This is a genomic window from Gemmatimonadaceae bacterium (genome assembly GCA_037721215.1).
In the GTDB taxonomy this organism is placed as follows: Bacteria; Gemmatimonadota; Gemmatimonadetes; order Gemmatimonadales; family Gemmatimonadaceae; genus UBA4720.
On sequence record JBBJNV010000019.1, the window covers coordinates 1 to 57,671 of the forward strand.

The window sequence follows — 57,671 nt, forward strand, 5'->3', positions numbered from 1 at the left end:
TGAGTCCCAGGTCTAGTTGAAATTCAGGTGGTGCCGCGGTACTAGAGTGTGAATCTCTGACCGGATCTCCACTCGTTCCCGAGGACACCACCTTCGTCTCACGTGTAACTTTACTCAATGATTCGCTAATGGCTGGGACCCAAGAAAGGCAGATGCCGATCTTCGGAAGCACGGCGTTAGCTTTGAAGAAGCGGCCACCGCCTTTGGCGATCCGCTATCGCTCACGACGACGGATCCAGACCATTAGTTAATCGAGCACTGAGAGGAGTGATAAAGTCGAGGTCCAAGCGACGCACCGCATAACACATGTGAGTTCCGGGGTTCGCCTTGAACGAATGAAGGTGTGGCTTGGGCACTCCGATATCATCCAAACAGAAGTGTACGCCCGATTCGCCCCTGACGACGATTTCGATGCCCCGTTGGTACGCAGCGGCGGCACAACTATCAGGCTCGGTGGCGCCATCTGTTGCCGCATAGAAAAAAACACCCTGACCGGGTGCCTGTTTGACGGCTTGCGACGCATTTATCCCGCAGTCTTTGACGTGAAATAAGCTGGAAGAATTCCCAAACCGCTAACATCTTCTCAAATAACAACTTACCAGAGGCGCCGGTCGGAATCGAACCGACGAATAGCAGATTTGCAGTCTGCCGCCTTACCACTTGGCCACGGCGCCGTGAATCGCAACTTACCCTTCCCCAATACCCCGTTCAAGCGCAAGTCTTGCGTCCCCCATCACCCGTGCCGACACGTCTGTCAGGACCCGAGCGCTGCCGCCGCAAATTTCTCCGCTTCTTTCCCGGCGGGTTTGCAGACGAGACCTACATCGACTGGGAACGCAGCTACAAGCAGAAAGCGCACGAAAGATGGGCTCAGGAGCTTGACCGGGAGGAATTCAGCTCGCTCCTCAGTAACAAGGAATTTTCGGAGATAGCGAAACGCGCGGTCGCAATCGAGTCCCGGACAAACCTGCTCTTCTCATTCGAAAAAATTGCGCTGCGGGACGCTGTCAAATCACCCGATGGCGCCAGGGCGTTCGCCCAGGGCCTGTACACTTTCCTTCACGCCACTGGCGATCCGCAATTGAGATTTGAGCAATGGGTCGCGGCCGTCGCCGATCTGCCGCGCGTCCAGACGCGGGTTCTGACTTGGCCGGTGACCACTGTTTTCGGGTTCATCGCTCAACCGGAAGCCCACATCTTTCTCAAGCCGATGGTAACCAAAGCCGCAGCCGCAGCCTACGGCTTTGATTTCAGTTATCGCTCGAGACCCAACTGGGAGACCTATAGCAGCCTCCTCGATTTCGCGGCTACAGTAGGCAGGGACATGCGCGACCTGCATCCAAAGGACATGATTGACACTCAGGGGTTCATCTGGGTACAGGGCTCCGACGAATACGACTGACTCGATGACAGACAAAATTGATATCGTGATGGCGACGGAAGACGATCTCCCGCTGATCCTCAACTTCATTCGGAACCTTGCTGAGTACGAGCGAATGCGCGACATGTGTGTCGCTTCGATTCAAACGCTTCGTGCAACGCTGTTCACCTCGCCACCGGCCGCCGAGGTGATCATCGCCAGCCTGCATGGCAAGCCTGTTGGCTTCGCGCTCTTTTTTCACAACTACTCGACGTTCCTCGCGCAGCGCGGAATTTTTCTTGAAGACCTTTACGTGAATCCCGAAGGCCGCGGGAAAGGGGTGGGCCGTGCCCTGCTGGCGAAACTCGCGGAACTGGCGATCGAGCGCGATTGCGGCCGCCTCGAGTGGGTCGTGTTGAACTGGAACGACCTCGCAATCGGATTCTACAAGAGCATCGGCGCCGAACAGATGAGCGAATGGTCGACTTACCGCATTACCGGCGATTCGCTTACCGAACTCGCGTCCGGCGCCCGCTAGTCACGCGGTAAACCAGCGGTCCAAGCGCGGCCGCTCCCAGCGCTCCAGCGATTGCCGGCGCCCCATACTCACCGTCTGTCAGCTCTATACCCGTCACCAGCAGCAGCACCATTACCGGAAGCGATGCCAGGACGATGACTCCACCGGTGCCGAGCGGAATGCGGAACGCCCCGCGCAACCTGGGCTCCTTCGTTCGCAGTGCTATCAGTGCCCCGAACTCCAGAAACAACGCCATCGAATACAGCAGCACATCGGCCACCACCAGGTGCGCAAACGAGAGGAGCGCAAAAGCCGAATAGCAGACAGCTGAAACCAGAATCGCGTTGCGCGGAGTACCCCGCGAATCGGAATGCGAGAGCATCGCGGGCAGCATTCCGTCACGCGCCATCGCGAATGGAATTCGTGAGTATGCGAGCAGCAGCGCGTTGAAGAGCGACATCGCGCTCAACATCCCGGCGATCGCGAGACAGATCGCAAGCGGTTCGCCGAACACGCCCGCCGACATCCGCGCAATGTCGGGCCACCCGCCTTCGCGCCACTGGGTCCAGTCGCTCGCCCCGAGGGCTGCGGTAAGCGGAACAAGGTAGGCGAGCATAACCAGTGGCAGGGTAATCGCGAGAGCTTTTGGATAGCTGCGCGACGCATCCTTCACCTCACCCTGCAGCGTGGATGCGTTATCCCACCCGATGTAATTCCACAAGGCGATCGACAATCCGACGCCTATCCCGCCAAGTCCGCCGACGCCCGCACTGCTGAACGGCTCCCACGGAACGTGAGTCATTCGTGGAACCGCGGCGATCGCCAGCGCGAGAAAAGTGAGCAGTACGAACAAGCCGGTCACTACCGACACCGAACCGACTTTCCCCGCACCACGTAGATTGATCGCGGTCGCCGTCCAGATCACTGCCAGCGATATGACCCACTGAACCGTTGCGTCGATGCCGGGAACAAGGAAGGCGAGATACTGATTGAACAGCACCGGATAGATCGCCATATCCACCAGTGAATACATCCAGGTCCACCACCCATTCTGAAACGCCCAGAAGGGCCCGAATGCACGATACACCCATCTGTAGTAACCACCCTCCTCCGGAAGCATGCTCGCAAGCTCTCCGACGATCAGCGTCTCGGGCAGCGACCACAGCAGCGGAATGAGAATGAGAATCAGCAGCCCGAGCCCGGGTCCGGCACTGACGATCAGCGATTCGGTGGTGAACGCACCGCCCGATACGTTGAAAAACATCACGAATACCAGTGTCAATGTCGTCAGCGACCGGCGCAGCGGAATCGTCATATGCGGTCGGAAGGTATGAACCGGGCTCTTCCCTGCAACCATGTCACGCATGCCCTTGAATCCTGAGTCCCGCAAATGGCATCCTGCCCAGCTGAGAATGCGGTGGGATCCGCTCTTTCAGCTTCTTCGCCGCACGGTGGTCCGCGCCGGAAGCACCATCGGTGGGCTCGGTGTGTTTCTGGTGGCGGGTATCATCATTGCCGCGATTGGGACGATACTCTTCGGCAAACTCGCTCAGACCGTCATGGAGGGGAGCACTCAGGCCTTCGACGAGGCATTACTCCGGTGGCTGGGTCGCCAGCACACGCCACTGATGGACTCCCTGATGCTCGAGGTCACGGCACTCGGCACAGGCATAGTGGTGATGACGATTGTCGGCATTGCCGCGCTCTTTCTCTCTCTCACCCGTCACAGGTATTCGGCGCTGCTTCTACTGGTGGCGACCGCCGGGGGACTTTTCCTGAATACCGCGCTGAAGTTTTTCTTCGAACGGCCGAGGCCGCAGGTCTTCGAGTGGGGCACGCACGCGGCAACCTCATCTTTCCCCTCGGGCCACGCGATGAGTGCAGCAATCGTCTACAGCACTGTCGCGTATCTTGCCGCGCGCCTGCACAAACGAGTCTGGGCACGCTGGATCACGTTGATGATCGCCGCAGTCATCATCATTCTCATCTGTGCCAGCCGGATGTACCTCGGAGTGCATTATCCGTCGGACGTGCTGGCCGGAGCAACGATCGGACTGGCGTGGGCGGGATTCTGCATGGCGACGCTCGAGGCGATTCAGCGGTATTCACAGCGGGGTGCTCCCGAGATCCAGGCGGATGAGCAACCAGCACCCGAGCCTGGCGCACTAACCGAAAAGGCGTAGGAACCTCAGCCCAGCCGTCTTAGCCGGAATGCAAGGCCGTTCCACATCATGAATGGTCGTTCGCCCCCGCATATGACGCTGAAACCATTTTCCGAAGCAAGACGGTTCACATCAGACCTGTCGGCGTCATCGAGCCCGCGATACGAAAAGTTGAGGATGACGAAGTCGCCCCCGGGTTTCACGACTCGTGCAACTTCGGCGAAATGATCTGAAACGAGCGTCATCCCGGACTGATAGAGATAGGGAAAGGTGTCCACCGCAATTGCCGCATCGAACTTCGCGTTGTCATAAGGACCGAGATTCCGGCCATCGCCCTTTATCAGCCGCACATTCGAAAACGGCAGGCACCGTCGTTCCGCCGCCCCGATCATCTGCGCAGACACGTCGATACCGTAAACCTCGCGGACGCGCGGCGCCAGGGCGACTGCGAGGCGCCCGATTCCACACCCTATGTCGAGAATCACCCGGTCTGCCGCAATCACGCCCGCACTCTCGAGATACGACGTGATTTCCTGCGTTGCGCGCTCGAGCAGCTCGGGACTGCCGAGCGAATAGAGCGCAACACTGGCTTCTTCCGATTGCTGAACGGACCAGTCGAACAACCTTTCACAGAACGCAATTCCATCGTCGACAGAACGCGCTGGCGAAGGCGAGTCCATGTTGGATCGCAGCATTTCCACGATCCTGTCGCAACCTGATGCATTGTCGACAACGAGTTGCGTCAACTCATCCACTCTGTCCCGCAGAAGGCTGTCATTTGAACGTGAAAGATTCGCGGCACGAGCAGTAATGTTGTCGATTGCCGACTGCACGGCAGCCGCGTCTTCGGTTTCGATCAGCATTTGCATCACCGCTACCGCCGGTGACAATTCGCCTCCGAGGCAGCGCTCGAGAATCTCACGCATCGCCGGAGCTTCGATGCCACTTACGAGCCTCTTTACTGCTTCTGCCTCGACGCCGGCCCGCGCGGTCAGCCCAGCCAACCCAGCTCTCTCAGGCAGGCATAATCGTGATTCATCAGTCGCATGCCGATATCGTTCCGGTAGCGTGCATTCGGAACGACGACCTTATCAACGCGTCCATATGCCTGCGTTCTCGCATCTTCGACGGAGGCGCCGGTGCCGGTCACGACCATGATGTAGCCGACCATCCCGGCCGCGACCAGCTGGCCGTTGCTCATCGTCACTTCTCCGTAATGAACGGCATCGAGCTCCGCCGTGGCCAGCGGCTCACGGAAGCATATCGGCGTTCCCTTGCCCAGTTCAGCGTAGCCGTCGGAATATGGAAACGGCGGAACCGTGATGACCACGCCGACTGAATAGCCATCGGACGTTCTGATCTCAAGGGAGTCGCGCGCTACCAGAGAAGAATGTATGGTGTCCCATGTATCGTGGTGCAACGCATCGAGAATCGGAAATCCCGGGTATCCGAATCTGCAAGTGAACTCCAGCGGCCAGATGCCGTCGGCGTTTATAATAGTGTTCAGATTGATATAGCCGCAGTACCCGGACTCCCTCAGCGGTCGCGCCATTCTCGCCAGGCTGGCATCGAAAATTCGCTCTCCCCCGCGATATGTCACGACCGTTCCCATCTCGCCGGTCAATTCGCCGATATCGCCCGGAAAAAAACGCTTGTGTTCCCAGTCGAGATTGGGCGGCGACAGGAACTCCTCGCCATTGAAAAACGCTCCGACTCCCACTTCCACACCTGAAACGTGGTCCATCAGCACGAAATTCGGCGCCTCGTCGGGGGTCCAGTTATTCCGCGACGCCGTCAGCAGGGCCACCATATCGGTTCCATCATCGGTCTGGCCGACATAGGCCCGGGTTGATGCCCAACTCGATCCGTTGAGCTTGAATACATAGCGCCCGGGATTGCACCTCGTGAACGTGATTCCGTCATCGAAGCTCTCGAACGTTCGGCTGATCGCGGTCTGAAGGCCTGCACCTCTGAGCATCGACTGGCCATATTCGCGATCGGTCTCGAGCCGGTCGCCGAGTTCGCTGCCTCCGACGACGTTGTATCCCTCCCGGCGTAAACCGTCCTGGATTGCGCCGGATGATGCGGTCTCGAAAAGAATGATGCCGTCCGGACCAGCCGCCCTGATCCATCCCAGCTCGTTTTGCCAGTCAGCGGTGAATTCCAGCATTCCCTGCATGACATCCTGCGAGTTGACATCGGAGGCGTGTACCCTGACATCGTGACCGCCGGCCTGAAGACGCAGGTACATGTCACCCAGGTCGACCGTCTCGCCGACCCCCAGGAATCTCACCGGGAGGCTGTCGCCATGGACTCAATTGGACCATGCAGAAAAGCACGCAACCTCAGCTCGTCCCATCTGTCGAGGAGCGACGTGCGGATGGCAAACGGCGCCGAGGGTTTGACCAGCGCCGCAATGCCAGTGCGCGCGAACCGGGAGCACAGCGCCTCTACCGCCGCTGCTGCCGATCCGCCAGCATCTTCATTCGTCTTCTCGAGCGAGAATTCACCCGCCATCAGCAGGTAAACAAACCGCGCAGCACCATCCGGCGCGGCCACTGAAATAGTGTCATGATGATCGTTCAGATAGGCGGTCTGAAGCGTACGCAGATACCCGTGCACCGATCCGGAGTATTCACCATCCGCTATCGCCACGACAAACAGAGAATTCAACCTGTAACCGCAGCGCGCAGCTTCAGCGACGATCCGGGCCGGGTCCGAAAGGCTGCACCACGACAGCGCGAGTGCCCGCGGTTTCACACGGCGCACAATCCGCAGCGCACAAAGCAGGTGCGCGGTCCCGTCAGCTCCCGATCCAGCTTCCATTGCCAGCCGCTCCCCGGGAGGCTCCGGAATGTACGGCGGATTGCATACAATGAGATGCGGCCGGTCTGCAAGCAGCATCTCCGTCGTGCTGGTCGACCACAGGTCTGCACACTTGAAACGCGCCCGGTCGGAGAGCCCCAGGAACGATGCATTTTCAGTTGCGGTCGTCGCCGCCCCGGCGTCGATGTCCAATCCGAGCAATGCGCTGTTGCGCTCGACCCTGAGAAGGTGCAGCCCCACCAGTCCGCTGCCGGACGTAAGCTCGGCTATCCTCGTTCGCTCGGTGCCATTCCGTGAGGCTGGGCCACGCGACCTTGCGTGGGATAGGGCAGCCTCGGATGCACACTGGCACAGCAGCGTATCCTCAGGAGAGAAGAACGACGTGAACCGGAATGGAGGCCGGAATGCGCGCAGTCGGCCGGCTTCCGCAATCAGGGACGGAAGTTCACGGGACGGCGGAACGGGCCTGCCAAATCGATACGGCACGAGGGATCGTTTTCAGATAAAGAGGAGGCGCATGTCTTGCAAAGCTTCCGAGTGGATGTCGTCAAATGCAAACGGCGCACCGCTCCCAGGCGGACCGTCTTATTCTCCGGGTTAAACTCAATGCTGAAGTCGATTGAACTGCCCACGGTTCCGCTTCTCCTGCAGCCGGCAACCCCGGCCTCGGATTCAGCGGAAACTTTTGCGCAACGTTTGCAGGGCCTGCTCGGGGATCCCGATCTCGACGCACTGCTGGGCTTGAACCCGGGCCTCGAAGATGAGCTGGTTCTTACCGCCCGGCGGCTGGCTGCACTCGCGTATCCCGCCACGCAATCCACACGCCGCCATACCGATTCGTGGATCGATCATGGCGCTCGCGCCAGTCTGCACAGATCACTTCTGGTTCTCTATCAACAGCATATGCGTTTACCCGGTGATTCCGGTCTCGAAAACCAGTTTCATCCGTTGCCCTGCCGCTTGATCAGGGAGCTCGAGCAGCCATGGGAGCGCGACATGCTGCGGCGGGCGAATGCATCGCACAATCTTTCCGCCGATGCGTTGCCCTTGGAGCCGGGAGCATTTGCTGCGTGGTATCGTGCAGCGGCGTTCAGTCATCCACTGTACGAACACGACCTCTACGGCTTCGTCGCCAGCGATGCAACGCGCGCTCAGCTCAAGTGGTTCTTTGAAATGGAATGCGCCGGTGAAGCAGCGTTCGACGATCTGGTCGCGCTTGCACAGGTTGGAACCCGTGGCGAAATCAAAATGGAGATGGCCACGAATTACTGGGACGAGATGGGCAAGGGTCGCAGTCACGCTGTACACACCCACCTCTTCCATACTCTGATCGAGGGCCTGGACCTCATCCCGCCAGACGCGATGCAGCTCCCTTGGCAGGTGTTGTCGGGTGTGAACGTGATGCTCTGGAGCTGCATATCCCGCCGCAATGCCTTCCGCGCTCAGGGCACCCTCGGTGCAGTCGAGTTACTGGCACCGCAGCGCTGCACGCGTCTTGTGCATGGCGCAATCCGCCTGGGAATGAAAAAGAAAACGATGATTTACTATGGCGCTCACGCGATCATCGACATCGGCCATGCTGAAGGATGGCTCGCCCATGTGATCGAGCCGCAGGTTCGCGAGCACCCGGCAGCGCGGGTTGGTATAGCGGAGGGGTTGATTCTGCGAGCGGATACGAGCCTCGACTACTTCGATTATTGCCTGGCGCGCGCCAGAGCAATTGCGGCCTGAGCCGAATTACTGCTGAAGAAAAAAATTACGGGGTAGCGGCACCCACGATCACCATCGCCCCTGTAGGAGCAGGTACACCCCCGGCCGGCTCGTCGGTAATAGCGACCGCGCGCAGCGCGTTACGATCGAGCGCGTATTTGGCACGCAGAACAGTCCGTCCCCGAGCATCAGGTTCGAAGGTGCCCGCAGAAATCTTTGCGCTGTCGGTGACGAGCCATACCTGGTACGTGCGGCCGGGCTTCAGAGACGGAAGACCGGATGCTATCATCGTCCAATCGTCCGACGCGCGGTTCCAGAACATCTGCGCCTGCGGCTGCCGGGCTGATTCGCTGGCCAGCGAAACAACCTTCACGTCCGAGCCGGTCATCGCCGCCACCAGCGCATTCGACTCGGCCAGCGATGCCGCAAGGCTGTCCGCGCGCGTGGCATCGCCGCCGCGGGCCGCGAGCTGATCGCGCATCGCATTGCGATCAGCGGTCACCCGGAACAATTGCGCGCTTGCCGCCGCCAGCAGCAGTGTTGCGGCAATCGCGAGCCAGTTCGTGCGGGATGCCGGACCCCGCTCGTTACCGGGTTGCCGGATCGGCCGCACAGGTTGCTGCATGCGGGCTTCCGGCGCAGCTGCTTGCGACGACGTCGGCGATACCCTGTGACCCTGACCCGCCAGACTCGCGACTCCGTGTAAAAGATCGGGCTTGCGGCCCGATGCGGCCCGTGCTTTTCGCTCACTTCCGGCGCGCACGATGAGACGGGAACGAACCCCTGCACTCCGGCCGGGACTCATTTCACTATGAGGCACCAGCTGCCCGAGCAGCGCCATGGTCGCTTCCATCGAAGCCAGCTCGGGCCCGCATTCCGGGCACACCGACGCATGCGCGCGAACGGCATCGGCGATCTCGACTTGTCCAGCATCGAGCGCGACGGCGGCCAGCTCGGAGTACGCCTCCTCGTGGCTGAGTTCTGTCACTCCGTTCTCCCGCGGTGCATTGATAGCGGCTCCCTGAGCTTCTGCATTCCAAGACGCATTCGCGTTTTTACCGTTCCCAGCGGCTGGCCAGTGACGTCGGCAATCTCCGTCTGACTCAAACCGTTGAAGTATCCCAGCTCCAGCACCTCGCGCTGCTCGACGGGCAATTCCCGTAAAGCCGCTGCGACGTGTACGCGGAGCTCCGACCCCTCCGCATGCTGTGATGGGTCCTGCCCGGGCGACGCCATGTCCGCAAGAATGCGGTCGCGCCCGATCGGATCTTCCCTTTGTCTGCGCTTCGCTCGAATCCGGTCGAGCGCCTTTCGGCGACCAATGGTCAGAAGCCAGGTAGAAACCGCGCCCTTCGAAGGCTCGTAGGAAGAAGCCTTTCGCCAGGCCTGCCAGAAGGTCTCCTCCACTACATCCTCCGCCTCATCGGAATCATTCAACAGATGCACGACGAGCGAGTAGAGCGAACGCGACCAACGGTCGTAAAGCGCACCGAGAGCAGTTTCATCCGAATCGCACATGCGTCTGATCAGCGCCACATCATCGGCGTTTGATCTCATCTCACGTGGATACGACAGTTCGGGCTCTGGCGGATTCATTGAGCTCGAATCTACCATGCGGCGAATTGCGACGCCAAACGCCTGCCCCCGTAAATGTCGCTCCTGAAAATCGATTGCCTTTCGCGCAAATCGGTGCGCCATCCACCAAACGAGGGGAATGGCGCACCCGCCATTCGCGGTCGTCGATCAATACTTGGCGAGGTAATTATCAAGCTCCCACTGCGATACCTGCGTGATGTATTCCTCCCACTCCATTCTCTTGGCGGCGAGGAAGTTGCTCGTGATGTGCTCGCCTAAAGCTCCCTTTATCACGCTGTTTTTTTCCAGCTCGTTGCACGCTTCCTCGAGATTGTGCGGAAGGTCATCGATCTTCAACCGGCGTTTCTCGCGGTGCGACATTTCCCAGATGTTCGTGTTGACGGGCTCCCGCGCATCGGCTTTCGTTTCGACGCCATCCAGGCCCGCTGCGAGTTGAACCGCAAGTGCGAGGTACGGGTTTGCCGCTGGATCGGGAATGCGCAGCTCGACACGGGTGCCCAGCCCCCGTCGGTCGGGAATGCGGATCATCGGAGTACGATTGCGCATCGACCACGCGACATTCACCGGTGCTTCGTACCCGGGCACGAGCCGCTTATAGGAGTTCACAAGTGGGTTGGTGATTGCGCAAAACCCACGGGCGTGCTGCAGGAGGCCGCCGATGTAATTGAGCGCGGTCGCCGAAAGTTCCCACTGAGCGTCCTTGTCCCAGAACGCGTTGGTTTTTCCCTTGAAAAGCGACTGGTGAGTGTGCATGCCGCTTCCATTCTGACCGAAAATCGGCTTCGGCATGAACGACGCTGCCAGTCCGAACTGCTGTGCAACATGACGCACTATGAATCTGAACGTCGCAATGTTGTCGGCCGTCTTCAGCGCATCCGCGTAACGAAAGTCGATCTCGTGCTGCCCATGCGCCACCTCGTGATGCGCCGCTTCGACCTCGAACCCCATCTGCTCGAGCACGTCGACGATCGCCCTGCGCGCGTCTTCGCCGAGGTCGACTGGCGCCAGGTCGAAGTACGCACCAACATCGTGCGTAGTCGTGGTTGCCTCGCCGTCGGGGCCTTTCTTGAACATGAAGAACTCCGCCTCCATGCCCGCATTCATCGTCGAGAATCCCATATCACGCGCACGGTCGAGCTGGCGCCGAAGAACCCGCCGGGGATCGCCGGCAAATGGCTCACCGTCGGGGGTGTTGATGTCGCATATCAGGCGGGCCACACGGTTTTCCGGGTCCCCCCAGGGAAACACCTGGAACGTGCTCATGTCCGGAGCCAGGAGCATGTCCGACTCCTCGATGCGCACGAATCCTTCGATAGAGGAGCCATCGAACATCATGTCGCCATCCAGTGCCTTTCCAAACTGCGACCGCGGTATTTCCACATTCTTGTTGACGCCAAGAATGTCGGTAAACTGCAATCGCAGGAATCGGACGTTGCACTTTGCAGCCAGATCGAGAATCTCCTTCTTGCTGGCACCAGTGGTATCCGGCGGCATCCTACGGGGTTTTGTCGGCACGGCTGTCTCGGGTTGAGGAAACGCGGCAATTCAGGCACAGTCAAACTACCGACCAGACACGCACAACGTCAAGGAAAATGTACCGTTTATGCATGATACGACGCCTTTTAGCCACTTGCTGCTCCGCTAGTTCGATGGTTTGACAATAATTTTGTGCTATATCTGCAATCTTTCTGCACCTATGGCTCTCTGGCCTCGTCCACTGGATTCAGTCTGCATTCATCTGATGCGAGACGTGGCAAACCGCGCGCGACGTGCCTTGGGTAGGTTGTAGCGCATGACGACCCCGACAACTCCTGAAGCCGTCTGCCCAGCATGTTCAGCGCCGGGCGCGGGACGCTTCTGCGCCAACTGCGGATCACTGCGTGAAGGAGCAACCTGCGCCGGTTGTGAGACGCCCCTCACTCCCGGGTCAAAATTCTGTCACCGCTGTGGCCGCGCCGCCGGTACGGCCCCCCCTGTAGCTGCGACTCCTGCTCGCCCGGGTGCTGCAACGAGTGGCGGGATCAGCACGTCGCTACCGTGGATCGTCGCCGCCATCGCCCTCGTGGTGTTGCTCGCTTTCCTTGGTGGAAACAGGTTCAATGCAGCGAGGGGCAGCAGTCTCGATGCGCCAGTAAACGCACTGCCTCAGGCAGGACTCGATGACCGCGGCGCTGCCACGCCAGGCGCACCAGGCGAAGCGGCGATTCGCGGACCCGACATCTCCAGTCTGTCTCCGCAGGAACGCGCCGACCGGCTCTTCAACCGCGTAATGACCCTCAATAGTCAGGGCAAGACCGATAGCGTACAGTTTTTTGCTCCCATGGCAATCGAAGCCTATCGGCTGCTGTCGCCACTGGATGCCGATCAGCGATATGATATGGGGCAGATCGCCGAAGTAGCAGGAGCGTTGCCGCTCGCAAGCGCCCAGGCGGATACCATCCTCCAGAAAAACCCAACGCACCTCCTCGGCCTCATCCTCAGTGCGCGCCTGGCGGCATTGAAAAACGATACCGCCGCACGAAGGTCGTACGAAGCGCGGCTTCTTGCTGCCTTCACCTCCGAGTCCGCGAAGCGGTTGCCGGAGTATCTGCGACATGACAACGATATTACCAGCGCCATGGCCATCGCTCGTCGCACCGCCGGCGCACGGAATGACTGAGCCATACGCAGGAACGACCATTCATCTTGCCCATAGTCCCGATTCTGACGATGCGTTCATGTTCTATGCGCTAGCCGCTGGAAAAATCGATACCGGCGGCATCGAGTACGTCCATGAGCTCCAGGACATCGAGACGTTGAACCAGCGTGCACTACGGGCTGAGCTCGAGGTGACCGCGGTATCCATTCACGCATATGCGTATCTATCCGACGCGTACGCATTGTTGCCGCATGGTGCATCGATGGGCGATCGCTATGGCCCCCGCCTGGTCAGCAGGTCGCCCATGACGAAGGTTCAGATCAGGGGAACCCGGATTGCTGTCCCCGGGCCGCTCACGAGCGCGTATCTCGCGCTCCGGCTCTACGAGCCTGAATTCGATGCGGTGTTCATGGCGTTCGACGCCATCGACGATGCCGTCCTGCGCGGCGATGTCGATGCGGGTCTGCTCATCCACGAAGGTCAGTTGACGTATGCCGCACAAGGTCTTCACCTCGTTGCCGATATGGGCGAGTGGTGGTACGCCGAGACCGGGTTACCTCTCCCACTTGGGGGCAATGTCATCCGCAAGGATCTGAGCGGTGATCTCAAGCGTGCTGTTTCCGGCCACCTGCGTGACAGCATCGCGTATGGCCTTGACCATCGAGCAAGTGCGCTCGATCATGCGATGCAATATGCGCGCGGCCTCGACCGGTCTGATGCAGATACTTTCGTCGGCATGTATGTGAATGACTGGACACTCGATTACGGCGACCGCGGGCGTGAGGCCGTCAGATTGCTTCTGGAGCGCGGGGTGGCGGCAGGTATCATCACGCGGCCGGTGAGTGTCGAATTCGTGGAAGATGGCTCATGGGCTTGACGTGGTTGCCCTGTTGACGTATTCGGTGTGAATGATGGAGTTACAAGGAGTTTGGCACGTCACAAGGCACGCGTCGTGCAGCGTGCGCGGCCAAACACGAACATCCAGGCGAATCAGACAGAAAATGAAACAGTTAACGGGAGACCGGTATGCCGAGCGGTGACGACATGATACGGCCGTACAGAATGGCCGACGATGATGAATCAGACGATCTCGGCGGTGGCGGAGGCGGTGGTGGATTTGGGCGCCGGAAACGGTCGTACGATGACGAGGAAGACGAAGAGAACGGTGGCTGGGCCATCAATGAGGATCACAGCGATCGTCTATGGGACAGCGCGGAAGAGGTCGACGAAGATGACGACGAAGAGACGACGACCACTGAGGGTGAGGACGCTGAGGAAGAAGAGGAAGAGGAAGATGTTTTCGGGGGCGGGGCTCCGCGCGGCCGCAGAGGCCGTCCAAAAGGGTCTACCGCCGCGAATCGGGAGAAGCAGCTGATGGCTACTACACGAACGCCGCGTGACGCCGCGAATGATGCCGCCGCTGGTGAGACTTCTCTTTTCGACGATGATGTCGCAGGAGGGGATGCCGAGGCTGGTGCGGCGCTTGCGGAATCCAGCGCGGACTCGGATGGCGATGAGGATGATCTTGATTCGGAGGAAGCGTCCGATGCGCCTGCAGCGCGTGATGCCGCTTCCGCAAACGGCGGTGCAAAGTCCAGAGGACGAAAATCGTCGTCGGCGGCTGGAAAGTCAGGCGGACAGTCGACAGGTAAGTCGGCTGCAGGTAAGTCGGCTGCAGGTAAGTCGGCTGCAGGCAAGTCGGCATCCGGCAAACCGGCATCCGGCAAACCGGCATCCGGCAAACTAGCATCCGGCAAGTCGGCAACCGGCAAGTCGGCAACCGGCAAGTCGGCAACCGGTAAGTCGGCAACCGGCAAATCTGCCGGGAGTTCAGCAGGCAAGTCTGCGACAAAAGGAAGCTCTGCCAGTAAATCGAAGTCTGCACCGTCAAGACCAACTGGCAAAAAAACAGCTACAAAGCAGGGCACACCCAGGAAACTCGGCGCAAAGAAATCCGGCGCGACGAAATCCACGGCACGAAAAGGCGCCACTGAATCGAGAAGCGGAACCGCGAAAAAAACCTCCGCAGCGCGGGGCGGGAGCCAGGTTTCCGCGCGAAAGACCCAGTCCGTGGCATCCGCTCGCAAAAACACTGGCAGCAGGAAAACCGGCAGTGCCGGAAAGACCGGACGCAGTGGCTCCCGGAGCGGCCGGAGGTAATCCCTTGCATTCCCTGCGGTATCTCGCAGCCCGGGCGTGTCATTCACACGACCGGGCCGCGACTCCACTGAGGCCAGATGGACAACAGCGATAGTCGGTGGCGAAAGGTACTCATGTCAGGGGGTGCGCTTCTGGGCGCGGCCGCCGCATACAACGCGTTTGCCCGGAAGGACATCGACAAGCTCACCAACCTCATCGGTGGTGAAGAAGGCGGATTCGAATGGCGCGGCCGGCGCATCGCCTTCACCAGGAGAGGCGAAGGACCTCCCCTTCTTCTGCTGCATGGCATCAATGCGACAGCGTGGTCGTACGAATGGATCGACAACGTCGACCACCTGGCGCGGGGTAACACGGTCTATACGATCGACCTGCTTGGCTTCGGGCGCTCCGACCGCCCTGCGATCCGCTATTCGGCGCGTCTCTACATATCGCTCATCTCCGACTTTGTGCACCAGGTGATAGGCGAACCGTGCATTCTCGTCGCGTCCTCCATTTCCGGTGCGTATGCAATCGTGCTCGCCGCACGCGATCCACAGCGGTTTCCGGCGCTCGCGCTGATCGCGCCGACCGGTCTCGTACGGCTCAATAAAGTGTCGGGGGTTGGGGGCGAAGCGGGACGCCTCGCCGTCGACGCACCAATCGTCGGCACAGCGATGTTCAATGCGCTTGTGTCCCGCCGCAACATTACCGCATATCTCGAGAAGACCTACGCAGACGACACTATCGTCACCAAAGAGCTGGTCGACATCCATTACTGGGCCTCACATCAGCGGGGCGCGCGGCACGCGCCGGCGGCGTTTTTCACCGGGCAACTCAACATCGACGTTCACAATGCACTCCGACGCCTCAGCCAGCCCGCACTGCTGATATGGGGCCAGGAAGGATCAGCCGCGCCGTTGGAGGAGTTTCGCGGCTTCCGCTCGCTCAAGCCCGATTTCCAGATGTCGGTTCTCTCGCCCGCTGGCGACCTGCCACACGATGAGCGACCCGATGACTTTAACGTTATCCTATCCACATGGCTGAATCGCCTGTCACTCTCCTCCGCGCTCACTCCCGTCACGCTCCCTGGAACGCCCGAGGCCTTGCCGCACACGTAACCGCTTTGGTTGACGCGGCCGGCATGCGGCCCACCAACGCATCCGCACGCGCTGCACCGAGCGCGCGCTCGGTGAGGTTCTACGTCGCCAACGGATTGCTCGACCGGCCCGAAGGCACCGGAACGGCGGCAACGTACAACTACCGCCACCTGCTTCAACTCCTGTCGATCAAGATCCGGCAACGCGAAGGCCAGAGTCTGGAAAAGATCAAGGGAGAGATGAAAGACCTCACCGGCGACGTTCTCGAACGCCGCATTGCGACATCTCTCGCACCCGCCCTCAACTCGGGCGCCGACAACACTGTCATGAATGAGGACAGCCAGACGCACACCTGGCGCAGAGCTCCGGTCGCGGATGGAATCGAGCTTCACATCCGGGACGACGTGCCAGCCGCGCGCGAGGAAGCGGTCATCGCAATGCGAGAAGCAGTGCGCGCCGCGCTAGGTCGGTCTGATATCCGGTAACATCAGATAGCGCGCGCCCCGCTCGCCCTTCAGGTGGTCGGCGAGTACCGCCTTGGCGCTATCAACGTCTTCCTTTCGCATCCATTCAGCTATCACCACCCGCCGGCCACGCCCTTCGACCGATAACGCCACGCGGCCCCCTCGAGTTACGAGCAAGGCACCCGAACCGCGCGGCCTGGACAGTGGATCCCGATCGACAATATCCACCGGAAAGTTGTACACGTTCGCGGGATCGCTCACAGCAATCACCACAAAGGGTTTTTCATCCGCATCTTCACCAGCAATTGCCCGCAATAGTTCTATGGCCTGTGGCGTCGCAAACTGTGCCCCGCTGAGCCCCCGCACGAAGTAACCGCGTCTGGCTTCACCCCTGAATTCAAGTCGTTTGAGCTCCTGGTAAACCGCCCTCCACGAGACCGGCGGCCGCTCTCGACGCCAACACTCACGCGATACTATCGCGTATCTGTCGAGCCACTGTCGCGCAATCCGTGTCGCTTTCGCCCCTTCGTTTAACTGAGCGCCCAGGTTACCGCCCCTCCGCACAAGTGACCATCTTCCCGCCCAGCCCCTTCCCGCAGCACCCGCAGCACCCGGAGCGCCCGGAGCGCCCGGCCGATCGGGGCGCGACCATTTTGGAAGACGGCGCACATTGGGCCGGCGCTGAGTGATCGGTCTGTTGGCCGACGGAGTGAATTCCGGCGGCAGCCAGCTGGTGGCATCGCGTGTGTCGACTGGCTTGACTGGCCGCCATCTGATGATCTCCCTGAGCGCATCGATGGTGTCGTTGGTAATATCGCCGGCCGCCGCAAGCTCACGCAGGCTCTCCTTCACACTCAGGTTCGTCAAACCTGTTGCAAGCTCCAACTCCGAAGTAAACGAGGCCCCATCACGTTCGATGACAGCCCGTACCGATCGAGCGTTTTCGCTTAAACGCACGTCCGTTTCATCCTCGTCATCGGACGGAAGCCATAATGCACCTGTCCCTCTTTCGAAGAACCGCAAGCGGGACAATGCGAGAACTCCGGTCTCCGATTTGGAACTGACCTCCGCAACCCATACAGCTTCACCCCCCGCAGCAAACTGCGTGAGCCATTGCGGCTGATATCCCGACACCCGCGCTCTCAGGTAATCGCGCTCCCAGTTCAGCGCCGGACGGGAAAATCCATAAAGCTGCCGCATCACCGTCGCGACGCCCTCCACTCCGCTGAGGCGCTCGCCGGGCTCAACGTGCTGCCAGCGCTGCATCAGCTCGACGAAGACCGGCAGGTCGACGGCCTCGATCTCCCTCCGCAACGCTGCGAGTGCCCGGCGCCGCGCAACCTCCGCAACCCGCCTGCTGCACCACTCGGGATTCGGAAAATCCCGCCGAAACTTCCCCCGTACCAGTTTCCCTGATCGCTGCCATTCCGTGAGACGCGCTTCGATCCACGCATGTTCCCAACCGTACCTTCCGGCAATCTCCTCCACCGACACCGGCCCGCTCAAAGCAAGATATCTCGCGAGAATTTCCCGTCGCGCCGCCGCCGTCGTCATCGCTCCGGTCAGCAGGACGGCCGGCACGAGGTCGCCTGCGTCCACTTCCTCAACGGCAGCCCCGGGGCTCATGCCTCCAGAATCGCCGGCGCCTTGCCCAGCACCAGAACGAACCCGGGCCATCGCCTCAGACCCGAATGCCGACACGTATCGCGGATATGCTTCCACGAGGATCGACCTCCACCGGGCTCCCTCGGAGGTCGAAAAGGGAATAGCCATAACCCGTCCCTGGCTCATCAGTTCGCCGAAAGGATCTCCTCGCACTCCCTCATCCGGCATGGCTACACGGGCGCGTAGCTCGTCTGCCGTGAGATCGCCCGCCCTGTCGAGCAGATGAGCAAGATCGTCGACACTTCGCGCCCGCCGTCCCTTAGCATAGCCTCCGCGTTCCGCGACGATCTGAATGATGGTGTCGAGCGTAATGTCGTCCCCGGCCTCCTCTCCCATTACTTCATCGAGAAGAGACCGGTCGAGTGAGAGCAACGCTGCTCTCTGTTCCGCGCGCGGAGTATCGTCTCCGTACATCCAGTCCATTACGAAACCAAACTGCAGGCTGGCCGCGAATGGAGATGGAACCAGGGTCTCGACGATGTGCACTTGTATCGTTCCTCCCTCGATGCCATTCAGTACACTGAAAAGACCATCCATATCGAAGGCGTCCTGCAGTACGTCCCGATACGTTTCCACGAGAATCGGGAAGCTCGGGAACTGACTCACAGTCTGGAGAAGATCGAGCGCCTTCAATCTCTGAAGCCAGAGTGGCATGCGCCGGCGCGGATTTCCCCGGGGTAACAGCAGCGCACGCGCCGCGTTCATTCTGAAGCGCGCTCCGAAGAGAGATGTCGCGCCAATCTCCTCCATCACCAGAAGTTGCGCTTCCTTCGACGACAGTCCCATCAGCGATGCTACCGGAACAGGCCTGCCGAGACTGGGCAGCCGCAGCATTATGCCATCATCCGTCGTTTGTACCTGCACGTCGCTTCCACCCAGCGTCTCCCTGACGCGCTGCGTCAGAGCCATGGCCCAGGGCGCATTCACCCGGCCACCGAACGCCGCGTGAATTACCACGCGAACCGCGCCGGTCTCATCACGAAATTGTTCGACCACGATGTTGCGATCGTCGGGAACTATTCCTGTTGCAGCGCGCTGCGCACCGACGTAATGCAGAAGCGAGGTGGATGTCGCGGCGTCGCATCCATAATTCTTTTCGAGCATTGGCAGGTCCGCTCCAGCCGCTATCTCCCGTCTCAATGCACCCACACGGTGACTCAGTTCGAGCGATCGAGTGCCGTATTCGCCGTGCCAGAAAGGCATCCGCGCCGCCATTCCCGGCGCTGGATGAACGATTACGCGATCGTGCTCGATGGCCGCAATTCGCCACGTCGTCGACCCGAGTTGAAACACGTCGCCCACCCGCGATTCGTGCACGAATTCCTCGTCGAGCTCGCCCAGCCGCGTGCGGTCCGGCAGATTCACCGTGTACAGGCCGCGATCGGGGATTGTGCCACCGGAAATCACGGCCGTCATCCGCGCAGATCGGCCCGCGCTGACCCGCCCCGTCACCCGATCCCAGGTGACTCGTGCCTCCAGCTCGCTGGCGATATCCGCCGGATACTTCCCCGACAACATCGACAATACCTCGTCGAACGCAGCCTGTGTGAGGCGATGATACGGATAGGCACGTCGCACCAGCACATAAAGTTCCGACGCAATCCAGTCGTCGACCGACGCAGCCGCTACGATGACCTGAGCGAGCACATCCAGAGCGTTCTGCACTACTCGCGTTGGCTCAACCTCGCCGGCTCGCATTGCCGCAACAATCGCGGCAATCTCCATCGCATCATCCCGGAATGTTGGAACGAATATCCCACGGCTTGCAGCCCCGAGAGTGTGCCCCGAGCGTCCTATTCGCTGCAACCCGGCCGCGACTCGTTTCGGTGACTGAAGCTGAATTACCAGATCGACAGAACCGATGTCGATGCCGAGCTCGAGAGAGCTTGTCGTAATAAGCGCTTTCAGCAATCCGGCCTTGAGCTTCTCTTCGAGATCCTGACGCCGCTCTCTTGCAATCGATCCATGATACGGCTGTGCGATCTCATATTCCGCCAGCGCATTAACACGTGCCGCGATACGCTCTGCCTGCGCCCGGTTGTTCACGAAAACAAGTGTCGTTCGCGATTCGCGAATATGGCCAAGCACCAGCGACGAAACCGCGGGCCAGACACTCCCTCCAACACTGGCGAGGTCCGCCACCGGAGACTCGACGGAGATGTCCATTGTCTTGACCAACCCGCAATCCACCACCGTGACGGGTCGAAATTTCGTCTCACCGCTGGTTTCAGCTTCGCATCCTCCAAGGAACCGCGCCACTTCCTCGAGCGGCCGCTGGGTTGCGGATAATCCAATTCGCTGCGGTGCGCGCAGCGTAAGCTTCTCGAGCCGCTCGAGGGTAAGCGAGAGATGAGCACCGCGTTTGCTTCCCGCGATTGCATGGATCTCGTCGATGATCACAACTCGTGTGAGGCCGAACATTCCCCTGCCCCTGATACTCGTGAGCAGAATGTTCAGCGATTCCGGGGTCGTAATGAGAATATGGGGCGACTCCCGAAGCATTTTTGCGCGGGCCGAGGCGCTGGTGTCGCCCGTGCGCACACCAATCCGGATTTCCGGGAAAGCGTGACCCGCAGTTTCAAATCTTTGTCGCAGGTTCGCGAGCGGTGTCTCGAGGTTTCGCTGAATGTCGTTATTCAGCGCCTTGAGAGGCGAGACGTAGAGAAGGTGAACGCCGTTCGCGAGCGGCTCCTTCATTCCCTCGATGATCAGCGCATTCAACTCCCACAGGAATGCGGCCAGCGTCTTGCCCGTTCCGGTTGGAGCAAGTATGAGCGCGTGCTCCCCGCCCGCGATGGCCGGCCACCCCAGACGCTGCGGCTCGCTCGGCGCGCCGAGAGTTTCAGAGAACCACTTTCGAACAATCGGATGAAAGCGGCGCATCATTGATCCCGCGATGCCGTTACCGGCGCGAATTCACCCGGTCCCGCCTGCAAGGTCGCCGCCGCCCCGGGCCCGATTTTTACAGAACTCGTCTCAGTTTTTGCGCGCCCCATTCGTAAATCTTTCCTTTTAACGGCCGATTGCGGAATGTCTCGAGATTTATTTCTTCGGCATAGTTGAGATCTTCAAGAAAAATTTCCTGCATCCGCTGACCGACGTTGTCGTCAAGGGCGATAATCTGTGATTCGTTGTTGAACGCGATCGATCGATTGTCGAAGTTCATCGACCCGACACACGCCCAGACGCTGTCGACCACGATCGTCTTGGCATGCATCATCGCTGGCAAATACTCGTAGATCCTGACGCCTCCCTCCAGCAGCCCTTCGTACGATGCCCGCCCTGCGTACCACGTAGTCTTCACGTCCGTTTCTGCGCTCACGGTGAGAACTCGAACATCGACGCCCTTTTTTGCCGCTTTCACCAGCGAGGTGCAAAAATCGACGTTAGGGACGAAATACGCATTTGCGATGTAGAGCGTCTTTTCTGCGGCGGCGATTGTCAGAGCTATTAAATGTTCGCCCGGCGTACTTCCTATGGTGGGCATGCTGTGCATGAGGCCAGCGTTGACGTTTCCTCCCCCCTCGATCTCTATCGGAGGGAAGAACATTTCTCCAGTGAGCAGCTCGCCTTCGGTCGTCTCCACCCAGCCCGCTGCGAACGCCGCCTGTAGCGCTGCTACCGCCGGCCCCTCGAAACGAACGTTGGTTTCACGCCACTGGTCCGCATGACGCCCATCGCCAAGCCAGTAGTCGGCCAGCCCGAAGCCCCCGGTGTATCCCACCCGACCGTCGATCACTATCGCCCTCACGTGCGACCGCTGCGCGGTCTTGTGCAACGTGTACCATTTGATGGGCCGCAGCCAGTTCACTCTGACGCCAGACGCCCGGAGTCCTTCGATCCACTCGTCCGGGAGCGGCTCCGAGCCGAAAGCATCGAGCAGAAGCAGAACGCGTACCCCCGCTTTTGCACGCTCTGAGAGATGTTTCGCCATCGTGTCTGCCACTGCACCAGGCTGGGAATAGTAGAGCTGCACCGTCAGCGTCTGCTTTGCCGATTCGAGGTCCTTCCACAGACGAGGGTATGTGCCTTCCCCGTTCAAAAGGAGATCCACTTTGTTCCCCGCTTCGATATGCGTTTCTGTGAATAGCTCGATCAGACGAAGGAAGTGAGGATTCCTTACATCACAGGGTGCTTGGTCATCTCCCTCCGCCACAACGATCTTGACCGTGCCCCCACGCGTCACCGAGAGAATCCCGATCAGCATGAACGCCAGCACCATTACAACGAGCAACAGCAATCCGCCGTATTTCAGGAATTCCATTGATCCGGTGACCTTGAGAATGTCTGAGTGATTGGCCTGGGACTTGGATACGCTGTTCGCTCCTTGCCGCATCTCCAGCCTTGCAACAGCTTTTCCTGACATGCCCTTCGCAGCCCGCAGACGTTCTGCGAACCGAGCCATCATGCTCGATCGTTCGCTCGAAGCACTGCCGATATTCCGGCTGAGCGATTCCGCCGATGAATCGACCATAACTTACTCACCACCGTCAGGTGGGCGCTGGCGGGTTTTGCCAAGCCCGGGTGACCGCCTGCCGGGGACGTTCGATCAGGATGTCTATGTGGAAATCCTGCATCGATACGGAGAGTCAGGCTTCCCCGCTGACGGCACGGTGAGTTTTACGCTGCACGCTTTTCTCCGGTCCATCGGCCGGAGAGTCGACGGCAGAACTTACGAACAGCTGCGTTCTGCCCTTAACCGACTCGAAAAAACCACCCTCGAATCGAGTGGTGTCTACGTTGCGGCCCGCAGCGCTACACCCTTGGACGATCGATTCACGATTCTGACATCGATTGCGATCGATCGAAGACGCCTGGCCGATCGCGAGCAGTTCACTCTGTTTCCAGTACTCAGTGCGGCCGAGCCGGGCGACGCCCGCGTGACTATTTCTCCCCTCATCCGTGAGAACATCGCTATCGGGTGCACCGCTACCATCCTGTCATCACAGTACCAGTCGCTGAACAGTCCTGTCGCACGCCGTTTGTACAGGCTGCTCGAGGTAGCGCGCGAAGCAGGCACTGTTGCCTGGCGTGTCGCACTCGACGAGCTCGCCAGTCAGCTTCCACTCTCACAACGATATCCGTCCCATCTTCAGCGGGTGCTCCAGCCCGCGCACGAAATGCTCGTCGGCGCCGGTCTCGTACGCAGCGCCGCGTTTCGTCAGGTCGCACGCGACTGGTTCGTCGATTACGTGCTTGCCGGCCGCAACGGATAGAGGAACCCCGGTGTCCCATCGACGCTCGCATGCGAGTTGCAATCCGGAACTATCACGCACTTCAGGCGTACCTGCTACCTTGTAGCGAAGCATCCCTAAAACGAATCGTCCATGTCGAATCGCACCAAAGCTGCAATCTTCGCCCTGGTGGTCCTTCCGCTGCTCGCTGGGGGATTTGTCAATCAGCAGCGCGACGCCCGCGACGGCGCACGCCTTCTCGACCAGGTCCTCACTATCGTGCAGGGTCGCTTCGTCGACAGTGTCGACGCCGGATCGCTCTACGAGAAAGCGGCACGTGGTCTCGTTCACGAGCTCAACGATCCCTACTCGGTGCTCCTGTCCCCCAAAGAGCTCGCGCAGTTCAACGCGTCCACCGGGGGTAAATATGGTGGCGTTGGAATGGAGATCGCCGAGATTCAGGGCTATGTCACGGTCCAGCGCGTCTTCCCGCACACGCCTGCCGAGCAGGCAGGGATCATTGAGGGAGATCGTATCATTGCCATTGACACCGCAGCGAACACCCGTGGCTGGACTACGGCACAGGTGTCAGACGCGCTGAAGGGCCGGCCCGGCAGCAAGGTGTCCGTAAAGTTCGCGCGCGCCGGTGTCGTCGAGCCCATTCCGGTGACATTTACCCGGGCGAACGTCCGGATCCCGGCCGTTCCTTTCGCAATCATGCTCGATGGGAAGATCGGTTACATCCGGTTGCAGCAGTTCAACGAGACCGCCACCGAGGAGGTGGAAAACTCGATCCGCCGCCTGGTAAATGAGGGCGCTCGTGGACTGGTTCTCGATCTTCGCGGGAACGGCGGCGGGTACCTCGAACAGTCGGCAAGCATTGCCAACCTTTTTCTCGGCAAAGGCCAGGAGATTTCCAGCGTCCGGGGACGCGGTGGAGAAAGACAGGTTTTCTTTGCCACCCAGTCACCTGTCGTCCCGAACACCCCGCTCGTTATCCTCACCGATGGGCGCTCGGCGTCGGCTTCGGAGATCGTCGCCGGTGCACTTCAGGATCACGACCGGGCAGTCATCGTTGGCACCACATCATTCGGCAAAGGCCTTGTCCAGACGGTCTACCCGCTTGAAGGCGGATACGCACTCAAAATGACGACGGCCAAATGGTTCACACCGAGCGGCCGTTCAATCCAGAAGGACAGAAAGCTCCTTCCGGATGGTTCGTTCGTCGAGACGTTGCCGGATTCCATGGAAACCGATTCCGTGCGCAAGACGCGACCAAAATTCAAATCGGACGCTGGCCGGACAGTTTATGGTGGCGGCGCTGTTACTCCAGACCTCATCGTCCAGCCGGACACGCTTAACGCCAGCGAGCAGAAGCTGCTGACGGCGCTGGCTCCCAAGGCTCAGCTTTTTCGCTCGACACTCATCAACTATGCAGTCGAGCACAAGGGCAAGATGCAGCCGGGATTCGTCGTGCCAAGGGCGTGGAGAGAGGAGTTCTACCGCCGCCTCGTGGCGGGGGGCGTCAAGATCGAGAAGGCGCAGTTCGACGCCGGCGGCTCAGAGATCGATCGCATGCTCGGCTCGAGCGTCACGCGGATCTCGTTCGGCGATTCGACAGCAAAGCGCCGCGACATCGCTGACGACGCGCAGCTTCGTCGCTCACTGGAGCTCCTGCGCCGTGGCCAGACGCAGAAAGACCTGTTCGTTCTTCTTACCACCCCGACCACTGCCGCGATCCGCTGATTGCGAGACACTGTCAAGTCAAACCGCCGTCACGGAATTCCGTGACGGCGGTTTTCTTTGCATTATTCACCCGCTGAAACCACATCGTCCGGAGCTTAAATGGGTGGTCTGATCTTTCTTGGAGTCATCGTATTTCTCGCGTTGCTGGTCGTAACAAAGTCCTTCAAGGTCGTCGGGCAGGCGGAGGTAATGGTCATTGAGCGCCTGGGTCGCTTTCATCGCGTCGCGAGATCCGGCCTGAATATCCTCATACCATTTGTCGAGCTTCCCCGCACCATCGATGTGCGCTACTTCGAAAGCGACGTAACAGGCGTCAAGCGGGTCACGGCAGGACATACCTCACGGATCGACCTTCGTGAGCAGGTACTCAATTTCCCCAGCCAGCCGGTAATCACCAAGGACAACGTCACCATCGATATTGACGCTGTCATCTATTACCGCGTCGCCGATCCGCAGAAGGCAACGTATTCAGTACAGAATCTTCCCTATGCGCTGGAAACGCTGACCCGTACGACGCTGCGGAATATCGTGGGGGAGATGGAGCTCGATCAGACCCTCGGCAGCCGCGACGTCATCAACAAGCGGATGCGCGAGGTGATCGAAGAGGCTTCGATTGGCTGGGGGGTGGATGTAACCCGTGTCGAGCTTCAGTCCATCGAGCCGCCCCGGGACATCCAGCAGTCGATGGAGCTCCAGATGCGTGCCGAGCGTGAGCGCCGCGCCGCTGTCACCAATGCGGAGGCCGGCAAGCGTGCTGCAATTCTCGAAGCTGAAGGCGTTCGCGAATCGCAGGTGCGGCGCGCAGAGGGCGAGAAGGACGCGGCAATTCTGCGAGCTCAGGGCCTGGCAACTGCAAGGCTCGCGATGGCTGATGCAGAAGCAGCAGCTATCGAACGAATCGGCGGTGCGTTGCCCGAAGGACAAGCCGCGATGTATCTGCTTGGCATGAAATACCTCGAGGCGCTGCCGACTCTCGCGCAGGGCAAGAACGCGACGATCTTTCTGCCGGCCGAAGCCGCTGGCGTGATGGGCGCCATCGGTGGTCTCCGCGAGCTTGTCGCCCGCGCTGCAATGCCTTCACAGAAGAACGACGAGCCCGAACGTCCTGCGCATGAGCCACGGAAGCTGACTTGAAGGAAATCACGCAGGAGCGCGCCGAGCGTATCGCGCGCGGTCATGCGTGCGAGAATTGCGGTGAATACAACTTCAGGAAAATCAAGGTGAAGCGCGCATCAGAGGCGACCAACGCTGCGATTGGCGAAGTGTGGCATGCAACAAAGACATGTGGGGTATGTGGCATGCAGAACGAAATTGGAATCGATGCCGAGGGCGACATTATCTACGGTACCTGAGTTCGCGCCTGCCCGATCGGGACCATATTTCACGATTCACAACATGCAGCCACCTGAGATCTCGGGGATCCAACGCAAACGAGCGGTGGCCGCCGGGCGAAGCGCGGAGGCACGCGCACTGGTGAGATAGCAGATTGGCCGATTGACTGGGACCCCGCCTGCGGGGCTGGCGCGACATTTGACGCCGATTAATTTCTCTTGTCTGAACCAATGACTGCGAGCCAAACACCCTCCGATACGCCGGACGCGCGCGAGCTCGTCCGAAACCTCGTCGGCCTCGAGGCCGATGCTCGAAGCGACGAAGCCCCCGTCGCGGCGAGCGCAACGCTCGCAACCAGCGAGCGTCTATACCGTGAGCTCTCGCGGTGGGTTGGGTCCGTCGGTTGTCATGCCCTCTTTACGCGCGCGCTTGCCGAAGCGCGTGTCTCTCATCCGCTGCTGACAGGCGTGCGCGTGCAAAAAGGCGATCAGCCGTACTTCGAGGGAACCGCCGAAATTATCGACGCCCATGGAGCATCGGCCACCGCCGAGGCCTTCGAAGCGATGCTCGTCACCCTGGTCGAGTTACTCGGCCGCCTCATCGGCGATGACATGGCGGTGAAGCTGATTCTGCAGAGCCTGCCCGAATTCGTCCGCGACACCCGAAGTCTCGAAGCCAGGAGGCCAGAAGCATGAAGGAAAAGAAACGATCTCCAGTTCGAAATCTGGCAACCGGGGTGCCTGGTCTCGACTCAGTGCTCGGCGGAGGCCTTCCGGAATACTCGTTCAATCTCATCGCCGGCGGTCCGGGCGCCGGCAAGACTACACTCGTTCACCAGCTCATGTTCGCCAACGCCACCGCAGAGCGGCCGGCGTTGTACTTCACGGTGCTCGGCGAACCGACACTCAAGATGCTGCGGTATCAGCAGCAGTTCGGTTTTTTCGATCATGATCTTGCCGGCTCGGCAATCCAGTTCATCAACCTCAGCGAAGAGGTGCTGGACGGGAATCTCGACGAAGTCCTGAAGCGCATGGTCGACGAGATCGCGCGATCCAAACCGGGAATCGTGGTAGTCGATTCGTTCCGCACCATCCGCGAAAACCTCACTCAATCAAGCGAGCACACCACATCCAGTCTCGAGAATTTCATCCAGCGCCTCGCGCTCCATCTCACCAGTTGGGAAGTGACTTCATTTCTGCTCGGAGAGTATTCCGAGTCTGAGCAACGGGACCCGATCTTCACTGTAGCTGACGGAGTCCTCTGGCTCACCCAGGCAGTCGACCGCAACTCCGTCGTCCGGAAGCTGCAGGTGATCAAGACTCGCGGGCAGGCGCAGATGCCGGGACTTCACACGTTCCGCATTTCAGATGATGGACTGCAGATCTTTCCGCGCATTCCCGAAAGGCAGGACGCGCGGCAGCTTCAGTCGCGAACCCGGATTGCTACCGGAGTTCCGGGGCTGGATGAGATGCTTGGCGGTGGCATGATCGCTGGGGACGCCGTCATGATCACCGGCCCGGCGGGCAGTGGAAAATCCACTATCACCACCCAGTTCATCGCTGAGGGTCTGCGAAAGGACGAGACGGCGGTCATCGCGATCTTCGAGGAGTATCCTAAGGACTACGTTGCCCGGGCGGACGCGAGAACTCCCGAAATCGGAAAAATGACTGGCAGCGGGAAGCTGGAGATCATCTATCTTCGTCCCCTCGACCTGTCGGTCGATGAGACCATGGCCGCTATTCTCGAGGCCGTCCAGCGGCTGGGAGCGACTCGCGTCGCCATCGACTCTCTCTCCGGATTCGAAGTCGCCCTTGCGCCAACATTTCGAATCGACTTCAGGGAGTCGTTGTATCGCCTGATTGGGGCGTTGACTTCAACCGGCGTTACCGTCTTCATGACCGCGGAAGTCCTCGACGGATTCTCCTACGAGCGATTTACATCGGAACAGGTTTCGTTCATTACCGATGAAATCATCGTGCAGCGATATGTCGAAATCGACAGCGAGATAAAGAGAGTGATGGCTGTGATCAAGATGCGCGGGAGCGATCATAGCCATGGCTTCCACGTCTACGAGACAACGGCGAACGGGGTTGTCGTCGGTGAGCCGCTCCAGGGCTACCATGGCATCATCACCGGTACGCCTGCGTTTCATGGCGCAACAGATCAGAACGCTGGCGGGTTAGTTTGAGCCGCCAGCAGGGAGCCTTTGTCCACCTGCGCGGCAGCTAGCGGAGAATGGAACCCGCGGATGGGCGCGCGACGAGGCGGATGCGCGCTGGACGGTTTTCGAATGCCAATCAGTTTGCCTGCTACCTGGAAAACGCTCCAGTCCGGATTGCGGTCACCAGTGGCCCGGATCACCTTCTGATTTGCGCGAACGCTGCTTTTCGCTCCCTGCTACCCACGCCCGGAAATGGCTCGCCAGGCAACGCGCTTGTAGCCGCGTTTCCCGAACCCGAAGCCAGTACGTTGCGCGCGATCCTGGATGAGGTGTTCCATACTGGCGCGAACACAGAACACCAGGCTGCCTACCCCGCCGGCAACTGGCTGCATGGCAAGTCACTCAGCGTATGGCGAGTTACTCACGAAGATGACGCGGACGGCCTGGGTATCGAGGTCACCGACATTGCGCGAACAGACTTCGAGCAGGACCTCCAGCGACAACTATCCGAACGGATGCTCCTCGGTGCACTCCGGGAGCGCGACGCCGCGGACGCCGCAGAAGCGGCTCGAAAGCGAGCTGTCTTTCTCGCTCACGCGGGTCGCCTGCTCGCCGAGTCGCTCGATCAGGCAAGCACGCTGATCACGTTGACCCGGCTTACACTTCCGGTGCTGGATGCCTGGTGCATTGTTGACATTCTCGCCGACGACGGGACGATTCGACGTCTCGGGATAATTCATACTGATCCTGAAAAACAGCACCTGGCCAGCCAGTTGGAGGGACACTGGATACCGCAGCCGGATGATCCCATCGGCGCGCCCGCGATGATCCGGAAGCCCGAGACGTGCGCCATCAGCGTAAACATCGATCTGACGATCGTCGCTGCCAGCAATGGCGACGAAAACCTGCGCATCCTGCGGGAACTCGAGATCAGTTCATTTCTCACAGTTCCACTGGTGGCACGGAGCAGACTACTGGGTGCAGTGACCTTCGTCGGCACCCGGTCCGATACCGCTTTGTCCGCTCAGGAGATCGAGCTTGCGGAGGATATAACCAGCCGTGCCGCCATGGCGCTTGATAGCGCCCAGGTTTACGAGGCGGCGATAAAGCTCAGAGCTGCCGCCGAGTCGGCAAACAAGGCGAAGACGGCATTTCTCGGTGCCATGAGCCACGAGCTGCGCACGCCTCTCAACGCAATCGGCGGATACATCGAACTGATCGACATGGGCCTCAGAGGGCCTGTGACAGATGCCCAGCACGCAGATCTCGCACGGATCAAAGCAAGCCAGCAGCATCTGCTCGTTCTCATCACCGAAATCCTGAACTTTGTGCGAGTCGGAAGTGGCCGTGTGCTATACGACATAAGCGACGTCAATGCGTGCGGTGCCCTCACCCGCGCCGTCGAGTTGATCGAACCACTCATCGCCAGGAAGGGCCTGAACTGGGGCGGCGTCAGCGGTGATCCAGACCTCGTTGCCCGTGCAGATCCGGAGAAGGTCACTCAGATACTGGTCAATCTTCTATCCAACGCCATCAAGTTCACGGCGCCGGGTTGCAATGTTGCTGTAGAGTGCCGGGCAGCGGGAGACAGCGTGCATATGACCGTTAGCGATACGGGGCCTGGAATTCCAGCAGATAGATTTGAGAGCATCTTCGAGCCATTCGTCCAGCTGAAGGAGGGACTGGCTGGCCGCGAAAGCGGCGTGGGACTGGGCCTGGCTATCAGCCGGGACCTGGCGCGGGCGATGAAAGGCGACCTCTCCGTGGCAAGCAAGGAAGGTGAGGGGGCCCGGTTTACGCTGACCCTGCCACGTGCGAGTGCGACCAACGCAGAGCCCTCACCGCTGACGGGTTAAGGCCCCGGGAAAATCGCCCCGTGCCAGGGCGGGAACGTTTGATTACGCCGCCGGTACAAGACTGAAGCGAACTTCGTGCAAGCAGGGCGAGACTGTCGGTTTTCTTCAGTACGCCCGTCAAGCCGGTAGTTCGCACCGGTATGTGGGCGCGAGGTCCACAACCGGCTGGAAGGACGAGAATCAGCAACAGTTCGTCGATCCTTCGGACGAACAGGTTCCCGCCCAGCCACATACCAGCGGCACTTACAGCCTGTCCGCAACCCTCGGCGCATGAACGGGTTCGGCACTTGGAGGGTCGATGCGCAAGCCTCGTCCGAACACGTACAATCCCGCACAAGCTCTCAATCTCATCAACGGCGATCGGTCTGGTCGGCCGCTGAGCTGCCCTTCCTGCTCCGGCGTCATCGAGCGCGATCCGGCCCGCTACCCGCCCGCTCCGATGTCTCACGTCACTCTCCGCTGCCGCAGTTGTGGCCGTACCGCCCGTTATATAGCCGACCGGGCAGGAGCCGCGTAGTCTCCGCCGCAGCGAGGGCCCGAGCGTTCAAAGACAGGACAGGGGAGACGACATGGCGGCGAAGCGCCCAGTGAAGGGAGCATCGAGCCGCTCTGCGGCACGGAAGCGGGTTTATGCAGAACGAACGCTGGCTGAGACCAGCACTCCAACGGCGAAACGGCCTTTGCGCAGAGGGAAACACTATCCCGCTCCGAAGATCATCGAGCAGCTCGACTCAATCCAGGTTAGCGGTTCCGGACGCCTCGAGATTGCCAGCAAGACCGCATTGGATGTGACCAACCTGGGTAAGGTGTTTTTTCCGGAGCAGAAGCTTACAAAGGGTGACCTCATGCGGTATTACACGGAGGTCGCCACCATGATATTGCCGGTCATGGCCGACCGGCCGCTGGTCCTCAAGCGGTTTCCGAATGGAGTGGAAGGCCAGTCGTTCTTCCAGCAGAACGCGGGGGACAATGTGCCTGAAGCAGTCCGCGTCGAGACGATCCACACCGAAGGCAGCTCAACCAATCTCCGGATTGTCGGCGGCGATCTGGCAACGCTTCTTTACACCGTGCAGCTGGGTGCGGTTTCGGTCGATCCGTGGCATGCGCGGGTTCAGACGCTGGACCACGCCGATTATTCGATTCTCGATCTCGACCCTGGCCCGCGAGCCTCATTCAAGCGTGTCGTGGAAGTGGCCGGATGGGTGCGCGAGACGATGGATGAGCTGGGCTTGCACGGCGCGCTCAAGACGTCCGGTTCCTCCGGACTTCATATCTATCTGCCACTTCCGCCCGGCACGCCCAATGAAGCGGCGACGCTCGTGGCACAGATAGTCGCGACCAGGGTTACTGAAGCGCATCCAATGGCGGCGACGATCGAACGCTTCGTCAAGGACCGGAGTACCACTGCTGTCTATGTGGATTATCTCCAGAACATCATTGGTAAAACCGTGGCCGCTGCCTACTCCGCCCGCGCCAACCCTCACGCGATGGTTTCGACCCCTCTCGCATGGGACGACCTGACCGACGACCTCGACCCCAGAGAATTCACGATCGAGACTGCGCCAGCGCGATTTGCCAGACTGGGAGATATCTGGGCCGCTCAACTCAAAAAGAAAAATTCACTCCGCGCACTCGTCTAGCGGGAGCTCACTTTCCTGAGTGGCAGATCGAGTTGTACTCCGTTGTCGCTTTCGGAGGCGCGGGCGCCATCCGGGAACGTCGCATCGCTGCTCTCATCCACCATGTGGCTGAGCTTGTAGTACAGATGAAGTGCGTTCACGGGTGCCATAAAGCTTCGCCGGCCCGCCCGCGCAATCGCGACGGCTTCTTCGCGAACGCGGCGTGGCAGATCTTGCGCCATGGGATGTGCAAGAAGCCGTCTTATCTCTGCTGTGTTCCTCGCCAACAGTGCAGCGCAGAGGCTGTCCAAGAACGCAAGCATGGTGTTTTCGGTGACGGGGCTAATTAAACCTTATGTACACATTGCAACTAATACACTCGAAAGGCAATAGGTTCCAGGAGCATTCCCTTTCCGATACAATCCTTTTACCTGAGCCGTTTATACGTGCCCCTAATCAGGACGACAGCATGTCCCCATTACTCATGACGACATAAGGTCCAGCCGGATACCCCTCTGGGCCTGGCGCCGCTTCCTCGGAGAATACCGATAGAGTTGCGCAGGCCGGCCCCGCCCCTCGCTGCGCCATTCGTCGCTGGGTTCCACCAGCCAGGCCGCCTGGAGGGCGCGCCGGAAGCTGGCCTTGTGCAGGCGCTTTGCCAGCAGCAACTCATACGTCTGCTGTAGCTCCGACAGAGTGAACATCTGGGGCAGCAGGCGGAAGGCGATCGGTGCGTGGTCCATCCGTGAGCGGAGCATGTACATCGCCCCATCCAGCATCAGCCGCTGGCGGGGGAATAGCGCCGGTACATCACCGAGCGCAAACCACGCGAACGCGCCGCCGACAGGCGATGGTGTGCCCATCGCAACGAGTCCGGCGAACGCCACCGATATCTCCGCGTCCGTCGGGTGTCGCTTTCCGTCGCCGAAGGCCCCAATCTGCTCCATCCAGGCTGCTTCCGCTCCGAGCGCCCGCCTGGCTATGCGGGTCGCGGCGCCTTCCAGTCCGTCGCCGCTCGGCGGGACATCCCAGGGGAGTGCCCACTTCTCCCTGCTCTCGGTGGCCCGCCATAAAAGCACGGCGAGCTGACCGGAAATCTGAGTCAGCAGGACAACATCAACTGTAAATGGGGACTTCCTGGAGCGGCGGGGAGACATCGTACCGCGAATTAGTCACTAACGGCGACTAATGTCAAGACTGGATCTTTTGTTTAGTAGCGGTCTGCAATTAAAACCGCAAATTCCGGCTGCATCTTTATATACGCATGGCGGCTGCGAACGTCAACAACAAGCTCGCGGCCAGACTACCGCGCCACTGCTCTCATGAGACCAGTTCCCCGTGGAACCGTTCGCGCGGCACCAGCGAGAGGAATGGATATCGGAAGAGTCCCGCCCACTGCCTGCCTGCCGGCAATGGCGCGGGCGGCTGCCGTCTGTGACGCCGGGAAACCGCCCCACGCAACAAGATATGCCGAAACAAAGGGAACCTGCTGAAGCAGATACGGATTTCCGAACGCCACCACAATTGGTCGCTTTCCACGGACTGCCAGTCGCTGCACGAAATCCGCAAAAGCCTTTGGCGCGCTCGCCGAAACAGCTTCCCAGTTGTGCCCGACATACGAACCAACGATCACGATGTCCACTGAATCAGCCAGACGCTCAAGTCGGGCATAATCAGCGGATGGATCTTCTGCTGCGAGGAACTCGGCACGAGTCGCTTTATATACCTCACGCAGAGCCGCATTGAATGCAACACCCGCCGCCAGATCGCTGCGGCGGCCTACCGTCACCGAGAGAACCCGCGACGTCACAGGACCTGCCAGCGGCACCTGCCGCAGCGAATCCCTCACCAGCGTTATCGATCTTTCAGCAATCTCACTGGCCGCGGCAAGGTTGACACTGTCACCAACGAGAAAGCGAAGAGAATCGAGATTCACCAGCTTCTGCCGATTCAGCCCGAGATTGTGTTTGGCCTCGAGTATTCGCCGAACGGAGGTGTCGAGGCGTAACTCCGTATAACGACCCTCCCGGACACCCGACACCACCGCATCGATAGTCTGGCTGACATCCAGCGGTTGAATGAGAATATCCACTCCCGCCGCCACCGAACGCTTGACAGCCTCCACCGCGCCGTACTGATCCAGGACCGCGCGCATGTCCATCGCGTCCGAAATGATTATCCCGTCAAAGCCCAGATCCTTCCTGAGAAGACCCGTTAGCACATTCCCCGACAGCGTCCCCGGCACACCTGTAGAGTCGAGCGCGGGCATCACACCGTGAAACGTCATCATCGCGCCTACGCCACCCGCAATCGCAGCGCGAAATGGTACCAGCTCGACGCTATCGAGTCTGTTTCGGCTCACACCTACGACAGGCAAGGCCAGATGCGAATTGGTCTCTGTGTCGCCGTGACCGGGGAAATGCTTGCCGGTCGCAATCATGCCGTTTTTCTGCAGGCCATGGATGAAAGCAACACCCAAGCGGGCAGCCAGCGCCGGATCCTCGCTGTACGACCGCGTATTGATGACCGGATTCGCCGGATTGTTGTTGACGTCGAGAACAGGCGCGTAGGCAATGTGGATTCCGAGCGCACGCCCTTCGATTGCCGTCAAACGGCCCTGCTGGTACGCCAGTGCGGTGTCGCGGGTAGCCCCGATCGCCATCTCAGGCGGAAAGACTACAGCTCCCCCGAGGTCGATCGCGTTGGGGACGAAATACCCCCCGCGAGCCCTGTAGCCAGCGCCAGCCTCGAGGTCCGCGCCGAAAAACAGCGGAATTTTGCTCATTCCCTGCATCGCGTTCAGCTTGGCGGCCAGTTCAGTTGGCGACCCGACTGAAATCGTGAACCCGCCCACTTTCTCACGTGCTATGTAGTCGTTCAGCCGCCTCCACTGAGGCGAATCTCCGGGGGTGTAATCGCCGAGCACCGTCGGCCATACCATCTGCGCCGCCTTTTCACGGAGCGTCAACCCGGCCATTACCGAATCGACCCATAGGGATGCTGCTGGCCGCTGATTCGGCAACCCGCTCCGTCCTGGCGCAGTCGCAGGAGCACAGGCGGCAAGAAGAATAACCCCCGCCGTAAGAAGTCTGAATTGCCGGTTTTTGCTCAATGGGAAATCGTACCCTGTTTTGTCGTGTCGATGTCCGACTCATCGCCTGTCTTGAACAGGAATGCGGACATGTTTCTCGTGAGAAACGTACGTGCCTGGGGGTCCATCACATCCAGACCGTAGTGATTGATCAACATTGTCTGTTGCCGGCCCCAGTCCGCCCAGCACTGGCGGCAGACCTCCGAGACTATCCTGGTGCCGACCTGACCCGGGAATGGTGGACGCTCGAATCCTTCGCGAGTCTGTCCGCAACGAGAGCAAGTGACTTCAGCCATAGCTAGACTCGGCGGAAAAACGTCACGCACGGATTGATGAAATGGCCCGCGGTCACTACAAAAAAAACTGGTTTCCGCCAGTCGGCTGACCTATTTCCGGAATCCGGCATCTACTGCAACTCCCTTGATGTGCCCTGCATCTGCGATCGACTGCCCAATCTACTTAATCCCTCTACACGCGCCAACTTGACCCGTTCCGTATGCAGCAGACCGCGACACTTGCGGCGCTGTGCGGTTCGCCGTAGCGTGTCGGAAACAATGACCGTCGCGCAAGCACGAGATCGACACCCGGCGATGATGAGTTGACAGCCGCCAGCCCGGATCGCGCAACAGCAGCAGGAACGCGTCGGCTCGCCGCCCGGCACGCGCACCTGTTTGCTCCCGATTTCTATCGCGAGCTGGGCTCCGGCATACTCGTTTCATCCATCGGCATGGGCACATACCTCGGCGCATGCGACGATGCGGAAGACGCACGCTACGTGAGTCTTCTCGCCCAGGGACTGAACCGCGGCTTGAACGTGCTCGATACGGGAATCAATTACAGATGCCAGCGATCCGAACGGGCGGTAGGACTTGCCATTCGCCAGGCAATCGCTTCATCAACTGTTGCCAGAGACGAAATACTCGTGTGCACCAAAGGAGGATTCGTTCCGCTCGACGGACAACCTCCCCGGTCGCGGGAGGACTACCGCTCCTATCTCGACCGCGAGTATTTCGAACGCAGTGTGATATCTCCGCGGGATCTGGTTGCCGGACACTGCCTCAAGCCGCGCTTCATAGCCGACCAGATAGAGCGTAGCCTGACCAACCTGGGAGTGAGCCGCATCGACATCTTCTATGTTCATAACCCGGAGCAGCAACTGGAGTCGCTCGGCAGGGCGGAATTCCTCAACGCCATGCGCGATTTATTCTGCGAGCTGGAAGCACAGGTCGAGAGGGGAACGATTGGCGCATATGGCTGTGCGACATGGCACGGCTTCAGACTTTTCGCCGCAAACCGTAATCATCTTTCACTCGTGGAACTGCTGGGGGTGGCCCGCGAAGCGGGCGGACCCGATCATCACTTCAATGTGGTGCAGGTGCCCGTAAACCTGGCCATGACCGAGGCAGTTCGTTCTCCCACGCAGCAGCACGATGGCAAATACCACTCCCTCCTCGGACTCGCTCGTCAGACGGGAATCGACGTCTTCGCGAGCGCATCACTGATGCAGGCACAGCTTACCCAGGGACTCCCGCCGGAAGCAGGCGTTGCCTTCCCCTCCCTGGTGACCGATGCACAGCGGGCGATTGCCTTTGTACGTGCACTTCCCATTGCATCAGCACTCGTCGGAATGAAGACCGTTGCCCATCTGGACGAAAATCTCGTCGCCGGCTATCCCGCTTTGCCAATTGAAAGGGCGGCCAGAGCGCCAGTTTCATAGTCGATCGCCACGATTCGATGCGCGTTGGTGTCGGCTACATATGCATGGCTGCCGCCGCACGCTACGCCGCCCGGCTCGTGCAATCCCCCAATCCACGTTGCAGCTGATCTCGTCATCGGATCGAGCCATTTCACAGAATCGTTGTACGAGTCGGCTATGAGCATCCTGCCACTGGAGTGCAACGAGACTCCCTGCTGGTGCTGCATGAGCACCTCGTCACCAATGCCATCGGCATCGCCAAAATCGAAGAGGCCGGTTCCCACCAGCGTTCTTACATTGCCGTCAGCGGCGATGTCGGCGACGCGGATCGCACTGGACTCGGAATCCGCGAAACAGAGCTTGTCCCCGAATGCCGCAATGCCCATCGGCTGAGCGAGTAGCGCTTCGCGATTGTCACCATCGCGGATGTCTTCGCCGCCGCTTCCGCTGTGCACCCGGGATTTCTTCGAGCCGAGGTCGATGGCCCAGAGCTGATGGGCTCCGGCCATGGCGACGAAGAGGGTGTTTCCGGCAATCGCCAGATCCCATGGCGAAGACAGCGATCCGCCATCTCTGTCGACCCGGCTTCGGAACTGCCGGCCTGTCCCCGCCAATGTCGCGGTTTCTCCGGTGTCGAGATCGATCATTCTCACCGCATGATTGGCAGCGTCAGCGACATAAAGGCTCTTGCCGGAAAACGCCAGCCCCTGGGGAGAATTGAACGACGGCGCGGCTCCGTCTGCGAACCCAGCTTCCATGCCACCGAATACACGATGCAAATCCATCCGCGTCCCATTTTCAGAAAGCGATCCGTACATCACACGATGGTTGCCGCTATCGGAAACCGCGATGCGATCGCCATCGATTGCTACCTTCCCGGGATATCTCAGCATCCCTGGCGGCGCTTCCGGTTTATCAGTTTCGAAATGCAGCAATCGTGTGTCGAGTTCGCCTGAGGCCCTGGTTGTCTCGATCAGCCCGTCGATGAATGGCATGAGCATGTCAGCTGTGAATTCGCCTGCGTGAGATCCCACTACGCTCCCTCGCGGGTCGATGATGACGAGCGTCGGCCACGCGGATACCGCGTAACTCCGCCAGATTCGAAACTGCCTGTCATTCACGATTGGGTGCGTTACTCCAAGCCTCAGCGAGGCATCCCGGATTCGCCCCGAAACGCGCTCGGCGTGGTATTTCCCGCTATGAACTCCAATGACGACCAGCTCCGCCGGATACCGCAGCTCGAGCTCCCGCAACTGCGGGAGTACATGAATGCAGTTTATTCAGCCATACGTCCAGAAATCGAGCAACACCACCTTGCCGACGAGTTCGGTCAGTGTAAGAGCTCTGCCGCCAGTGTGGATCCAGTCCAGATTGTCGGGAAAAGCTGGAGATCTGACGGATGGAGTCGGAGTGAATTCTCTTGGCATGTTGTATCGAGTAAGGAGATTGAATGGTGGGAGAGTGGTTGCATGAACCGGGCTAGGAAGACATGACTGCAAATTCGCATCACCGGGAGGGAGGAGGATTTCGCAATCCCTGGCCGGGTGCGCAGCCCCACGGATTGAGCGGAGTATTGAAATGGGCGATGTCACGTCGGCCGGCGGCAGCGCTCGCTTATCGCCAGCAAATGAGCCTCTCACCCGAACCACTCGCGCGTCACGCGCATACCGATGGGCAAACAGCACATGGTCCGGGCCCGGCGGCAAACGCGCTGGCCGTCACCTGGATTGGCCACAGCACATTCCTCATTCAATGCAATGGCCTCAACATCCTGACAGATCCGATCTGGTCGAGGCGAGCGTCGCCGGTTTCCTTCGCCGGCCCCGAGCGTCTCATGCCTCCCGGGGTTCCTTTCGATAGCCTTCCCGAGATACATGCAGGTTTCATCTCACACGACCACTACGACCATCTCGATGACGCTACAGTCCGTCGTCTGATCGATCGTTTCCCGCGAATGCAGTGGTTTGTGCCCCTCGGTGTCGTCGCATTTCTGCATCGGCTCGGCGCCGCGAACGTCGCCGAGCTCGACTGGTGGAACGAGCTGAGTATCGGGCCGATCTCTGCACAGTGTACACCTGCACAACATTTCTCGGGGCGATTCCCATGGGACAGGGATTCGACGCTCTGGTGTGGATGGGTAATTCGGGTTGGAGATTTCCGCGTTTTTTTCGCGGGTGATACCGCGCTTCACACGGAATTCCGCAGGATCGCCGAGCGCTACGGCCCGTTCGATGTCGCCATCCTCCCGATTGGTGCCTATGAACCGCGCTGGTTCATGCGCCCCGTTCACATGGACCCAGTGGAGAGCGTGACTGCGTACCAGCAGCTCACGGCAGATACCCCAGGCCACGCTTGTGTAATGATCGCATCACACTGGGGAACGTTCAGGCTGACTGATGAGCCACTCGATGAACCACCGGTCCTCGCGCGCGAGGCGTGGACAAATTCGGGTCTCAATGAGCAGATGCTGGCGATTCTCGCTCATGGTCAGTGTCGCGTTGTAAAGCGGTGATTCGCCGTAATCGCTCGCGATGACTCGCTGCACAAGTCATACTTGTTCTCGCGCGTGAACCGCAAGCGTTATACATTGTGCGCGCATGGTGCAATTAGTCTCATCGGACCTCTATATCATCGGAGCTTGAAATATGGCTGCAGCCAGGAAGTCGTCGCGCGGTGGTTCAAAGAGCGGAAGCAGGAACGCGGGAACAGCCGGGAGAAAGTCCAGCGCCCGTAAATCACCCGCTCGAAAGTCGGCGGCCCGCAAGAGTGGGGCGAAATCTGCCACCACGCGCGGTGCGTCCACGCGCAAGAGCACAGTCAGAAAAGGCAGTATGACGAGGAAGAGTGCTGCGACGAAGCGCGCTTCGACCAGCAAGAGCGCAGGCAAGAGCACGAGCAAGCGCGCTCCGGCGAGAAAAAGCGCAGCCAAGCGAGGGCCGGCGACGAAAAGCTCTGCCAAGCGAGGCCTGATGGCCGCGAAGCGCGGTGTATCGGCCGCGAAGCGTAGTTTGGCGGCGAGCGGCAGCAAGAGATCAGCTGCAACCAAGAGATCGGCTGCCAGCAAGAAATCCAGCACTGGCACGAAATCCGCTCCGCGCCGGAAATCGGCAACTCGACGGAAAAGCGCTGCGGCTTCCAAGCCACGCGTCAACAGGCAGGGGAATCCGGTTACGAGGCGTGCCAAGTCGATCGCCAATCGTGTCGGGCGTGTCGCAACCGGAGTTGTACAGCAGACCGTCGACGGAGTAGAACATGCCGTCGATGTGATAAAGGAAACCGTTCAGGACCATACCTGATACGTTGCGCGGACAGGGATGGCCTGCTAACAGGCCGTCCCTGTCCGTATAACGATTATACGGTCAGCGTCACCCGCGGCGAGTTGTGTACGATCCACTCGCGAACCTCTTCGAATACAAGGGCGCGACCGTAATCGACAGTGATGATGTGCCCGCCATCGTCAGTCCAGACGAGCTTCTTGTTGACGGCGCCGAGCGCGGCGTATGCGCGCGTTGCGACCGATTGCCCGATGCGGGGATCGTTGCGCGATTGAATCAGCAGCGTGGGCAGTGTTATCGAAGCCAGTGACTCCCTTGCCAGCGTGGCGAGTCGCCACAGCTCATACAGCAACCTCCCGCTGAACACTCCGTAACCAAGATTTTTCTCACGCTCTCCCGGGTCGAGGATGGAGCGGGGACTTCGCGATGAACGAGCTCCCGCGGCTTTTCCCCAGATCCAGTGCGAAGCAGCCGCAACCCTGTGATCGAGCGGCATCTCCAGATAAGGCGCCAGAAGCACGAGTGACGAAATGCCATCGCGCTGGGCGGCAAGCAGGGCAGCCAGCGCGCCACCCATGGACAGTCCGGCAACCGAAACGGTGGTGTAGCGCTGCTGCATCACCGACAGTTCGTCATTCGCGAACTGCAGCCACTCGTTGCGCCGCGAGGCGATGAACGACTCGACGTTTCGGCCATGGCCAGGCAAAAGCGGAGCACGCACACCGAGGCCTGCCCTGTGCAGATCGTGAGCAAGCAGGCCGAGGGTCTGCGGAGTATCTCCAAAACCATGCAGGAGAAGAACGCCGTGCGAGTTCTCCTCCCCTATGTCTATTGTTTCAGCACCGGTGATGATTCCGGCTGGAGGGGTTGCTCCCGGCTGCATTCGCTAGAGTGAAATCCTCATTGGCTCTCGGGTAACGGGCAGCGTCCCATCGACGCCACTGTATTCTTCCCTGATATGGCTCGCAAGAGCGCTGGGCGCAATCGAAAATGCCGTGCCCTTTCGCTCGGCAATCCCCGAGCCCGCGAGTCTCGCGAGTGCAAGCGCTATCGACTCTCGCGTGGCTCCCACCATCTCGCAGAGAAGACGGTGATGTCGCAGTTCGAGGTGGATGCTTCCATCCTCCGCCAGGAATGAACGATCACATGAAAGCCGTTGCAGGGAGGCAATCAGCCGTCCTTCGACGCTCTGCGACGCAAGCTCATGGAGCTTTTCAAGGAGATGCGATCGCTCGCTCATGAGCTGCCCAACGAAATGCAAAGCCTCGCCTGGCCTTTCCCTCACGAATGAACGGAATCGCGGTCCGCTCACAAACATCGTTTCTGTCTCATCTGCAGCATACGCGTCGGTGACGTAACTCCCCTCTGTCACCAATCCCTCAATGCCGAACATCTCACCTGGCGTCACGATCGCCGGTACGAAACCCTTGCCGGTGCGAATCTTGTTACGCAAAACGACATGGCCCCGTAACACAAGCGACAGTCCGTCGGCCTGAGCACCCCGCTGATAAATCTGAAAGTTTGCCGGCCACGCCGTGCGGGCCCCATAATCTGCAAGCGCTACAATGTCTTCTGCAACCAGCTTCGATCTCTTCCGCAACAACAAAGCACTCTGCATGCGCACCCGTCTGAACGTTGATTAGAACGCCATTCGCAATGTCCGGGCCGGAAAACAAAGGGGAATATCCTATTGAATCCCTTACATTATCCGGCGTTCGATGAAGCGCGGCGTAGGCTATTTGCCGCTGCGAACGTCCCACGCCGCGGGCATTGAGAGACGGCGTGATTCGCGGGAAATCGCGGGTGATGGCATTATACGCCGCAACTCGTCAATCGGGTTCGTCGAGTGCTTTCATGATTGCTTCGCGGAGCATCGCCTCCCTGTCCGGACCTTTGGAAAGCGATGCAGCAAGTATGGAAAAAGTTCGCTCCATCTCCTGTGGAACGAACAACGGGTCGACCGCCACTCCAAGCAGTTCGAGGTTCTGAATCGCGAGAGCTTCAAGCATCCGAAGCGTGGTTGCGTCAAGTGCAACCAGCGATGCCGGAACAGTCGTCGGACTGTTCGAGACCGGCTCCGGCCTTCTCCGCCTCGGCGCTTCGAGCAGTGCACTGACAGGAGCCATGATGACGACAAACGACCCTGCAGTGTGCTCCCTCCAGCTGGCCACTACGCCAAGCCTGCGAAGTGACGGCAGCAGGGCAAGAATTTCCTGCCGTATCACGCCGATCCCGTGGATACTCTGGTTGCCCCGGCCTGTAATTACCAGCACCTCGCCCCCCCCACTCACCTGCCGCGCCCGAAGCCAGACTTCGGCCCGCGCCCGTGCGTCCGCAGCCGATGGGAGCGATTCCCGAAGGTTGAGTATCCGGTCACGGCCAAATGTTACCTCATCAAGAGCTTGCCAGAGAGCAGTCGGCACCGGTTTGCCCGAGCGCATCGTCATGACGTCAGCGCCTGCTCGAGGAGACCCAGTCCGCGTTCCAGATCGGCGCGCCTCATTATCAAAGGCGGCAGCAACCGAAGCGTATGGTCGCCGGCGGTTATGACGAGCAGCCCGGCATCCCAGCCTCGTTCCACGACATCCGACGCTTTCTCGATGACGTCGATTCCCCACATATACCCCATTCCCCGTACCGCCCTCACCCGCCCCGATCTTTGCGCCATGGAATGCAACTGCTCGCCGAACCAGATCCCATCCGTGCGGATCGACGCGAGAAACCCGGGGTTTGACAACCGCTCAACGACGTGCTCCGCCACAGATGCGATGAACGGGCCTCCACCGAATGTAGTTCCATGATCTCCCGGCGCCATCGCGTCGCTAATCTCCCGTGACACGAGAACTGCCCCCATCGGCAGCCCGCCAGCAAGCGGCTTGGCCAGTGTTACCATGTCAGGCACAATTCCAAAGCTTTCACAAGCCAGGAACGTCCCCAGTCTTCCAAGGCCACATTGAATCTCATCGAAGATCAGTGCTATTCGCCGCTCGGCGGTAATCTCGCGAAGTGACCGCAGGAAGGCGGCGTCGAGCACCCTGACGCCGCCTTCCCCCTGCACCGGCTCGACGATCAGCGCCGCCACTGTCTCGCCATTGAGAGCGACGTCGAGATCGGCCAGTGCCCGCTCACAAATTGCGACGCCTCCGGCCAGCGGCTCGAACGGAGCGCGATACGACGGCCGATCGGTAGCCGCCAGTGATGCGAACAGGCGGCCATGGAACCCTCCGCGCAATGCAACGATGCCGGTTTTCCGGCTTGACCCGATAGATCGGGCCCATTTCCGCGCAAATTTGAAGGCACCCTCGTTTGCCTCAGCCCCCGAATTGCAGAAAAAGACCGCAGCGGCAAACGAGTTTTCCACCAGCGCATGCGCAAGGCGTTCAGCGGGCTCGGTGCGATAGAGATTCGAGACGTGGATAAGCCCCGAGCCGATTGCCTGCTCCATCGCTCCCCTGATTCCTTTGTCACCGTACCCAAGGGCATTCACGGCGATGCCGCTCGCAAAGTCGAGATAGGACTTGCCGCCCCCATCGTACAGGTAGGCGCCTGAACCCCGGATAAACGTCATCGGGGCGCGGTTGTATATACCCAGCAGATTGGATTCTCTCGCCGGCTGTTCGCTGCCGATTACGGATCCGTCCATGATCGAAGTCATTGATATGAGAGCAAAGCCAGGGACGTACCACGACTCGTATCTCCAATCGCTGCCCTTGAGCCGATTCTGACGCGTTTGACGCCACCTGCAAGCGCGGCAAACCCCGCCTCGAGCTTTGCATGCATTCCGCCCGATACTTCGCTGTTTGCGACCATGCGCTGCATCATTGACGCATCGAGCGACGCCAGCGCCACGCCCGACGAATCCATGACCCCCTCAACATCCCCTACCATAAGCAGATCGGCATTCAACGCGGCTGCAATCGCCGCGGCCGCATCGTCTCCATTGACGTTCATCGCTGCGCCTCCACCAGCTGTCTCATCCCGCGCCACCGGTGACAGCACTGGCAGATAGCCCGCTGAGAGAAGCGTCTCGATGAGTCTCGGCCTGACGGACGCGACCGATCCAGCCCGGCCAAATCTTTCTGCATCGATCGGCCGGGCGATGATGGTTCCTGCGTCCTCTCCGGAGACTCCCACCGCGGGCACAGCACTCGATACCAGCGCGCTAACGAGTCGCTTGTTCACCGACCCGGAAAGGACCATTCTGACAATTTCCAGATCCTCGACAGTCGTGATCCGGCGGCCGTTTATAAAGGAAGACTGGAGTCCCATTCGCGATTGAACGGCGGAAATATCATCTCCGCCGCCGTGAACCACGCATAGTGATCCGCCGCGGTCTGCCCACGCGGCCGCGAGCGCCGCAATGACATCCCCGCACGACTGAACCCTCCCTCCCAGCTTGATGACTGTTCTCACGCCGGCAATCCCAGAGTCTCATCCAGCCCCAGCATGACATTAGCGTTCTGCACAGCCTGACCGGCTGCACCCTTCATCAGATTGTCGATCGCAGAGGTGATGATCAGCGTCGGATGCCGCACATTTTCTGCAACGGCTGCTGAAATTCTCACCACATTCCGCCTCACGACATCGCGAATCGAAGGTGTCTCCGGCCTTACTTCGATAAACGGCTCGCCGGCATATGCTTCGGCCCATATAGCGAGCGGGTCACGAGGTGCGTCGCAAAGCCGAACGATGATCGTAGCGAGAATACCGCGCGCCACAGGAAGCAGGTGCGGCGTGAATACAAGGTCGTTCTCAGCCCCAAGGTCGCGAATCACTGCAGTCATTTCATCGAGATGACGATGGTTGTTGTCCACCGCATACGCCCGAAAATCCTCTGCGACCTCGGCGAACAGCAGCTCGGGTCGTAGCGTGTAACCGGCGCCGGTAACACCGCTCGCCGCGGTGACGGATATCGTCGAATCAGCTTCGAGCAATCCAAGCGATAGCAGCGGCGCAAGTGCAAGCAGTATCGCGGTTGGATAGCAGCCGGGATTGGCAACCACTCCGGCTCCCTTCACCTCGGCTCTCATCAACTCCGTCAATCCATATGGAATCGGCGGCGTCGGCAAACGAACCTCCGCGCCGCCCGGCCGGAGATCAGCCGAGAGGTCGACAACCATCGCCCCCGCTGCTCTGCATCGCGCCACCCATTGCGCCGACGCACCATGCGGCAACGCGCTGAAAACCAGCTCGGCGTCTTCCAGCCGTGCATCGTCCGTAGCAATGAATTTCAACTTGCGCCCGCCAACCTGCAGCTCCTGACCCCTCTGCTCGTGAGCTGTCGTAAATACGAGCTTCAGCGCTGGATGGCGCTCCGCCAGCATGCAGAGCTCCCTTCCGGCGTAGCCGCTTGCGCCCAGTACTCCAACCGGAATTTTATGCATAGATAATGCATAACCTTGCATTAATTGGACGTCAATCGTGGACCCAGGTCAGATTGACTGAACCAGTCAGGGCTCGCCGGCCAGTGACTTGAGCCGCCGCACCGCTCTATCCCGGGCAAGTCCCGACCGGCAGACAATCAGGATCGTATCGTCTCCGCCGATTGTACCCAGGATGTCCGGCCAGGCTTCCCCGTCCAGCGCCGCGGCGATTGGCTGCGCTCCACCCGGTACCGTCCGAAGCACGATCAGCTCACTCACTCCTTCGATTCTCAGGAAGAGCTGGGGCAGCAGCGTTTCCAGTGCGGCGCGACTCTCCTCTATCGTACCATCAGTTATGGCGTACCGAGCACCGTGCGGAGTTGGTACGCGCGCCAGTCGCAGTTCTCGCAGGTCTCGCGACAGTGTTGCCTGTGTGACGTCCCATCCCTTGTGCAGCAACAGCTTGCGAAGGTCCTCCTGACTGCTTACCACCCGCGTGTCGACTATCTCGAGAATCGCAGATTGTCTCTCCCGCTTGTTTGCCATGCTGTCCCCTCTGGTTGCGCGGTTTTACCACCCCATCCCATCCGCCCGCATTGCACGATGCAACCGCATTGACGCCTTTGACAGTTATGATTAAATATACAATCTGGATGAATAATTACAGGAGATTTGTTTGACTCAGACCATTGCGCTCGCCTATTCGGGTGGCCTTGACACTTCGATCATCGTTCCCTGGCTCAAGGAGCACTACGATGCCCGCATCGTCTGTGTGGCGGGAGACATCGGTCAGGGGGACGAGTTGGAGGGAGTTCGGGCAAAGGCTATCGCCTCCGGAGCGGATGAGTGCTACATCGAGGACCTTCGCCAGGAGTTTGTGGAAGATTTCATCTGGCCCACACTGCGGGCGGGCGCAATTTACGGGCGCAAGTATCTCCTCGGAACCTCGATGGGTCGTCCGCTCATCGCGCGACGCCAGGTCGAGGTTGCGAGACGGGTCGGAGCAAACGCCCTCGCCCACGGTTGTACAGGCAAAGGCAACGACCAGGTTCGTTTCGAATTGACGTATGCCGCTTTTGCGCCAGATCTGCCAGTCATCGCTCCGTGGCGCGAGTGGGACATTCGAAGCCGTGATGACGCCCTCGCGTATGCTGCCGAGCATCGGATCCCGGTGGCGGCAACCCGGGAAAAGATCTACTCGCGTGACCGCAACATCTGGCACATCTCCCATGAGGGCGGCGCCCTGGAAGACCCGGCGCAGCCACCGCCAGCCGACCTTTTCATGCTTACCACTGCGCCCGAGCTCGCGCCGAACGAGCCTGAAGAAGTGTCGATCGGATTCAGCGAAGGAACGCCCGTTGCTGTCAATGGGATTTTCCTTGACGCTGTCGCTATTCTGACGACTCTCAACCAGATCGCCGGGCGTCATGGTGTGGGACGGATCGATCTTGTCGAAGATCGACTCGTCGGGATGAAATCCCGCGGCATCTACGAAACTCCTGGCGGCACCCTGCTTTACACTGCGCACAGCGAACTCGAGCAGCTTATTCTGGATCGCCGCACGCTGGCCGCGAAAGACCTTATCGCGCCGCGGTATGCAGATCTCGTTTACGAGGGCCGGTGGTGGACCACCGAGCGCGAGGCGTACGATGCGTTCGTGAACATCACCCAGGAACGTGTCACCGGGGGAGTTACGCTGAAGCTGTACAAGGGTACTGTGACCATCGTGAGCCGTGCGAGCGAGTACGCGCTTTATGACGAGCGATTCGTAACGTTCGGCGAGGACGATGTATACAAGCAAAGCGATGCTGCTGGATTTATCCGGCTCTATTCCCTTCCCGACCGCGTCCGTGCCATTCGTGACCGCGAGCTTGCAACGAAAGCCGTTGCACCGGTTCCGGTACCGGCCACCGACGACGCACCGGCGCTCGCCGCGTCGTGGCAGGATTGATTCGTGATGGATGCAGAGCCGCAAGCCCATAAACTCTGGGGCGGACGGTTTTCCGTACCCACCGCAGCGGCACTCGATGCACTGAACAGATCGATAGATGTCGATTACCGGCTGTGGCCCCATGATGTTCGATTGTCTCAAGCCTGGGCAATAGCGCTGCACGAAGCTGGCGTTCTGAATGGAGAAGAATGCAGCCGGATTGTCGAAGGGCTTCGTTGTGTCGGTGAAAAGCTTGAAGCGGGCGCCACTCCTGAAGCATCGGATGAAGACGTCCACACGATGATCGATCGGATGCTCCACGTGGAGATCGGTGATGCAGCTTCCAGGCTTCACACCGGACGAAGCCGGAACGATCAGGTGTCCACTGCCACCCGGCTCTGGACGATCGACGCCTGTGCTCATCTCGACCAAGCCATTCGGGGGCTGCAAAAAGTCATGCTGGATCATGCGCTGGCGCTCGAGTTCCAGTTGATGCCCGCATATACGCACCTTCAACGCGCTCAGCCGGTAGCGGCGGCGCATTGGATGCTATCGCACTTCTGGCCGCTCGAGCGGGATCGTGTGCGTCTGGTTTCAACTTCGCGATCCGCTTCGGTGCTGCCCCTCGGATCGGGTGCGATCGCGGGCTCGGCGTATCCCGTTTCCCGCGAGCTGCTAAAGCAGAAACTCGGCTTCCTGTTTCTGTCGTCGAACAGCATCGATGCGGTTGGAGACAGGGATTTTGTTGCCGAAGCGCTCTTCACCCTCGCTTTGGTCGGGACGCATCTGTCGCGGATGGCCGAGGATCTGATTCTCTTCGGTTCGAGCGAGTTCGGCTTTGTACGTTTCGGAGAAGCGTTCACCACCGGATCGAGCATGATGCCGCAGAAGCGGAATCCCGATGCGCTCGAGCTTGCTCGCGCGTCCGGCGCTCGGACCCTTGGCGCGCTGACGGCACTGCTGGCGACACTGAAGGGACTGCCAAGCGGCTACAACAAGGATCTCCAGGACGACAAGCGACCCTTGTTCGATACGGTTGACGTGATGCTTCGCGTACTCCCCGCGTTTTCAGGCGCAGTGTCTGAACTTTCCTTCGATGGGAAGCGTATGGGGGACGCAATTTCCAGCACGATGATGGCCACCGACCTTGCCGATTACCTGGTAGGGAAGGGATCGACCTTCCGCGATGCTCACGAGGCCGTGGGATCGCTGATCAGGGCAGGGGAGCGCAGTTCGTGCGAGTTATCCGAGCTCGGTCAGGAGGCATTCACATCTGCCCATCCTCTTTTTGGCAATGATGTGTTCGAGTGGCTTGACCCGGTTCAGTCGGTAGCTCGCCGCGATTTGACAGGTGGGACCGGGCCGCGCGCAGTGCGGTCCCAGATCGAGGCCGCAACGGCGGCTCTGGCTGAATTACCGGAGCCCCAACCCAGGTGAAAGTTGGTATAATCCGGGCTGCCGGGTCCCAACGAGTTTGACAGTTATCTAACTAACCCAAAAAAACACCGGGCCTCGAGGCCCGGTGTTTCTCTATCCGGTTGTAATTACCCGCGAAGATCCTTAGAAACTGATTCCAAAAGTGACTGGCACAAACTGAACACTGCCGGGATCTGAGAAGATGTGGTGAAGGCGCGCCTCAATGAACGTGTTGAAGCCACCCAGCGGGAACGCGGCACCGATGCCGCCGTTTACTCCAACGTCGTTCTCATACTTGTCGTCGATGTTTTCACGATCGTTTTTGAGCCCGTAGATTCCGCCGCCACCAATCAGGTACGGGCGGATGCCCTGCCCGGGAAGACTGAAAACGAGGTTCGCGGTGCCAGCAAGAATTGTCGGATCAGTATCGGCGGCGTCGAATTCATCCTTGAGACTGAACTTGTTGTACATGCCGTCGATGCGCAGGCCAACCGAAGAACCATAAGGCAGGAACCCGAGCGAAACCGTTCCGTTGAATCCCGTCTTGGCTACGTCAGCGAAGTCACCTACTGGAATTGCTGCACCGCCCGAGATGCCCAAGGTGACGGGCCGGCCTGATTGGGCCGAGCCGGTAGTGGCGAAGAGTGCGATGGCTGCTGCAGTCAGCGCCAGTGTTGAAATTCGTTTCATGAATTTTACTCCCTGCATGATGTTCGTGGTGAGTAGTGCTTGTCTGGAAAACGTGATCTGGAGGATACCCCGCGATGCCGCCAGTGTTGCAGATTTTTGGCTAGCAAGCTAATATGCCTTTATCCTTTTAGTTTAGGTTAATTATCATGCGAGCGTATACCGTTGCTACCACTGCGTTTGCACTGGAACTCCCGGGCAAATGGGTCGATAACATCCTTTCGCATTTCAGCATCGCTGGTGTCAAACAATCCCGTCAGGGAGTTTCACGGAAGCTCGCTCCGAGCGCCATTCTGATACTCGCCATTGCCGCCAGACTGATTCGCGACCTTCGCCTTCCCACTCAGGTGGCGCTCGACCTTGCGTCGCGCCTGGTCGAACAAGGTGGAGCCGAGGCAAGGCTGGTGACCGCCGGCGGCGTTGCACTGGGCATGGATGTCAATGCCGTCGCCCGGGATGTCGACGCGAAACTGGCTCAAGCCGTGGAAGTTATCCCACGCCCCACGCGCGGCAGACCACCAGTCAGGCACAAGCGATAAGGCGGGGTGTCTGTCGGCACCCCGCCTTATCGTCAACGATTGTCAACGCAACCCAGCCTAGCTGCTCTTCGTGACGTTCTCCGCGGCTGGGCCTTTCTGCCCCTCCACTATGTCGAACTCCACTGTGTCCCCTTCGGCGAGAGACTTGAATCCGTTTCCTGAGATCGCGCTGTAATGCACGAAACAGTCTTTCTGCCCGTTGTCAGGCGTTATGAAACCGAATCCCTTCGCATCGTTGAACCACTTCACCTTGCCGGTCGTACGCATTCCCGCTCCTGGTAATGAATCCCGGAAGACGAAATACGCCGATTCCGAGACAGCTGGTGGCGTGTCCACAGTCGGACGCCTCGCCAATGAAAGCACTCGGAGATCCTCGCGGGGTCCCAAGGCCGGGTTACTGCGCGAAATTATACAACCAACAGTGACAACGAACAATAGAAATTGTTTAAGCATATTGCCGGCGGCACATTTGTGACGCAAGGCGGTATGTACTGAGTACTCTGCACCTGAGGAGCGTTCGCATTAGCTTTACGTTGCCTCTCCCATGAAACTACAGTGACTTTTAGCGCGCGCAGAACCACCGTAACGGTTGCGGTTGGGGGAGTTCAGGTAGGGTCAGCCCACCCGGTTGTCGTGCAGTCGATGACTAACACCGACACTGCCGACGCCGCCGGGACCGCCCGGCAGATTGCCGACCTTGCCGCGGCCGGATCCCAGCTGGTTCGCATCACGGTCAATAACGACACGGCCGCGGCGGCAGTAACGGAAATCATCGAGCGCCTCGCCGATTCGAACGTGCGCGTTCCGGTCATCGGCGATTTTCACTACAACGGCCACCTGCTTCTTACCCGTTATCCGGACTGTGCCAGAGCCTTGGCCAAGTACCGGATCAACCCGGGGAATGTGGGCAGCAAGCGGCGTGACGAGAACTTCCGGACCATTGCGCTCGTTGCCGCTGATAACGGCAAGCCAGTGCGGATCGGCGTTAACTGGGGCTCACTGGATCAGGAGTTGCTGACCCAGATGATGGACGCCAATGCGGCGCTCATTGAGCCATTGCCCTCGAAGCAGGTATACGTCGAGGCAATGCTCGAGAGTGCGCTTCGATCGGCCGAGCTCGCCGAGCAGTCGGGCGTCGGTCACGATCAGATCATCATTTCCGCCAAGGTTTCCGGAGTGCAGGACCTGGTGGATGTCTACCGGCGGCTCGCAGCACGGTGCGATTATCCCTTGCACCTGGGGCTCACCGAAGCCGGGATGGGATCCAAGGGCATCATCTCAAGTGCCGCAGCGCTTTCCATCCTGCTTTCCGAAGGAATCGGGGATACGATCCGCGTTTCTCTCACACCAAAACCCAACGGAGACCGGACGGAGGAGGTGGAGGTCGCGCAGCAGATCCTTCAGTCGCTGGAGTTACGCCAGTTCAACCCGCAGGTCACAGCCTGTCCCGGGTGCGGGCGAACGACGTCGACCTTTTTCCAGCAGATGGCCGAAGACATCCAGAACTACCTGCGGATGCAGATGCCTGTATGGCGAACTCGGTATCCCGGCGTGATCGACCTGAAGGTTGCGGTAATGGGCTGTATCGTCAACGGTCCCGGAGAATCGAAGCACGCTAACATCGGTATCTCTCTGCCCGGCACCTTCGAGGATCCGAAAGCGCCAGTTTATGTCGACGGCAAGCTCATGGTCACACTCAAGGGCGATCGTATCGTCCCCGAATTCCTGCAGATCCTGGAGGACTACGTAGAGCGCCGGTACGCCGTGCCGCTGACGCTCGCTGGTATCTCGGCCGAGGGTTGACTCTCAAGAGCGGCAACCACAGCACGTAGTTCCTCGACGATCGGCTCCCGAAACCCCGTTTCATCCAGACGGTCCACCACGCTCCGGTACCACCGCACGGTTCCAGTCTGTCCGCCCGACAACCGCGACCACACGGAGTTTGCATCTGCCGTGCGCCTCAGATCCCAGAGAACCGAATTGGCGGTGTGCACGTTATCGGCGGCGCAGACCCAGCGTGATTCGTCGCTGGCAATCCCCAGCCGATCGAGATAATCCGACTTCCTGTCGTCGGACGACAGCTCCACCCCGTCGTCGTCAACTCGCCGGTACGCAACCCCGAGCACGGTGCGAAGCACCCCGCTTCCGAACTTCTCTCCAATCCGCTGCTCGAGCATGTCGATCGTGTCGCCGTCCCTGATGCTGTCCTGCACGACGTCATGAAGAATACCGGCGACAATCGTATCGTCGTCGCGTCCGTAACGGCTGAGAATCACAGCCACGTTTGCCGGATGTGTGAGGTAGGGAAGCTTCGTGCCTTTTCGCACCTGCCGGTCGTGGTGCTTGGCCGCGAAGGCAAACGCGTGATTTATTGGATCCGAATAACCCGGGCGCTGGCTCACGGTTCTCTCCCGAACCATCGGACGATTGTTTCGAGCCCGCGCTGGTCGTCTTCAGTGAACGTCCCGACTTGATCCGAGTCAATATCGAGCACCGCGAGCAATTCTCCCACACTGTCATACACGGGAACCACGATTTCCGATTTCGACCGGGCGTCGCAGGTTATATGGCCGGGAAACGCTGCCACATCTTTCACGATCACAGTGCGCCCCTGGGCCGCCGCCACACCACAAACTCCTTTGCCAAATGCAATCTCCAGACATCCGAGACTTCCCTGATACGGGCCGACCCGCAGCAATTTTCCGGGAATCGCCACTCGGTAAAAGCCAGTCCACAAATATCCGAGTCCATGATAAATCAGCGCAGATATTGTCGCCATTGCGGCGACCGGGTCATCGATTCCGTCCAGGACGGCCACAATCTGAGCATCGAGGTCAGCATAGGCCTGAGCACGCTCAATGTCTCTGAAATCAAGAGTCAGTTCAGCCATCGATTGTCAGCGCACTCCGGCAAGATCAGAGGATTGGACCTGCTTCGATCGTCCTGAATTACCCTTTTCAATCTGATTCTCAATCAACGGAAGTTCATCGTTCCAGAGAACCAGCCCGTGAATGCGTAAATCGAGTGCGCGCAGGCTTTCTACCGATTCCTTGAGGTCGGCGATGCGTGTGCGCCCGGCTCTGGCGCATAAAATCACGTCGGGGCCAGGGACAATGCTCGCCGTGCCGCGCTTTACATAGGAAATGGGAGCAGCGATCACGATGAGATCGTAACGCCGCTCCATGCGCGCGAAATCGCCCCGTATTCGCTCCACCGACTCCGCATCCGGCGGCCCGGCGCGTTTCGTCCCGCTCGGCAGAATATCCAGTATTCTGTCCCGCCCGATTGTTGTCTGGACGGTTGCTTCTGGCCAGTCGGCAGTGCCGGCAAGGATGCCCGCCAATCCCGGGTTTGATGGAATCCGAAACACGTTGGCGATGGCCGATGTGATTGGGTCAACGTCCACCAGCAGCGTAGTACGTGCCTCGTAGGCAGCGAGTGCCGCGACGTTGGATGCCACTGTGGCGACGATCCCGGCATCATCTCCCACTACAGTGACTATCGGAATATTGGCTTCGGTCGCGGCGAGGTGCAGATAAAGCCGGCGATAGCTATCGGATGTCACATCGATCAAAGGAGGAGCGGAAGCGTCTGCCTGCCGACGGCTTCGTTCCATAACCATTTCGTTTGGCTGGATGACACTGAGAACCCGCACGCCCGTTACATACTCTGCCTCCCGCGAATCAGCGATACTTGGCCGCTTGAGTTCCAGACCGAATGCAGTAGCAAAACCGAGGGTCAGCGCGAGTACGCCTGCAGCGGCAAGCATCGCCAGCGGCGGCGCGCCCACGTTTGCGAGGTCTCGGGCTCGGGACGACTGCCGGTCGATACGCTGGTTTGTCACTCTGATCTCGCTCAGGGCCTGAACCGCGCCGACATAAGTCTGTTGAGCCGAGGCTTTCCGGGCAACATATCTGGCAGTGTCGACCCGTGACTGTTGGACAGGACGCAAAGGCGCCGGACGCAACATCGACAGTTGCCCCCGGACAAGATCCCGCCGGGCCTCCGCTATTGCCTGAATCGACCTGCCAAAAGCGGTCGCTCGCGATGTCAATGCAACATAGACTGGATCGACGCCGCCCACGGCTCCAAACGCGTCCCTTTCGCGCTCGATCTCTGTAAGAGAATCGAGTAGGAGCTGGATCTGGGGATCACCTGTCAGCGCGGGCGACGCTCCAAGCGCACGGTAGGAGGATGGCAACGGCGCGTTGTTTGCCCGCTCGATCAATCGGCTGAGTGTCGCCACGGTTTCGGCCAGACCATCGCGTTGCGCGACGAGCTCGGGGGGAAACGTGTCGATTGCCGCGACCGGTGCCGGAGCAGCAAAGCGTCGGGCAGCAGCAAGAACGGAATCAGCCGCTGCAACTTCCGCTGCTGCCCGGTCGCGGATCGCCACTGCAGTCCCTGAATCGGGCCGCTCCTCGAGTTGTGCCGTTACATTGACCGCCACGCTGGCGGCCTGACGTGGCACCAGTACAAAGGCGATCAGCGCTGCGACAAATACGAGGCCGCCGACAATTCCCATGACAGCGGGACGGCGCGACGCGTTGTGCGACCGCGCTGACATCCACATGTAGTTCGCCCCTGCCAGACTCCGGATCATGATGTCAGAAAGGCTGAAGCGCAAACGAGTGGCGCGTGGCGTCCGGGCCTTGTCTCTCCTGGCAGGTCAGTGAGTGGCTTCTGAAACCGCGTTCCGCTTGCGGCCTTAACGCTGAGGATGCACGTCATCATGAATGGTATACTGAATCTCGCACAAAAATGGCACTGGTGGGACGAGTGCAAGGCAAGTACCGCAGACTATCGGTCGACGATAAAAATGGCAGTCGACGGATGAAACGAGCATAGTCGACACAAAAAGGGGAGCATCCGATGATGCTCCCCTTTTTCGTACATCGATGCTGCGAACTACTGAACCGTAACGACGCCCTTCATGCCAAGCGCCAGATGCGGCGTGCAGTTGAATGCATAGGTGCCAGCCTTGATACCCGCGAACGATACGGTGATCGTCTCGTTGGGGTTCATCTTCATTGCGCTCGAGAGCATACCCATTTTCTCGGAGATGTTTGCGTCGAGCTGTGGCTGAACATCAGCCGGAATGTTGGCCGGATCGAACGCGACGTTGTGCGGGCCGCCGCTGATCATCGTAAACTTGACGCCGTCGCCTGCCTTCACCGTGATGTTGGCTGGCTCGAAGCGATAACCCTTTGCATCGCCGACCATCTTGACTTCATGAGTCGTTCCGGTGATGGCGGCCATCCCGACTGCGCCACCTGCGGCAGGTGCCGGCATAGCAGCCGGCGCAGGAGCGGTCGTCGTGTCCATGACGATACCGGTCGTGTCGGTATTTGCGGGATCACCGCCGGCGCAGGCGCCGAGAACCAACGTGCCAGCCGTGAGCACAATTCCGTAAAAACGCATTTTCAGAGGCCTCCAGAGCCGTGAATCTTGTCTCTTGTCGTTTGAATCTTTTGTTATCTCTCGGGACATTGTGAATTTATTCACAAAGCTCGCGAAAATCAACCGTTTTCGGAGGAACGGGGTCGAGTTCAGCGCCTCAATCCGCCTTTAAATTGCCGGCGCGTCGCGCCCAGGCCGGGGGACCGCGGGTAGCCCGATGAATCGTTAATGCCTGCCAACCCATTGTCGACACCGTTGTCGACCCGTCGTTGACCCGCCAATCTCCTTCTGATACATTCCGATTTATGCTTCGAACCCCAGCCAGCAATGCTCACGCATATCATCACCATCCCCTGCGGGCTGGAGCGATCGCGCGTGCGTCAGTTACTGGCTAGATAACCAGGTTTCGCACCGAGAACGCCCCGCCCGTCCCCATTGGACGGGCTTTTTATTTCCAGCCATTCGAAATCCATGTTGAGAATAGCACTACCAAACAAGGGCCGACTGTCCGAAGACGCCCGGGACCTGTTCAACCAGGCCGGTCTCGAGGTGAGAGGTCGGGGCGAGCGGGCCCTCACAGCATCACTTGGCGGCGTGTTCGAAGCCATTTTTGTGCGAGCGCAGGACATCCCGGAATTTGTCGCCGACGATGCCGCCGACGCGGGCATCACTGGATTCGACCTGGTGTCGGAATCGGGCCGCACGCTCGATTCGCTCCTCGATCTGGGATTCGGACGCTGCCGTCTGGTCATGGCGGTGCGCGAGGAATGCCCGGTCAACTCCGTAGATGACATCGAACCAGACGCCCGCGTCGCGACCGTATTTCCCTCCGTCACACGCCGATTCTTCGACGCTGCCGGCCTGAGGGTTAAGATCGTTCCAGTTTCAGGCGCAGCAGAAATTGCGCCTCATCTCGGAATCGCCGATATCATCGTCGATATCACCTCTACCGGATCGACACTCAAGACCAACGGTCTCCGCGAAGTGACCACCGTTCTTGAGTCCACCGCGCGCCTGTTCTCGTCACCGACGATCCGGACAGCAGCGGACGATGGCAAGAAAGTCGCCCTTGCGGAGCTGGTTTCGGCACTTGACTCCGTTATCCACGCTCGCGGAAAACGGTACCTGATGGCGAATGTCCCGCGGGCCAGCCTCGACCGGGTCAAGGAAATCCTTCCTGGGCTGAACGGCCCGACGGTAATCGATATTCTGAACGGCGGGGAGCACGTCGCCGTTCATGCGGTGGTCGAGGCAAGCGCCGTCTATCGCACAATTGCGTCGCTCAAGGCAGCTGGCGGCGAAGGAATTCTGGTGACACGCATCGAGCGACTCACGCCATGACGAGCACAAGTGCGTGCACACTTCGCTTCAGCGGTCGGCTTTCCGGGATGCCACCGGACATCCAGCGGTTACTGCTCGATCGCTCTACTGCACGTGAGCCGGCCCTCCAGAGAACGGTGGCATCCATCATCGCCCGTGTCGAAGACCAGGGAGATACAGCGCTGCGAGAGCTCGCCCTGCAATTCGATGGCGTAACGCTCGATACAATTGAAGTTCCGGCCGGTCGGATGGCACGCGCCGCCGACTCGATTCCGAAGGATCTTCTGCGCGCGATGAAGCGGTCCGCAGCCAACATCGAGATAGTCCACCGAGCGCAGCTCCCAACGGCCACACTCACCGAAATTGAGCCCGGCGTCACCGTCGGACGACGCCCTGACCCGCTTCAGCGCATTGGCGTTTACGCCCCGGGCGGGCGCGCAGCCTACCCCAGCAGCGTGTTGATGGGCGCTATTCCGGCCCGCGTTGCAGGAGTTCCGGAGATCATCCTCTGCACTCCTCCCGGCAGTGATGGACTGCCCGCTCCTTCCATTCTTGCTGCAGCGCATATATCGAAAGTAGACCGGGTTTTCGCCGTGGGAGGTGCCGGCGCAGTCGCAGCGATGTGTATGGGAACCCATTCAATTCCACGAGTGGACAAGGTTGTCGGACCAGGCAATGCGTATGTGGCCGAAGCCAAGTTGCAGCTCGCCAGCCTGGCAGCGTTCGACTCACCGGCAGGACCGAGCGAGCTTCTCGTGATCGCCGACGAAAGCGCGACGGCGACGATAATCGCAAGAGAGGTGGTCGCACAGGCCGAACACGATCCGCGGGCGATCGCCATTGTGATCGCTGTCGGGAATGCGACGGGCGCGGGTATCGAATCGGCTATCGC

The 57,671-nt window shown here is 59.8% G+C and carries 54 protein-coding genes and 1 tRNA gene (1 of these 55 running past the window's edge); 25 read left to right on the forward strand and 30 right to left on the reverse strand.

Features of this window, described 5'->3' with window-relative positions; genetic code table 11:
* Positions 1-602 precede the first annotated feature (602 nt).
* Positions 603-674, reverse strand: a tRNA-Cys gene (locus WKF55_11150).
* 65 nt (positions 675-739) lie between these two features.
* On the opposite strand from WKF55_11150, the gene WKF55_11155 reads away from it, so the two are divergent.
* Entirely contained in the window at positions 740-1,402 is a 663-nt protein-coding gene (locus WKF55_11155; protein ID MEJ7760130.1) for a hypothetical protein, read from the forward strand.
* 4 nt (positions 1,403-1,406) lie between these two features.
* Positions 1,407-1,898, forward strand: a complete 492-nt coding sequence (locus WKF55_11160) for a GNAT family N-acetyltransferase (GenBank protein MEJ7760131.1) — start codon at positions 1,407-1,409, stop codon at positions 1,896-1,898.
* Here WKF55_11160 and WKF55_11165 read toward each other — a convergent pair.
* Positions 1,870-3,243, reverse strand: coding sequence for an APC family permease (locus tag WKF55_11165; protein ID MEJ7760132.1), 1,374 nt, complete (start codon positions 3,241-3,243; stop codon positions 1,870-1,872). The two genes, WKF55_11160 and WKF55_11165, sit on opposite strands and share 29 nt — an antisense overlap.
* A 46-nt stretch (positions 3,244-3,289) precedes the next feature.
* On the opposite strand from WKF55_11165, the gene WKF55_11170 reads away from it, so the two are divergent.
* The gene (locus WKF55_11170) at positions 3,290-4,060 is read left to right on the forward strand and encodes a phosphatase PAP2 family protein (protein MEJ7760133.1); all 771 of its coding nucleotides are present in this window, start codon (positions 3,290-3,292) and stop codon (positions 4,058-4,060) included.
* Positions 4,061-4,065: 5 nt separating this feature from the next.
* Here the strand turns inward: WKF55_11170 and WKF55_11175 are convergent, their stop codons facing one another.
* Genes WKF55_11175 through WKF55_11185 form a run of 3 tightly spaced genes read right to left on the reverse strand, consistent with a single transcriptional unit; the run spans position 4,066 to position 7,351 of the window.
* The gene (locus WKF55_11175; protein ID MEJ7760134.1) at positions 4,066-5,043 is read right to left on the reverse strand and encodes a methyltransferase domain-containing protein; all 978 of its coding nucleotides are present in this window, start codon (positions 5,041-5,043) and stop codon (positions 4,066-4,068) included.
* Positions 5,031-6,332 carry a phosphoribosylglycinamide synthetase C domain-containing protein gene (locus tag WKF55_11180; protein MEJ7760135.1) on the reverse strand — a complete coding sequence of 434 codons (1,302 nt, stop codon included), beginning with the start codon at positions 6,330-6,332 and terminating at the stop codon, positions 5,031-5,033. Before WKF55_11180 ends, WKF55_11175 begins: the two co-directional genes overlap by 13 nt.
* Positions 6,329-7,351, reverse strand: a complete 1,023-nt coding sequence (locus tag WKF55_11185; protein MEJ7760136.1) for a methyltransferase — start codon at positions 7,349-7,351, stop codon at positions 6,329-6,331. Before WKF55_11185 ends, WKF55_11180 begins: the two co-directional genes overlap by 4 nt.
* A gap of 120 nt (positions 7,352-7,471) precedes the next feature.
* Here WKF55_11185 and WKF55_11190 point away from each other — a divergent pair, with 120 nt between their 5' ends.
* Positions 7,472-8,596 (forward strand): iron-containing redox enzyme family protein, encoded by a 1,125-nt coding sequence (locus WKF55_11190; GenBank protein ID MEJ7760137.1) that lies wholly within the window; start codon positions 7,472-7,474, stop codon positions 8,594-8,596.
* Between the two features lie 25 nt (positions 8,597-8,621).
* Here the strand turns inward: WKF55_11190 and WKF55_11195 are convergent, their stop codons facing one another.
* Genes WKF55_11195 through glnA form a run of 3 tightly spaced genes read right to left on the reverse strand, consistent with a single transcriptional unit; the run spans position 8,622 to position 11,665 of the window.
* Positions 8,622-9,563, reverse strand: coding sequence for an anti-sigma factor (locus WKF55_11195; GenBank protein MEJ7760138.1), 942 nt, complete (start codon positions 9,561-9,563; stop codon positions 8,622-8,624).
* On the reverse strand, positions 9,560-10,273 hold the full coding sequence (locus WKF55_11200) for a sigma-70 family RNA polymerase sigma factor (GenBank protein ID MEJ7760139.1): 714 nt from the start codon (positions 10,271-10,273) through the stop codon (positions 9,560-9,562). Before WKF55_11200 ends, WKF55_11195 begins: the two co-directional genes overlap by 4 nt.
* A gap of 45 nt (positions 10,274-10,318) precedes the next feature.
* On the reverse strand, positions 10,319-11,665 hold the full coding sequence (gene glnA / locus WKF55_11205; GenBank protein ID MEJ7760140.1) for a type I glutamate--ammonia ligase: 1,347 nt from the start codon (positions 11,663-11,665) through the stop codon (positions 10,319-10,321).
* A 298-nt stretch (positions 11,666-11,963) separates the two neighbouring features.
* On the opposite strand from glnA, the gene WKF55_11210 reads away from it, so the two are divergent.
* From WKF55_11210 to WKF55_11230, 5 genes are all read left to right on the forward strand, one after another.
* Complete coding sequence (locus WKF55_11210) at positions 11,964-12,830, forward strand: hypothetical protein (protein ID MEJ7760141.1); 867 nt, start codon at positions 11,964-11,966, stop codon at positions 12,828-12,830.
* Positions 12,823-13,686, forward strand: coding sequence for an MqnA/MqnD/SBP family protein (locus WKF55_11215; GenBank protein MEJ7760142.1), 864 nt, complete (start codon positions 12,823-12,825; stop codon positions 13,684-13,686). Before WKF55_11210 ends, WKF55_11215 begins: the two co-directional genes overlap by 8 nt.
* Before the next feature lie 167 nt (positions 13,687-13,853).
* Positions 13,854-14,969 carry a hypothetical protein gene (locus WKF55_11220; protein MEJ7760143.1) on the forward strand — a complete coding sequence of 372 codons (1,116 nt, stop codon included), beginning with the start codon at positions 13,854-13,856 and terminating at the stop codon, positions 14,967-14,969.
* 77 nt (positions 14,970-15,046) lie between these two features.
* Positions 15,047-16,066: an alpha/beta fold hydrolase gene (locus tag WKF55_11225; GenBank protein MEJ7760144.1), complete on the forward strand. Its 1,020-nt coding sequence runs from the start codon at positions 15,047-15,049 to the stop codon at positions 16,064-16,066.
* 23 nt (positions 16,067-16,089) lie between these two features.
* Positions 16,090-16,530, forward strand: coding sequence for a MerR family transcriptional regulator (locus WKF55_11230; GenBank protein MEJ7760145.1), 441 nt, complete (start codon positions 16,090-16,092; stop codon positions 16,528-16,530).
* Here WKF55_11230 and WKF55_11235 read toward each other — a convergent pair.
* A complete protein-coding gene (locus WKF55_11235; GenBank protein MEJ7760146.1) occupies positions 16,507-21,060 on the reverse strand; it encodes a DEAD/DEAH box helicase in 4,554 nt (1,517 codons plus the stop codon). The genes WKF55_11230 and WKF55_11235 overlap by 24 nt on opposite strands.
* Positions 21,061-21,136: 76 nt before the next feature.
* On the reverse strand, positions 21,137-22,438 hold the full coding sequence (locus WKF55_11240; protein ID MEJ7760147.1) for a phospholipase D-like domain-containing protein: 1,302 nt from the start codon (positions 22,436-22,438) through the stop codon (positions 21,137-21,139).
* Positions 22,439-22,580: 142 nt separating this feature from the next.
* Here WKF55_11240 and WKF55_11245 point away from each other — a divergent pair, with 142 nt between their 5' ends.
* The 8 genes from WKF55_11245 to ligD all read left to right on the forward strand — a co-directional run bounded on the left by WKF55_11245 (position 22,581) and on the right by ligD (position 32,083).
* On the forward strand, positions 22,581-23,390 hold the full coding sequence (locus WKF55_11245; protein ID MEJ7760148.1) for a replication initiator protein A: 810 nt from the start codon (positions 22,581-22,583) through the stop codon (positions 23,388-23,390).
* 111 nt (positions 23,391-23,501) lie between these two features.
* Positions 23,502-25,094 (forward strand): S41 family peptidase, encoded by a 1,593-nt coding sequence (locus WKF55_11250; GenBank protein MEJ7760149.1) that lies wholly within the window; start codon positions 23,502-23,504, stop codon positions 25,092-25,094.
* A gap of 99 nt (positions 25,095-25,193) precedes the next feature.
* Positions 25,194-26,228, forward strand: coding sequence for an SPFH domain-containing protein (locus WKF55_11255; protein ID MEJ7760150.1), 1,035 nt, complete (start codon positions 25,194-25,196; stop codon positions 26,226-26,228).
* On the forward strand, positions 26,225-26,446 hold the full coding sequence (locus WKF55_11260) for a hypothetical protein (protein MEJ7760151.1): 222 nt from the start codon (positions 26,225-26,227) through the stop codon (positions 26,444-26,446). The genes WKF55_11255 and WKF55_11260 overlap by 4 nt, the downstream gene beginning before the upstream one ends.
* A gap of 210 nt (positions 26,447-26,656) precedes the next feature.
* The gene (locus tag WKF55_11265) at positions 26,657-27,121 is read left to right on the forward strand and encodes a hypothetical protein (GenBank protein MEJ7760152.1); all 465 of its coding nucleotides are present in this window, start codon (positions 26,657-26,659) and stop codon (positions 27,119-27,121) included.
* Complete coding sequence (locus tag WKF55_11270) at positions 27,118-28,614, forward strand: ATPase domain-containing protein (protein MEJ7760153.1); 1,497 nt, start codon at positions 27,118-27,120, stop codon at positions 28,612-28,614. The genes WKF55_11265 and WKF55_11270 overlap by 4 nt, the downstream gene beginning before the upstream one ends.
* A gap of 47 nt (positions 28,615-28,661) precedes the next feature.
* Positions 28,662-30,443, forward strand: coding sequence for a GAF domain-containing sensor histidine kinase (locus tag WKF55_11275; protein MEJ7760154.1), 1,782 nt, complete (start codon positions 28,662-28,664; stop codon positions 30,441-30,443).
* Positions 30,444-31,012: 569 nt separating this feature from the next.
* The gene (gene ligD, locus WKF55_11280) at positions 31,013-32,083 is read left to right on the forward strand and encodes a non-homologous end-joining DNA ligase (protein ID MEJ7760155.1); all 1,071 of its coding nucleotides are present in this window, start codon (positions 31,013-31,015) and stop codon (positions 32,081-32,083) included.
* Here ligD and WKF55_11285 read toward each other — a convergent pair.
* The 4 genes from WKF55_11285 to WKF55_11300 form a co-directional block, all read right to left on the reverse strand.
* Entirely contained in the window at positions 32,080-32,304 is a 225-nt protein-coding gene (locus WKF55_11285) for a hypothetical protein (protein ID MEJ7760156.1), read from the reverse strand. The genes ligD and WKF55_11285 overlap by 4 nt on opposite strands.
* 240 nt (positions 32,305-32,544) lie before the next feature.
* On the reverse strand, positions 32,545-33,219 hold the full coding sequence (locus tag WKF55_11290; GenBank protein MEJ7760157.1) for an NUDIX domain-containing protein: 675 nt from the start codon (positions 33,217-33,219) through the stop codon (positions 32,545-32,547).
* A gap of 146 nt (positions 33,220-33,365) precedes the next feature.
* The gene (locus WKF55_11295) at positions 33,366-35,039 is read right to left on the reverse strand and encodes a glycoside hydrolase family 3 N-terminal domain-containing protein (GenBank protein ID MEJ7760158.1); all 1,674 of its coding nucleotides are present in this window, start codon (positions 35,037-35,039) and stop codon (positions 33,366-33,368) included.
* 131 nt (positions 35,040-35,170) lie between these two features.
* A complete protein-coding gene (locus tag WKF55_11300; protein ID MEJ7760159.1) occupies positions 35,171-35,449 on the reverse strand; it encodes an oxidative damage protection protein in 279 nt (92 codons plus the stop codon).
* A 302-nt stretch (positions 35,450-35,751) separates the two neighbouring features.
* Between WKF55_11300 and WKF55_11305 the strand changes: the two genes are divergently transcribed.
* Positions 35,752-36,870 (forward strand): aldo/keto reductase, encoded by a 1,119-nt coding sequence (locus WKF55_11305; protein MEJ7760160.1) that lies wholly within the window; start codon positions 35,752-35,754, stop codon positions 36,868-36,870.
* Here the strand turns inward: WKF55_11305 and WKF55_11310 are convergent.
* Complete coding sequence (locus WKF55_11310; protein MEJ7760161.1) at positions 36,822-38,102, reverse strand: alkyl hydroperoxide reductase; 1,281 nt, start codon at positions 38,100-38,102, stop codon at positions 36,822-36,824. The genes WKF55_11305 and WKF55_11310 overlap by 49 nt on opposite strands.
* 27 nt (positions 38,103-38,129) lie before the next feature.
* A complete protein-coding gene (locus WKF55_11315; protein MEJ7760162.1) occupies positions 38,130-38,276 on the reverse strand; it encodes a hypothetical protein in 147 nt (48 codons plus the stop codon).
* A gap of 62 nt (positions 38,277-38,338) precedes the next feature.
* On the opposite strand from WKF55_11315, the gene WKF55_11320 reads away from it, so the two are divergent.
* Entirely contained in the window at positions 38,339-39,361 is a 1,023-nt protein-coding gene (locus tag WKF55_11320) for an MBL fold metallo-hydrolase (protein ID MEJ7760163.1), read from the forward strand.
* Between the two features lie 111 nt (positions 39,362-39,472).
* Here the strand turns inward: WKF55_11320 and WKF55_11325 are convergent, their stop codons facing one another.
* From WKF55_11325 to argR, 8 genes are all read right to left on the reverse strand, one after another.
* A complete protein-coding gene (locus WKF55_11325) occupies positions 39,473-39,988 on the reverse strand; it encodes a hypothetical protein (GenBank protein MEJ7760164.1) in 516 nt (171 codons plus the stop codon).
* Between the two features lie 212 nt (positions 39,989-40,200).
* Positions 40,201-41,007, reverse strand: a complete 807-nt coding sequence (locus tag WKF55_11330; protein ID MEJ7760165.1) for an alpha/beta fold hydrolase — start codon at positions 41,005-41,007, stop codon at positions 40,201-40,203.
* A gap of 3 nt (positions 41,008-41,010) precedes the next feature.
* A complete protein-coding gene (locus WKF55_11335; GenBank protein ID MEJ7760166.1) occupies positions 41,011-41,742 on the reverse strand; it encodes a Crp/Fnr family transcriptional regulator in 732 nt (243 codons plus the stop codon).
* A gap of 211 nt (positions 41,743-41,953) precedes the next feature.
* Complete coding sequence (locus WKF55_11340) at positions 41,954-42,571, reverse strand: hypothetical protein (GenBank protein MEJ7760167.1); 618 nt, start codon at positions 42,569-42,571, stop codon at positions 41,954-41,956.
* On the reverse strand, positions 42,568-43,767 hold the full coding sequence (locus WKF55_11345) for an acetylornithine transaminase (GenBank protein MEJ7760168.1): 1,200 nt from the start codon (positions 43,765-43,767) through the stop codon (positions 42,568-42,570). Before WKF55_11345 ends, WKF55_11340 begins: the two co-directional genes overlap by 4 nt.
* 8 nt (positions 43,768-43,775) lie before the next feature.
* Positions 43,776-44,537, reverse strand: coding sequence for an acetylglutamate kinase (gene argB, locus WKF55_11350; protein ID MEJ7760169.1), 762 nt, complete (start codon positions 44,535-44,537; stop codon positions 43,776-43,778).
* Complete coding sequence (gene argC / locus WKF55_11355) at positions 44,534-45,508, reverse strand: N-acetyl-gamma-glutamyl-phosphate reductase (protein MEJ7760170.1); 975 nt, start codon at positions 45,506-45,508, stop codon at positions 44,534-44,536. The genes argB and argC overlap by 4 nt, the downstream gene beginning before the upstream one ends.
* Positions 45,509-45,574: 66 nt before the next feature.
* Positions 45,575-46,033, reverse strand: a complete 459-nt coding sequence (argR, locus tag WKF55_11360; protein MEJ7760171.1) for an arginine repressor — start codon at positions 46,031-46,033, stop codon at positions 45,575-45,577.
* A gap of 130 nt (positions 46,034-46,163) precedes the next feature.
* Here argR and WKF55_11365 point away from each other — a divergent pair, with 130 nt between their 5' ends.
* Together WKF55_11365 and argH are read left to right on the forward strand one after the other, a co-directional pair.
* On the forward strand, positions 46,164-47,438 hold the full coding sequence (locus WKF55_11365) for an argininosuccinate synthase (protein MEJ7760172.1): 1,275 nt from the start codon (positions 46,164-46,166) through the stop codon (positions 47,436-47,438).
* A 6-nt stretch (positions 47,439-47,444) separates the two neighbouring features.
* A complete protein-coding gene (argH, locus tag WKF55_11370; protein MEJ7760173.1) occupies positions 47,445-48,854 on the forward strand; it encodes an argininosuccinate lyase in 1,410 nt (469 codons plus the stop codon).
* 123 nt (positions 48,855-48,977) lie between these two features.
* On the opposite strand, the gene WKF55_11375 is transcribed toward argH, so the two are convergent.
* Positions 48,978-49,523 carry a hypothetical protein gene (locus WKF55_11375; GenBank protein MEJ7760174.1) on the reverse strand — a complete coding sequence of 182 codons (546 nt, stop codon included), beginning with the start codon at positions 49,521-49,523 and terminating at the stop codon, positions 48,978-48,980.
* Between the two features lie 146 nt (positions 49,524-49,669).
* Here WKF55_11375 and WKF55_11380 point away from each other — a divergent pair, with 146 nt between their 5' ends.
* Entirely contained in the window at positions 49,670-50,059 is a 390-nt protein-coding gene (locus WKF55_11380) for a hypothetical protein (GenBank protein ID MEJ7760175.1), read from the forward strand.
* A gap of 57 nt (positions 50,060-50,116) precedes the next feature.
* On the opposite strand, the gene WKF55_11385 is transcribed toward WKF55_11380, so the two are convergent.
* Positions 50,117-50,326 carry a cold shock domain-containing protein gene (locus WKF55_11385; GenBank protein MEJ7760176.1) on the reverse strand — a complete coding sequence of 70 codons (210 nt, stop codon included), beginning with the start codon at positions 50,324-50,326 and terminating at the stop codon, positions 50,117-50,119.
* Between the two features lie 288 nt (positions 50,327-50,614).
* Between WKF55_11385 and ispG the strand changes: the two genes are divergently transcribed.
* Positions 50,615-51,862: a flavodoxin-dependent (E)-4-hydroxy-3-methylbut-2-enyl-diphosphate synthase gene (gene ispG, locus WKF55_11390; protein MEJ7760177.1), complete on the forward strand. Its 1,248-nt coding sequence runs from the start codon at positions 50,615-50,617 to the stop codon at positions 51,860-51,862.
* Here ispG and WKF55_11395 read toward each other — a convergent pair.
* The 4 genes from WKF55_11395 to WKF55_11410 all read right to left on the reverse strand — a co-directional run bounded on the left by WKF55_11395 (position 51,802) and on the right by WKF55_11410 (position 55,480).
* Positions 51,802-52,461 carry an HD domain-containing protein gene (locus tag WKF55_11395; GenBank protein ID MEJ7760178.1) on the reverse strand — a complete coding sequence of 220 codons (660 nt, stop codon included), beginning with the start codon at positions 52,459-52,461 and terminating at the stop codon, positions 51,802-51,804. The genes ispG and WKF55_11395 overlap by 61 nt on opposite strands.
* Positions 52,458-52,949: a GAF domain-containing protein gene (locus WKF55_11400; protein ID MEJ7760179.1), complete on the reverse strand. Its 492-nt coding sequence runs from the start codon at positions 52,947-52,949 to the stop codon at positions 52,458-52,460. Before WKF55_11400 ends, WKF55_11395 begins: the two co-directional genes overlap by 4 nt.
* A gap of 6 nt (positions 52,950-52,955) precedes the next feature.
* The gene (locus tag WKF55_11405; GenBank protein ID MEJ7760180.1) at positions 52,956-54,662 is read right to left on the reverse strand and encodes a hypothetical protein; all 1,707 of its coding nucleotides are present in this window, start codon (positions 54,660-54,662) and stop codon (positions 52,956-52,958) included.
* A 305-nt stretch (positions 54,663-54,967) separates the two neighbouring features.
* On the reverse strand, positions 54,968-55,480 hold the full coding sequence (locus WKF55_11410; GenBank protein MEJ7760181.1) for a plastocyanin/azurin family copper-binding protein: 513 nt from the start codon (positions 55,478-55,480) through the stop codon (positions 54,968-54,970).
* A gap of 450 nt (positions 55,481-55,930) precedes the next feature.
* On the opposite strand from WKF55_11410, the gene hisG reads away from it, so the two are divergent.
* Together hisG and hisD are read left to right on the forward strand one after the other, a co-directional pair.
* Positions 55,931-56,800: an ATP phosphoribosyltransferase gene (gene hisG / locus WKF55_11415; GenBank protein MEJ7760182.1), complete on the forward strand. Its 870-nt coding sequence runs from the start codon at positions 55,931-55,933 to the stop codon at positions 56,798-56,800.
* Positions 56,797-57,671, forward strand: the 5' portion of a protein-coding gene (hisD, locus tag WKF55_11420; GenBank protein ID MEJ7760183.1) for a histidinol dehydrogenase. 442 nt of this gene lie beyond the right edge of the window; 875 of the gene's 1,317 nt are visible here — the first part of the coding sequence; it begins with the start codon at positions 56,797-56,799; its stop codon lies off the right edge, out of view. Before hisG ends, hisD begins: the two co-directional genes overlap by 4 nt.

Bases quoted from the DNA above. Each gene is read 5' to 3' on its own strand.
- WKF55_11240 (MEJ7760147.1), bottom strand. From the start codon at position 22,438: ATGGAATTCCTGAAATACGGCGGATTGCTGTTGCTCGTTGTAATGGTG.
- WKF55_11160 (MEJ7760131.1), top strand. From the start codon at position 1,407: ATGACAGACAAAATTGATATCGTGATGGCGACGGAAGACGATCTCCCG.
- WKF55_11170 (MEJ7760133.1), top strand. From the start codon at position 3,290: ATGCGGTGGGATCCGCTCTTTCAGCTTCTTCGCCGCACGGTGGTCCGC.
- WKF55_11375 (MEJ7760174.1), bottom strand. From the start codon at position 49,523: ATGAAACGAATTTCAACACTGGCGCTGACTGCAGCAGCCATCGCACTC.
- WKF55_11410 (MEJ7760181.1), bottom strand. From the start codon at position 55,480: ATGCGTTTTTACGGAATTGTGCTCACGGCTGGCACGTTGGTTCTCGGC.
- WKF55_11320 (MEJ7760163.1), top strand. From the start codon at position 38,339: ATGACTGCAAATTCGCATCACCGGGAGGGAGGAGGATTTCGCAATCCC.
- WKF55_11380 (MEJ7760175.1), top strand. From the start codon at position 49,670: ATGCGAGCGTATACCGTTGCTACCACTGCGTTTGCACTGGAACTCCCG.
- WKF55_11405 (MEJ7760180.1), bottom strand. From the start codon at position 54,662: ATGATCCGGAGTCTGGCAGGGGCGAACTACATGTGGATGTCAGCGCGG.
- WKF55_11220 (MEJ7760143.1), top strand. From the start codon at position 13,854: ATGATACGGCCGTACAGAATGGCCGACGATGATGAATCAGACGATCTC.
- WKF55_11315 (MEJ7760162.1), bottom strand. From the start codon at position 38,276: ATGCCAAGAGAATTCACTCCGACTCCATCCGTCAGATCTCCAGCTTTT.
- WKF55_11250 (MEJ7760149.1), top strand. From the start codon at position 23,502: ATGTCGAATCGCACCAAAGCTGCAATCTTCGCCCTGGTGGTCCTTCCG.
- WKF55_11290 (MEJ7760157.1), bottom strand. From the start codon at position 33,219: ATGTCTCCCCGCCGCTCCAGGAAGTCCCCATTTACAGTTGATGTTGTC.
- WKF55_11345 (MEJ7760168.1), bottom strand. From the start codon at position 43,767: ATGGACGGATCCGTAATCGGCAGCGAACAGCCGGCGAGAGAATCCAAT.
- WKF55_11225 (MEJ7760144.1), top strand. From the start codon at position 15,047: ATGGACAACAGCGATAGTCGGTGGCGAAAGGTACTCATGTCAGGGGGT.
- WKF55_11265 (MEJ7760152.1), top strand. From the start codon at position 26,657: ATGACTGCGAGCCAAACACCCTCCGATACGCCGGACGCGCGCGAGCTC.
- argH (MEJ7760173.1), top strand. From the start codon at position 47,445: ATGGATGCAGAGCCGCAAGCCCATAAACTCTGGGGCGGACGGTTTTCC.
- WKF55_11275 (MEJ7760154.1), top strand. From the start codon at position 28,662: ATGGAACCCGCGGATGGGCGCGCGACGAGGCGGATGCGCGCTGGACGG.
- ligD (MEJ7760155.1), top strand. From the start codon at position 31,013: ATGGCGGCGAAGCGCCCAGTGAAGGGAGCATCGAGCCGCTCTGCGGCA.
- WKF55_11190 (MEJ7760137.1), top strand. From the start codon at position 7,472: ATGCTGAAGTCGATTGAACTGCCCACGGTTCCGCTTCTCCTGCAGCCG.
- WKF55_11340 (MEJ7760167.1), bottom strand. From the start codon at position 42,571: ATGACGATGCGCTCGGGCAAACCGGTGCCGACTGCTCTCTGGCAAGCT.
- hisG (MEJ7760182.1), top strand. From the start codon at position 55,931: ATGTTGAGAATAGCACTACCAAACAAGGGCCGACTGTCCGAAGACGCC.
- WKF55_11335 (MEJ7760166.1), bottom strand. From the start codon at position 41,742: ATGCAGAGTGCTTTGTTGTTGCGGAAGAGATCGAAGCTGGTTGCAGAA.
- WKF55_11270 (MEJ7760153.1), top strand. From the start codon at position 27,118: ATGAAGGAAAAGAAACGATCTCCAGTTCGAAATCTGGCAACCGGGGTG.
- WKF55_11210 (MEJ7760141.1), top strand. From the start codon at position 11,964: ATGACGACCCCGACAACTCCTGAAGCCGTCTGCCCAGCATGTTCAGCG.
- WKF55_11330 (MEJ7760165.1), bottom strand. From the start codon at position 41,007: ATGCAGCCGGGAGCAACCCCTCCAGCCGGAATCATCACCGGTGCTGAA.
- WKF55_11300 (MEJ7760159.1), bottom strand. From the start codon at position 35,449: ATGGCTGAAGTCACTTGCTCTCGTTGCGGACAGACTCGCGAAGGATTC.
- WKF55_11215 (MEJ7760142.1), top strand. From the start codon at position 12,823: ATGACTGAGCCATACGCAGGAACGACCATTCATCTTGCCCATAGTCCC.
- argC (MEJ7760170.1), bottom strand. From the start codon at position 45,508: ATGCATAAAATTCCGGTTGGAGTACTGGGCGCAAGCGGCTACGCCGGA.
- WKF55_11255 (MEJ7760150.1), top strand. From the start codon at position 25,194: ATGGGTGGTCTGATCTTTCTTGGAGTCATCGTATTTCTCGCGTTGCTG.
- WKF55_11385 (MEJ7760176.1), bottom strand. From the start codon at position 50,326: ATGCGTACGACCGGCAAGGTGAAGTGGTTCAACGATGCGAAGGGATTC.
- WKF55_11400 (MEJ7760179.1), bottom strand. From the start codon at position 52,949: ATGGCTGAACTGACTCTTGATTTCAGAGACATTGAGCGTGCTCAGGCC.
- WKF55_11200 (MEJ7760139.1), bottom strand. From the start codon at position 10,273: ATGGCGCACCGATTTGCGCGAAAGGCAATCGATTTTCAGGAGCGACAT.
- WKF55_11295 (MEJ7760158.1), bottom strand. From the start codon at position 35,039: ATGGCCGGGTTGACGCTCCGTGAAAAGGCGGCGCAGATGGTATGGCCG.
- argR (MEJ7760171.1), bottom strand. From the start codon at position 46,033: ATGGCAAACAAGCGGGAGAGACAATCTGCGATTCTCGAGATAGTCGAC.
- WKF55_11245 (MEJ7760148.1), top strand. From the start codon at position 22,581: ATGCTCGATCGTTCGCTCGAAGCACTGCCGATATTCCGGCTGAGCGAT.
- WKF55_11235 (MEJ7760146.1), bottom strand. From the start codon at position 21,060: ATGATGCGCCGCTTTCATCCGATTGTTCGAAAGTGGTTCTCTGAAACT.
- WKF55_11230 (MEJ7760145.1), top strand. From the start codon at position 16,090: ATGCGGCCCACCAACGCATCCGCACGCGCTGCACCGAGCGCGCGCTCG.
- WKF55_11285 (MEJ7760156.1), bottom strand. From the start codon at position 32,304: ATGGCGCAAGATCTGCCACGCCGCGTTCGCGAAGAAGCCGTCGCGATT.
- glnA (MEJ7760140.1), bottom strand. From the start codon at position 11,665: ATGCCGCCGGATACCACTGGTGCCAGCAAGAAGGAGATTCTCGATCTG.
- WKF55_11165 (MEJ7760132.1), bottom strand. From the start codon at position 3,243: ATGCGTGACATGGTTGCAGGGAAGAGCCCGGTTCATACCTTCCGACCG.